Below are 57671 nucleotides of genomic sequence, written 5' to 3'. Positions count from 1 at the left end.
CCGAACAACACCGAGGCACTCAAGACCTTCCACCCGACCGACGTACTGATGAGCGGCTTCGACATCATCTTCTTCTGGATTGCCCGGATGATCATGATGACCATGCACTTCATCAAGGACGAAAACGGCCAGCCGCAAGTCCCGTTCAAGACCGTCTACATCACAGGCCTCATCCGTGACGAAGAGGGCCAGAAGATGTCCAAGTCCAAGGGCAACGTGCTGGACCCGCTCGACATGATCGACGGCATCTCGCTGGAAGATCTGCTGGAGAAGCGCACCGGCAACATGATGCAGCCGCAGATGGCCGAGAAGATCGCCAAGCGTACCGCCAAGCAGTTCCCGGAAGGGATCGATGCCCACGGTACCGACGCCCTGCGCTTCACTCTGGCCGCGCTGGCCTCTACCGGTCGTGACATCAACTGGGACATGAAGCGCCTGGACGGCTACAACAACTTCTGCAACAAGCTGTGGAACGCCTCCCGCTATGTGCTGATGAACACCGAAGATCAGGATTGCGGCTTCAACGGCGGCGAGATGCAGTTCAGCCTGGCGGATCGCTGGATCCAGTCCCAGCTGCAAGTGGCCATCCGTGACTTCCGTACCGCCCTCGATACCTACCGCTTCGACATCGCGGCTGGCGTGCTGTACGAATTTATCTGGAACCAGTTCTGTGACTGGTATCTGGAGCTGACCAAGCCGGTGCTGACCAAGGGTTCCGAGGCCGAGCAGCGCGCTGCCCGCCATACCTTGGTGACTGTGCTGGAAACCCTGCTGCGTCTGGCCCACCCGATCATCCCGTTCATCACCGAGACCATCTGGAAATCGGTCGCCCCGCTGGCTGGCGTACACGCCGACACCATCATGATTCAGGCCTTCCCGGAGTTCGACGCCGCCAAGGTGGACGAAGCCGCGATGGCGGATCAGGAGTGGGTGAAGGAGTTCATCGTCAGCATCCGCAACATCCGCGCCGAGATGAACGTGGCCCCGAGCGTGCCCCTGAACGTGCTGCTCCAGTGCGATGCCAAGGATGCCCAGCGCGCCGCTGACAACGAGGCCTTCCTCAAGTCGCTGGCCCGTCTGGAATCTATCCGCGTATTGGCGGACGGTGAAACCGCCCCGCTGTCAGTGAAGAAGCTGATCGGTGCCACCGAGCTGATGATCCCGATGGCCGGTCTCATCGACAAGGATGCCGAGCTGGCCCGTCTGGCCAAAGAGGTTGCCCGTCTGGTGGGCGAGTGCGGCCGCATCGAAGGCAAGCTTGGCAACGAAGCCTTCGTCGCCAAGGCGCCGGAAGCGGTCATCGCCAAAGAGCGCGAGAAGCTGGAAGATTACCGTCTCCAGCTGACCAAGCTGGAAGCCCAGCAGGCCGAGATCGCCGCGCTGTAAGCACCGCCCCAACCGATACAACAAAGCCCCCTGCCAAGGGGGCTTTTTCATATCCGCGCTTCCCGTTTCAGCTCACCAGCAACCAGCCGCAGAAACCGAGATAGAGCAGACCGACCAGCGCCAGCCGTCCGGCGGTCATGGTTCCCTTTCTGAACCCCCACCAGAGCAACCCCACCGCCAGCAGCGTCACCAGCGAGGAGGCCATCATGGCGCCATCCAGCAGCCAGGGGGTGAAGAGCAGACAGAACGCCTTGGGGATAGTGCCCTGGATCATCATGGCCCCGGAGATATTGGCCAGCGCCAGCCGGTTCTTGCCCTGTCGCACCCAGATCAGCACGTTCATCAGCTCCGGCATCTCGGTCGCCACCGGACTCAACAGCAGGGCAGCCAGCACCGGCGAGAGGCCAAACAGCTCGCCCATGCTCTCCAGCTGATGGACAAACAGCTGGGCCGCCAGCGCTACCACCACCAACGCAGCCAGCGTCTGCAGCAACACCTTGCCAAGGGGCGGGATCACGGCATTTGGAGCCAGCTTGAGGGGCTCCGGCAGCTCGACCTCATGGCTGTCGCTTTGTTTCAGCTCGCGCCTTACATAGACGAGGTAGACCAGCAGGAAGAGCGGGGCCAGCCAGCTCTTGCCGGTGAAGGCGACCAGCCCCAGCGCGGTCGCCACCAGAAAGATGCCCATAAACCAGCGCTGATCCCGCCCAATCTCCCGTTGCACCCCGCCGTCGATGGAGCGCTCGGTACGCCCCATGCAAAGCAGCCGGGTGAGGCCGACTGCCGCATAGCCGATGGTCGCCAACACCAGCGGCCCGCCAAGGGCGGCGCCAATGCCGATCTCCTGCTGGGCGGTTGTGTTGCCCATCAGCAGGGCGGTCAGGGTCACGATACACTCGGGCAGCGCCGTACCCAGTGCCGCCAGCAGGGAACCGGTGGCGCTTTGGGAGAGTTTGAAGTGGTGGCCGGTCCACTCGATGCCGTTGACGAAGTATTCGCAGGCAAGGTAGATGGTGACCGCAGAGACGAGAAATAACAGCAGGGTAATCAACATAATAGATACCGCCAGGCGAGCAGAATAACCGATGGACCCGACATGGCTCGCCCGGCTGGCGTGCATATCGAGGCCAAAGGTCTTGCAGAGCGATAGTGCCTATCGCCGCCCATGCCATGGATGCGAGGATCCAAGAGTGTTGACATGGGCCCGGCCCGGAATGCGGGCGGGTTGCTACTCCCCAATGACTGAGGGGACGTTTTAGCAACTCGACCGCCGCCCCACAAGGCATATTAATGACAATCCATTCAATAAGTTGTAAGGGAATGTAACCTCGCCAGCGCCCCCTCCCCGCCGCTATTGCGCTGTTGGCACACCGATTGCTGTAGGTAGTTCACTATCCACAACAGTTTGGGAAGGATGAACAATGAAACGGTGGATCCAACATTTCTATCAACTGAACCGCCTCAATTGGCTGATGGTCTGGTTGTTGCTCTGCTGCAGCATCATTCTGCTGTTTCCGGCCGGGCTGATGAAAGGGGCCGTCAGCCAGTGGGCTGCGGATCATGCGGCCTGGCTGGGGGTCGGCATGCTGATCGCCATCTCCTACTTCTGCAGTCAGGGCTTCCTGATCGCCTGGGAGTGGGCGTGCGAAGAGTGGCAGGCGCGCCGTCAGCAGGACCAGCTGGCTCAGATGATCGGCTTCCTCGATTTCAACGAGAAGGCGGTGCTGCGCGAGTTCGTGCTGCAGCGTAAAAGCGTCATAAACTTGCCGATCACCGAGCCCGCCGTCAAAAACCTGATGGATGCCGGCGTTCTCACCTACGCCTACGGCAAACCGACGCGCGAGAAAGAGGACGAGAACCAGATCCGCGCCCTGATGATCGCCCTGCCCGCCCGACCGCTGCTCACCTACAAGGTGCTGGGACTGTCGCGCGGCAAGATGAGCGACGAGCAGGTGGAGCAGATCATGAACGCCCGTCCCAAGTTCGCCCAGAAGGGGTTCCAGCGCTAACCGCCGCCCAACCGCCAGATGCAAAAGAGCCGGACACTGTCCGGCTCTCTCGTTTCTGCGCGACGTTCTGTACCATCCCTTACGTCTTGTTGTGCCCTACCCCTTGAGGCTGGAGCAAAAGCTGACATCGTCCTGCACCGGATCATCGCTCATGCCCCCGCCCCCAACGCAATGGCCGTGACACTGGCATCGGTATAGCAGAGCTGCCAAGCAGCCCGCTGGATGCGCAGACGACGACACATCTCCCCTGGCGTCTCCCCCGCAACAGCCGTAAACACCCGGTGAAAATGGTAGAAAGACAAGCAGGCACTACTTGCCAACGTTTCAATGGAGAGATCGGGATTCTGCTCCAGCGCCCGGATCACCGGGCGCAATCTGGCCTGATAATCGACCATACCGTTAGCGACTGGCGCCCCCCGCGACTCTGGCCATATAGAACACATCTACATAGCGCCCCTGGCGGAAGGCATAATCGCGGGCCCGCCCCTCCTGCGTGAAACCGAACTTGCGATAGAGCGCCTGTGCGGCCTCATTGTCGGTATAGACGGTCAGCTCAATCCGATGCAGGTTGAGCCAGTTATCGGCCAGATCCAGCGCCGCGGCCATCAGGGCAGAGCCAACCCCCTTGCCAGCCCAGTCATCCCGCACTCCCATGCCAATACCGGCCACATGCTTGCGTCTCGGATTAGGCTCAACCAGCAGCGATAGCTGGCCTACCAGCAGGCCGTCAACCTCGGCCACTAGTGCCACCACGCTGTCGCTCTCCAACCGCTTCTACCACTGGCTAAGGGGTGGCATAGGCAGGTGCAAAGTGCCCGCCTGGGCATTGGGCATGGCGTATAGATCCCGCAAGGCGGGGGCATCGGCGGGTTCGGCATGACGGATAGTAATCTGCATATGAAGCTCCTTCTCGAAGCCACCATCATGCAATATCCGGCGCGGTTACACATCCCCTACCCACACCCATTTGTCTTGCCTATCAAAGGACGAGGAAAGGCCCATTGGCCGAGCACGGCGCAGATCCGTAGGCTGACCCCATATCAACAAGGAGAGAAGCCATGACTGACAAGACCCTGCACAGCGCCAACGGCGCCCCCGTCGTCGACAACAACAACAGCCTCACCGCCGGTCCGCGCGGCCCCATCCTGATGCAAGATATCTGGTTGATGGAGAAACTCGCCCACTTCGACCGCGAGCGCATTCCCGAGCGGGTGGTTCACGCCAAGGGCTCGGGCGCCTACGGCACCTTTACCGTGACCCACGACATCAGTCAGTTCAGCAAGGCCGATCTGTTCAGCGCCATCGGCAAGCAGACCCCGGTGTTCCTGCGCTTCTCCACCGTAGCCGGTGAGAAGGGCGCCGCCGATGCCGAACGCGATGTGCGTGGCTTCGCCCTCAAGTTCTATACCGAGCAGGGCAACTGGGATCTGGTGGGCAACAACACCCCGGTCTTTTTCATCCGTGATCCGCTGAAATTCCCTGACTTCATCCACACCCAGAAGCGGGATCCGCGTACCAACCTGCGCAGCGCCACCGCCGCCTGGGACTTCTGGTCACGTCATCCGGAATCCCTGCATCAGGTCACCATACTGTTCAGCGATCGCGGCATTCCCAAGAGCCTGAGGGAGATGAACGGCTACGGCAGCCACACCTTCAGCTTTATCAACGACGCCAACGAGCGCTTCTGGGTCAAGTTCCACTTCAAGACCGAGCAGGGCCACAGCTTCTACACCGATGAAGAGGCCGCCACCGCCGTCGGGCAGGATCGGGAGACCAGTCAGGCGGACCTGTTCAACGCCATCGAGCGGGGCGACTTCCCGCGCTGGAAGGTCTATGTGCAGGTGATGCCAGAGGCCGAAGCCCAGACTTACAACATCCACCCGTTCGACCTCACCAAGGTGTGGCCACACAGCGACTACCCGCTGATCCCGGTGGGCGTGCTGGAGCTTAACCAGAACCCGGACAACTACTTCGCCCATGTGGAGCAGGCAGCCTTTACCCCGGCCAACGTGGTGCCCGGTATTGGCTTCTCGCCGGATCGCATGTTGCAAGGGCGGCTCTTCTCCTACGGGGACACCCAGCGCTATCGCCTTGGCGTCAACCACGGTCTGCTGCCGGTCAACGCCCCGCGCTGCCCGTTCCATCACGGTGCCCATCGTGACGGTGCCATGCGGGCAGACAGCAATGGCGGCGCCAGCCCCAACTATCAGCCGAACCGTTTCGGTACCCAGCAGCCGAGCGAACAGCACGAACCGGCGCTGAGTCTGGAAGGGGCCGCCCTGCACTACGACTTCCGTGACTACGACAGCGACTACTACAGCCAGCCGGGCAACCTGTTCCGCATCATGGACGAGGGACAGCGTTCACGGCTCGCCGCCAACCTTGCCCGCTCCCTTATCAATGTGGAGGATGACGCCATCGTCGCGGCCCAGCTCAAACACTTCGAGCAGGCCGACCCAGAGTACGCCAAACGAGTCGAACTGGCACTGGCCGCCTTGCAGCGCTAAGCCGCAAGCAGGCAAGATCTGCAAAAACAAAACGGGGGCCTGATGGCCCCCGTTATCGTCATGACGGTATTTGATAAATAAAAAAACAGAGCCCAAGGCTCTGTTTTCACTGCTGTATCAATCCCGGACGGAACGCGCTTCGCGCTCTTCCCGCTCCCTTGCCAACAGGCGTTTGTACCACCAGCTACTGCGACGACGTTGTGCATTGGAAGAGCGACGAGCCATTTCTTAGGTTCCAGCCAAGAGAAGAAAGGAGCTGCATTATGCGACAGGGATCACGTCCATGTCTTTAGCTGGATCAAGAAAAGCCTCACTGACCCACGGAAATCGTCTTCTGATCTTTTGCTCCCCGGGTGGCAGGCAACACCACCGCAGGAGAGCGCCAGGCCAACGGGCCATTGCTCTCGAGGTCGTTCTGCGGGCCGCACTCCAGCCAGATATCGCCCTGCAGAATGCGGGCCCCTTCGGAATATTTCTGATCCGCAAACCAGCAGACCCGCTCGGGCAATGAGCCCAGCGGCAACACCAGCTCGGGACTGGCAGACTCGCCCACCACAGTGGTTTTGGACGCGGCCAGAGCGGGGGCGAGCCAGAGGGAGGCCAGCAGGCAGAGCAGTACATTTTTCATGAGAGGGATCCTGTTTCGATGGGAGGCATTCTCGAAGAGTCGACCAGCCCCGGGGTTTACTTGACTGACAATCATACTGCCTGCTGGCATTGTGGAACCAATATGGTAGCCTGCCAGCGCCTGCGGGCAGTCTCTCGCTGCCACGCGCAAACTTCCGGTGAATTTGTCACGTCCTGACAAAATATAACCTTATTTATCAAGTCGTTATTTGGATATTATCCCAATGCGTATCATGCCGTTGCTTCAGGCGGCCTGCCTGAGCCTGATGTTGTCCGCCTGCGTTGCCCCATTGCTGATGATGAGCCCCACCAGCCAGCTGATGTGGGCCCTGCTCAAGCCGCTGGTCGGCTTTGACCCGAACGAAGTCAATCTGTTCGAACAACCCCTGATCAAGGATCGGATGACCGCCATCCTTGGCCCCAACTACGACAGCACCATGCAATTGCTCAAGACTGCCGACAAGTTACAGCAGGAGGGGCAGCTTTTCTATGTGGTCTCCGAGTATGCGCCGGTGCCGGATATCGCCAAGCAGGCGGGGATGGTGTGGAACTCGCAAACCAACCAGATGTCGGTATTGCTGCAAAAAGGGGATGGCACCACCCTGACCTTCGGCGAAAATCTGGCGGGCACGGCACCGACCTGGCCAACCGCCATGCAGGGCTGGCAGACCCCCACCAGCCAGCTCACCCCGGCGGCCAATGCCCTGACCGGGGCGGCGACCAGTCAGAGTGGCGCCTCCCCCTTCTCCCTTGGCAGCGCTCTGGGCACAGTGACTCGCGGCGTCACCGGTTCGCTGACCAACAGCGCTAGCCAGGCCATCAGCGGCGCAGCCGCCAACGCCACAGGGCAGGCCACCCAAGCTGTGAGCCAAAGCGCGACCAACCTGACCCGTAGTGCAACCACCGCTGTCACTGCGCCAGCCAAGCAAGCGGTGAGCAGCACTGCTGCCACCGTGACGCAAGGAGCCACCAAGGCCGTTACCGTTCCTGCCAAGCAAGCCGTCAGTAGCGCCGCTGCGGCCGCGACCCAAGAAGCGACCAAGGCCGTTGCCGCTCCTGCCAAACAGGCTGTCAGCAGCGCCGCTGCGACCGCGCCCCAAGAAGCCACCAAGGCCGTTACCGCTCCGGCCAAACAGGCCGTCAGCAGCGCTGCTGCGGCCGCGACGCAAGAAGCCACCAAGGCCGTTGCCGCTCCTGCCAAGCAAGCCGTCAGCAGCGCTGCCGTGACCGTGACACAAGAAGCGACCAAAGCCGTTGCCGCTCCTGCCAAACAAGCTGTCAGCAATGCCGCCGCGACCGTGACGCAAGAGGCAACCAAGGCTGTTGCCGCTCCGGCCAAGCAAGCCGTCAGCAGCGCCGCAGCAACCGCGACGCAAGAGGCAACCAAGGCCGTTGCAGAACCAGCCCGGCAGGCCGTCAGTGCCGCATCCCATACGGCCGGAGAGAGCGTCGCCGATGCCGCCAGAGCGGCGGAGGCCAAGGCTCGCGCCAAGGCAGAGGCAGAGATGGAAGCCCTGCTCAAATAAACCGACAGGCCGCCGCAAGGTGGCCTGTTTTTTATCCCGCTACCGGATCATGACGTTATGGAAAAGGCCACATAGACTGTTAGGTAACTACCCGCACAAGGAGTGCATCATGCGTCGTCTGCTCCCTGCTCTCGCTTCTCTCGCCCTGTTTATCGCGCTCCCGGCTCCGGCACTTATCTACTATTCGGAACAGAACATGCCGCTCAATGGCCAGGATAAAAATGGTCAGTCTGTGGGGTTGGCAGTCGAGTTGCTGCGCCTGATGTGGCGTGAAATGGGGGAGCCGGAGCAACCCATCCACTTTCTGCCCTGGGCCCGCGGCTGGTATCTGCTGACCCAGCAGCAAGAGGCCGTGCTCTTTACCACGGCGCACACCAAGGAGCGGGATCCCCACTTCCTCTGGGTCTGCCCCATCAGCCACTCCAGGGTCGCGCTGGTCGGCCGCAAGCAGGATGCCCCCAAAGTGGCCAGCAAAGCGGATCTCGCCAAGCTGCAAATCGGCGTGATGCAGGCGGATGTCGGGGAACAGTTGCTACTCAACCGCGGGATCAGCCCGGGCAATATGATGGCGGTGGAGCGTATGGATCAGGTGGTGCGCCAGCTCATCATGGCACGCACCGATCTGGTGGCGGGCAACGAGGTGATGTTGCGCCATCAGGCCAAGGAGTTGGGTTTTCCCAGCGAGGATTTTGTCACCGTCGCGATCATTGAAGAGCAGGACAACTGCTTCGCCTTCAACCTGAGGGCAAACAAGCAACAGGTTGCCCGCCTGCAACAAGCGCTGGACAAGGTCAGACAGGGGGATGAATACAAGCAGCTGATGAAGCGCTACCAGTTGCTCAGTATCCTGCCCGAAACCACTCCCACCCTCCCGCGCATCGAGTAACTCCGGACCGCCCTATGGCAGGCTCTCTCTATCTCCCGCCAATAACGCCTGTGATGCCTCCAGCGGCGCCGTAATGAGGTGGTTCAGAAAGAGATTGAACAACTCTGCCCGCGAGCCTAGCCGCAGTTTGCCATAGAGATGCTTGCGGTGATTCTTCACCGTGCCGCTGCCAATCCCGAGCGCTGCGGCAATCGCCTCCGTATCCAATCCCTGCAGCAACAACTCCGCCACCTGCCGCTCGCGCCGGGTAAGCCGATCCCCCCCGACACTCGCCATCGCCTGCTCCACCGCACTCCGGAGGCTGGCGCTGTCTGGCAGCGCCGTGCTCTGGGCCAGCAGCGGCTGGCTCTGCCGCCACTGCTGACGACAGAGCGAATGCACCAGCGGGAACAGCTGCTCCAGCCTTACCAGCTCGTCACGGCTGAGGGTACTGCGCTTGTCGAGCCGCCCCAGAAACAGCATCAGCGTCAGCCCGTCCCGCACCGGCAGGATCAGCCCCACCTCCTCCTGCCAGCCGGTGGCCTGATAGAAGTGGTGGCGATATTCGGGATCGAGCCGCCCTTGGGAGACCTGCGCCAGCGTCCAGACGCCAGCAGGCAAGCCCTGTTCCAGCGCCTGCATAAACGGATCCTGACTGAAGTGGCTGGTGAGGTAGCGATCAAACAGCAGAGCCCGCTGATGGTTGAGGTTGTCGTAAAGGTAGACGGGGCGCTGCCCCACCCCGAGCAGCAGGGCGCAATCAAACGCCACCTGTTGCTGGATCAACCGCACCAACGCCGCCGCAAAGGCGCTGCTGTGCAGGGCATCGACCACCCCGGTCATGCTGCGGGTCAAGGCATCTGTGGTGAATGGTTGGGTCATGGTGACACGTTTCCATTGGTGGGGAACGATTCCCCGCTATGGCTGAATGCTAGCACGAGAGTGGCAAAACTGTCCCTCAGGGGACATATTCGCCACCAGCCAGAACGGCGAGGATGACGGCTTTTCCCCTGTTGTTGGAGCACCCATGATCAACCCCCACCTGCTCGATGAACTGACCGAGCGCGGCCTTGTGGCCCAGAATTCCGACCCCGCGGCCCTGGCCGATCATCTTGCCAACCCGCGCACCGTCTATTGCGGGTTCGATCCCACCGCCGGCAGCCTGCATATCGGTCATCTGGTGCCGCTCTTGATGCTGCGCCGCTTCCAGCTGGCGGGCCACACCCCGGTGGCACTGGTGGGCGGGGCGACCGGTCTTATCGGCGACCCCAGCTTCAAGGCGACCGAGCGCAGCCTCAACAGTGCCGATACCGTGCATGCTTGGGTCGCCAGCCTGTCGGCCCAAATCAGGGCGCTGCTGCCCGCCGATGAGGGCCTGTCGGCCCCGCAACTGGTCAACAATGGCGACTGGATGGGGCAGATGTCCGCCCTCGATTTTCTGCGGGATATCGGCAAGCACTTCTCGGTCAACGCCATGCTGGCGCGGGAGTCGGTGCGCCAGCGGCTGGCCCGCCCGGATCAGGGCATCTCGTTCACCGAGTTCTCCTACGCTCTGCTGCAATCCTACGACTTTGCAGTGCTGCACCAGCGACTCGGCTGCACCCTGCAGATTGGCGGCAACGACCAGTGGGGCAATATCACCAGCGGCATGGATCTCACCCGTCGCCTCCATCAGGCTCAGGTGCACGGCATGACCCTGCCCCTTATCACCAAGGCAGACGGCACCAAGTTCGGCAAGACCGAGGGTGGCGCGGTCTGGCTCGATCCGGCGCTCACCTCTCCTTACGCCTTCTACCAGTTCTGGCTCGGCACCGCGGATGAGGATGTCTACCGCTTCCTGCGCTACTACAGCTTTATGTCGCTGAGCGAGATTGATGCACTGGAGGCGGAAGACGCGAAGCGGCAGGGGCGAAAGCAGGCCCAGCAGGTGCTGGCGAACGAGCTGACCGAGCTGGTACACGGCAAGGCGGCGCTGGCAGCGGTGCAGCGCATCAGCGAGTTGCTGTTTAGCGGCGATGTGGCCCGCCTCGGCGAGAGCGATCTGGCCCAGCTGGCGCAGGATGGCATGCCGAGCAGCACCGTCAGCGGCGAGACCGATCTGGTCAGCCTGCTGGTCAGCTGCGGTCTGGCTAACTCCAGGCGTATCGCCCGCGAACTGCTGGCGGCAGGCGCCATCAGCCTCAATGGTGCGCTCAAGCAAGATGATCAGCTGAGTGCCAATGATCGGCTGTTTGGCCGCTACCTGCTGCTGCGCCGGGGCAAGAAGCAGTATCATCTGGTGGAGTGGCAATAAGCCGCAGGGCGGGGAGCACAGCCTCCCCGCCCGCACCCTGAACCCCTTTTGAATCCCGAGTTGCGATCCCCCTCACAGCCTCTCCCGTCAGCAGCCACCATACTGGCACCGGCGAACATGGAGTACGCCACACAATCTGTTCCTCACGATTCAACAAGGATGCTGATGATGAAGAGATGGCTTCTGGTGCTGCTCTGCACCCTGCCCATGCTGGCACACGCCAGCGGATACACCCAGACCCGCTACCCCATAGTGCTGGTGCACGGCCTGTTCGGCTTCGACAAGCTGCTCGGGGTCGATTACTTCTACGGCATTCCCCAGGCCCTGAGCCGGGATGGTGCCAAAGTCTACGTGGCCCAGGTGTCAGCCACCGCCAGTTCGGAACAACGGGGGGAGCAGCTGCTCGCCCAGATTGAGCTGCTGCTGGCGGCCACCGGCGCCGAGAAGGTCAACCTGATCGGCCATTCCCACGGCGGCCCTACCATCCGCTATGTCGCCTCGGTCGCCCCCGAGCTGGTCGCCTCCGCCACCAGCGTCGGCGGCGTCAACTACGGCTCCGAGATTGCCGATCTGGTGCGGGCCAATGCCGCCCCCAGCAGTGCCGCCGAGAAGCTGGCTGCCGCCGCTGCCCACGCCCTCTCCGGCATGATTTCACTGCTCTCGGGCGGGAGCCAACTGCCGCAAGATCCGGTCGCCGCCCTCGATGCCCTCACCAGCAAGGGAGCCAGCCAGTTCAACCAGCGCTACCCGGAGGGACTGCCCAGCCGCTATTGCGGCGAGGGGCCGATGCAGGCCAGCAACGGCGTCTACTACTTCTCCTGGAGCGGACGCGGCAACCTGACCAATCTGCTGGATCCGGTGGATCCTGCGCTGGCGCTGACCGGCGCCTTCTTCAAGGAGCCCAATGACGGACTGGTCGGGGTCTGCAGCAGCCACCTCGGCAAGGTGATCGGCACCGGCTACCGGATGAACCATCTGGACGAAGTGAACCAGTCCTTCGGCATCCACCATCTGTTCGAGACCGATCCGGTCACCCTCTATCGCCAGCATGCCAACCGTCTCAAGGAGCTGGGACTATGAAGATAGCCACCCTGCTCGTCGTGCCCTGCGCCATCACCCTGCTGCTTGGCGGGGTGTTGCTCTGGCCCACGGCACCGACGGCAGACTCATCCCCCGCTCAAGCCAGCCAGCATGCACAGAGCCACCCGCACGATCCCGAGCAGGAGGCCGCCGATGCCCTGCAGGCGCGCTATCGCACCTTTGTCTCCGCCCAGAGCAGCCTGACGGTGCCCACCGAGATCTCCCTCGCCAGCTTGCAGATCCTGTTTGACGAGCGGGAGCAGCTGCGCCAGCAGAGCTTTACCCCGGCGGAGCAGGCCCAGCTGTTTGCCGAGGATCGACTGATGGAGCAGCTGACCCTGCGCCGCAGGGCGCTGGCGGAGGCGAGAGACAGCGACAAGTCGCAGCTGGTCAGCGAGCTGGATCTCTGGCTGGCGGAGCAACCGAGCTGGTTTCGCGAGGCGGAGGCCAACAGCCGCCTGCTTGGGGAGTTGCAAGAGCTGGCGCAGATGGACCCGGCCAAACGGGAGGCTCTGCTGCTGGAGACGGGGGGGCCGGAAGCGGTGGATCGGATGCGTCAGCTGGAGCAGAACCGGCAAGGGTTCGAGGATCAGCTCAGCGGTTTTCTGGCCGAGTTCAGACAACTGCCGAACGATGCCCGGGCCGAACAGCAGCAGGAGCTGCTGGCCCGCTGGTTCGAGCCCGGACAGTGGCGCCGGGTCGAGGCGCTCACCCGGCTCAAGCTGGGGGAGCCACAAGCCGAATGAGAAGGGGGCCCGTGATGGGCCCCCTTGCTATTGCACTTATTGCGGCTTGTTGGCACCCGGCAGCGGCTGCCAGGTGAGGCGGGTTACCTGAGTGCCCTGCACCTCGCACTTGAGGCTCAGCTCCTGCCACCCCTTATCCTGACGCAGGGAGACCTCCCCTTCGATCCCCTGCTCGCCAATCTTCAGCTTATCCTGCTCGAAGATCACCTTGTCGCCGTGGGCGAGATCCATCAGTTTACCGTTGCAGAGCCAGTGAGCGAGATCCGCCCCCTTCAGCTTGACTCCCCCCTTGGCCGCCTTCTGTTCGGCCGCGCTCACCACAAACAGCTTGCTCAGCTCGGCGGCCCGCTTGGTGAGCCACTCCTGACGCTGCTGCATGCTCATCTTGCTGACGAACTCGGCGGGCTGGCCCTTCTCGTCCAGCCATTGGGTCAGCTTGCCGCTGTCATCAAAGGCGAACTGGGCGGCGGGCTCTTTGACCCCGAACAGCTTGCCGCCCTTGAAGTAGTAGCGGCTCTCCCCTTCCAGCTTGCCCAGCTCGTTCATGATGGGCACGGCGATGATGACGGGGGCGCCATCGATCCAGGCCTTGATATCGACGCCGTCATGGCTGAATTGACGGGTATCGAGGGCGCTCTCGGCCCCCTTCTCCATCAGGGTAAACTGCTCGGCGAGAGAAGCGGCCAGAGAAGGGAGGGAGCAGAATCCCAGGGTCAGCGCGATCGCTGTGTTGCGCATTGAGTTGTACATAACACTCCTGTGATGGGCCATCCGGCCCGTGGTTAACTCTCTGTCAGCCAGGCCCGCAGACCTTCCCGGTGAGCATCGCTCAGGGGCAGGGATTGGCGGGCCCGGTAGTCAAAATGGATCAGGGTCGTTTCGGCGGTGACGGCCAGTTCGCCGCCCTGCCAGGCCTCCTGCCAGACAGTAAAGGAGCTGGTGCCGATGCGGCGTACGCCGGTCTTGATGGTGACCGGCTGGCCGTAAAACAGCTCCCGTTTGAACTGCACCGTATAGCCCGCGATGATCAGGTGCCAGTTATGCACATCCAGATCGGGGGAGAAGATCCGGAACAGGGGATCCCGCGCCGATTCGAACCAGACCGCCGGCACCGTATTGTTGATATGGCCGAGGGCATCCGTCTCCTGAAAGCGGGGTTGGATCTGCATTTCCAGCATAAGTTGACTCCTTGTCTCTTTGTTTCTGTCCTTGTCCTGTTGATTGGACATCAGTGGCCAATGGGGTGGCAGCCGGGCATCACCAGCGGATCAGCATGTTACATGATACTGCTGGGCCAAGCACAGGGATGCCAGCGGCCCTGCGATACCGGCCAGCAGGTGTCGCTGCGCGGCGGATTGTAGGGCTGCACAGAAAAGCGGGCAGTAAAAAGCCCCGCACATCTTGGCTGTGCGGGGCTGGTGCAGATAACCAAACGGCTTGGGGACTAGCCGAGCAGATCGAAGCGATCCGCATTCATCACCTTGTTCCAGGCGGTGATGAAGTCACAGACAAACTTCTCGCTGTTGTCATCCTGGGCATAGACCTCGGCATAAGCGCGCAGCACCGAGTTGGAGCCGAACACCAGATCCACCCGGGTGGCCGTCCACTTCAGCGCGCCGCTGCGGCGATCGCGGATCTCGTAGAGATTGCTCGCTTTCGGCAACCACTGGTAGCCCATGTCGGTCAGGTTGACGAAGAAGTCGTTGCTGAGCACCCCGACCCGATCGGTAAAGACCCCGTGCCCGGTACCACCATGGTTGGTGCCGAGCACCCGCATCCCGCCGACCAGCGCCGTCATCTCGCAGGCGGTAAGCCCCATCAGCTGGGCGCGATCCAGCAGCAGCTCTTCCGCCGTCACTACATAGTCCTGCTTGAGCCAGTTGCGGAAGCCGTCGGCCAACGGCTCCAGCACCTCGAACGAGGCCACATCGGTCTGGGCCTGAGTGGCATCCCCCCGACCCGGCGCAAACGGCACGCTCACCGTCACTCCGGCGGCCTGGGCAGCCTGCTCGATGGCGAGGTTGCCCCCCAGCACGATGAGATCCGCGACGCTGACGCCACACTCGGCCGCCAGCTTGTCATAGACCGCCAGCACCTTCGCCAGCCTCGCCGGTTCGTTGCCCGACCAATCCTTCTGGGGCGCCAGCCGGATGCGGGCGCCGTTGGCACCACCCCGCTTGTCGGAGCCACGGAAGGTACGGGCGCTATCCCAGGCGGTACTCACCCGCTCGCTGATGGAGAGGCCGCTGGCGGCAATCCTGGCCTTCACCGCCGCCACGTCATAATCGGCACGTCCGGCAGGCACCGGATCCTGCCAAATCAGATCTTCTGTCGGCACATAGGGGCCGACATAGCGGCTCTTCGGCCCCATATCCCTGTGGGTCAGCTTGAACCAGGCGCGGGCAAAGGCGTCGGAGAAGGCCGCCGGATCATCACGGAAGCGCTCGGCAATCTTGCGGTACTCGGGGTCGAATTTGAGCGCCATATCGGCATCCGTCATCATGGGTTTGCAGCGGATCGAGGGGTCCTCCACATCCACCGGCATATCCTCTTCGGCGATATTGATCGGTTCCCACTGATGGGCCCCCGCCGGAGATTTTTGCAACCACCAGTCGTACTTGAACAGCAGCTCGAAGTAACCGTTGTCCCACCTAGTCGGGTGGGTGGTCCAGGCCCCCTCGATGCCGCTGGTCACTGTGTTGCGGCCGATGCCGCGGCTGTGGTGATTGATCCAGCCGAGCCCCTGCTCCTCGAGGCTGGCCCCTTCCGGCTCGGGCCCAAGCTGTTTGGCATCGCCGTTGCCGTGAGCCTTGCCGACGGTGTGGCCACCGGCGGTCAACGCCACCGTCTCTTCATCATCCATCGCCATGCGGGCGAAGGTGACCCGCATATCTTGCGCGGTTTTCAGGGGATCGGGCTGTCCATCCACCCCTTCCGGGTTGACGTAGATAAGCCCCATCATCACCGCCGCCAGCGGGTTTTCCAGATCCCGCTCACCGGAGTAACGACCGCCCGGCTTGCCGCTGGGCGCCAGCCATTCTTTCTCCGACCCCCAGTAGATATCCTTCTCCGGATGCCAGATATCCTCGCGGCCAAAGGCAAAGCCGAAGGTCTTGAGCCCCATGGACTCATAGGCCACGGTGCCCGCAAGAATGATCAGGTCGGCCCAGCTGATCTTGTTGCCGTACTTCTTCTTGATGGGCCACAGCAGGCGACGGGCCTTGTCGAGGTTGGCGTTATCCGGCCAGGAGTTGAGGGGGGCAAAACGCTGGTTGCCGCTGCCACCACCGCCGCGGCCATCGGCGATGCGATAAGTCCCGGCCGAGTGCCAGGCCATGCGGATCATCAGGCCGCCGTAGTGGCCCCAGTCGGCGGGCCACCACTCCTGACTGTCGGTCATCAGGGCGGTCACATCCTGCTTGAGGGCCGCCATATCGAGCCCCTTCAAGGCTTCCCGATAGTTGAAACCGGCCCCCAGCGGATTGGTCTTGGTATCGTGTTGATGAAGAATGTCGAGGTTGAGGCTCTTCGGCCACCACTCCATTCTGGACGTCTCGACGGAGGTGGTTCCCCCGTGCATGACCGGGCATTTTCCTGCGGAACTGTCTGAATTTTTGCTCATCGTTTTCCTCATTTGCTCTGCTGTCCATAACCTGAAACAGCATGGCACAGAGGCGTGACACAAACTGTGCAGCAGCGGCCGATTTACGGATCTTTCACGCAAGCGGCCACGGAGTGCCCGTCAGCCGCGACAGAAATTGGACGAACTATGGCGCCTCTGCGGGCTGATGGGTCGACTCGGGCCGCAGCCAGGCGCTGCGAAAATCGAACCAGCCGAGCGCCGTCATCCGCACCCCGTGCACGCCGACCCGGCTCTCCAGCTCCAGCCAGTGGTGAAACAGCGGCACAAACCAGCTCTGCTGCTGCACAGTTGCCAGCAGGGCGCGGGGGCCGGGCTCCTCACCACTGGCCCGCCACTGCATCAACCCTTGCCACAACTCATGCTGACTGCTCCACACCTTGCGCAGCAACGGGGTGCCCTGCAACCAGGCGTAGGGGGCAAAGGGGCCGGCATGTTCGAGGTTGAGGGTGCCGAGCCAGAGATCCACGTCTTCATCCTCGCCACTCACCCAGCGACCGTAATCGAGGGTGCGCACCTCCAGCCGGATCCCCTGTTCGGCCAGCAGGCTGCTCATGGCGTTGGCGCACTCGTTGAACTCCAGATGCTGGTTGAAGCAGGCAAGTACCAAGGTCGTCGGTAACTGCGCCGGTATGGGCAAGGGCGCGGGTAGCGCTTCGCGCCAGTGGGGCAGCAGGCCGAGGGCGCTGGTCCAGCCCCGTTGCAACTCGGGGGCGACCCGCCCCATCAGAGCCACCGGATTGAGCAACTGGCCGAGCCACTGGCGCAGGGCGGGATCCTGCAAGGATCCGGAACGATCGTCCTGCAGCAGGAAGTAGCAGCCCGACTCCAGCTCCGATTCGCCGCGCATGGTGCCGAGCTCAGGGCTGTCGCGCCCAAGCTGCAGGTGGGTCTCCAGCCGCTCCGCCAGCTCCGGCAGCATCCAGATATCGATCTCGTCGAGCAGGGCCCGCAGGCCGAAGTAGTCGTCAAACGCCGCAAGGCAAAGATGCAGGGGATCGTTGGCGGCCACCCGGTAGGGGCCTGTGCCCACCGGTTGCAGGGCAAAGCCCGCCTCCCCCTTGAGCTCTCGCGGCAAAATGGTCGCAACCGGTTCGGCCAGCAGGTGGGGCAGCCAGGGATCCGGGCTGTCGAGATAGAGATCCAGCGTGCGCGGCCAGGGGCTCTCCAGCCGATCCAGATGGGCGAACAGCGGGCGATCCCGCAGGGCCAGCAGACTCTCCATCACATCTTCCACCACCAGCTCGCGACCGTGGTGAAAACGCACCGCCGGGCGCAGATAGAAGCGCCAGTGGCAAGGGCCCAGACACTCCCAGTGGTGGGCGAGATCCCCTTCGATTTCCCCATTTTCCTCATTTCGCCGGGTCAGGCCGTTGAAGATCTGGCGGCTCAGGTGGATTTCGGAGCGGCGCATCGGGCCGGTGGGCAGCAACTGCGGCAGCGGCCGGTAGTAGGGCACCCGCAGGATCTGGCGCCCCTCGCGGGTGGCCTGACCGAGCTGTTCGAGCAGCAGCGGGGTGAGCAGATCGAGGCGATCTTCGGCCAGCCGCACCGCCTGCGCCAACTGGCCCTGACTGAGCAGATCCCGCAAGCGGCGCCGGGTCAGGCTCTCCTGACTGTCGAGCAGGGTGAGCCGGGAGCGCCGCCCCCGCCCCGCTTCCGCCGACCAGCTGAGCCAGCCCTGATCCTGCATCCGCCGCAGCAGCAAGCGAGCGTTGCGCGGGGTGCAGCAGAGCAGATCCGCCACCTCGGCGAGGCTGATCTCCCGCTCGTCGCTGCCAAGCAGCTGGGCGAGTCGTTGAAATTGCTGGTAGAGGCGACCGGTCGGCATAAAAGAGGAAATCCCGTTGCTATAAGTCATCAGTTTTTACTTCCGCATTTTAGCTCAATACTGCTGGCGAACGTGAGAACTACAGCACAGGAGCACCATCATGAGCCACGCCACCCACCTCAAACCGAACCGGATCCAGCAGACCTTGCGCCGTTACTTCAAGCGGATCCTGCCACGCCCCTTACCGCTCATCGAGGATCCCATGCAGCAGCTCAACCGCCTGATGCAGTGGGATATGAACCAGATCGATGACAAGGAGTATCGCCGTCGCCTCTGAGTGCGGGCCATGCCAACCACTCGGGACGCGCATCCCCTGCGAGCGACATTGCTTTGCCGGATCTTGCTGTTTACATCGGCCACGGGCCTGATAGATTGGACGTCTATCCATCTATAACTGCGACAAGCAACATCCAACAAGGAGTGTGTGATGAAAGATGCGACCCTGGCCCTGCACCATGGCTTTTCCAGCGACCCCACCACCAAGGCGGTCGCCGTGCCCATCTACCAGACGGTGGCTTACGAGTTCGAGAGCGCCCAGCACGGGGCGGATCTGTTCAATCTGGCGGTACCGGGCAATATCTACACCCGCATCATGAACCCCACCAACGATGTGCTGGAGCAGCGGATGGCCGCACTGGAAGGGGGGATCGCCGCGCTGGTGGTCTCGGCAGGTTCCGCCGCCATCACCTACGCCATTCAGGCGCTGACCGCCGCCGGTGACAACATTGTCTCCACACCCCAGCTCTATGGTGGCACCTACACCTTGTTCGCCCACATGCTGCCGAGTTTCGGGGTCGAGGTGCGCTTCGCCAAGGATGACAGCGCCGAAGCCATCGCCGCCCTTATCGATGACAAGACCAAGGCGGTCTACTGCGAGAGCATCGGCAACCCGGCGGGCAACATCGTCGATCTGGCCGCACTGGCCAAGGCAGCCCATGCCCGCGGCGTGCCGCTTATCGTTGACAACACGGTCGCCACGCCGGTCTTGTGCAAGCCCATCGAACATGGCGCAGACATTGTCGTACACAGCCTGACCAAATATGTCGGCGGCCACGGCAACTCGTTGGGTGGCGTCATCGTCGACTCGGGCAAGTTCCCCTGGGCGGATCACGCCGAGCGCTTCCCCCAGCTGACCAAACCCGAGCCCTCCTACCACGGGGTGGTCTACACCGAGGCCTTTGGCCCGGCTGCCTTTATCGGTCGGGTACGCACCGTGCCGCTGCGCAATACCGGCGCGGCGCTGGCGCCGATGAACGCCTTCCTGCTGCTGCAGGGGCTGGAGACCCTGAGCCTGCGCATGGAGCGCCACGTGGATAACGCTCTGCGGGTCGCCCACCACCTCAAGCATCACCCCAAGGTGGCCTGGGTCAGCTACGCCGGTCTGCCGGGCCACCCGCACTATCTGCTGGCGGAGAAGTACATGGCCGGTCGCCCCTCGGCCATCCTCTCGTTCGGTCTGAAAGATGGTTATGAAGCGGGCGTGCGCTTCTACGATGCGCTCAAGATCTTCAAGCGGCTGGTCAACATCGGCGACGCCAAGTCGCTGGCCTGCCACCCGGCCTCCACCACCCATCGCCAGTTGAGCGAGGAGGAGCAGGCCAAGGCTGGGGTGAAACCGGAGATGATCCGGCTGTCGGTGGGGATCGAGGCGATCGAGGACATTCTGGCGGATCTGGATCAGGCGCTGGAGGCCTGAGTCAGTCAACGAGGGAGCGGGCATCAGCCCGCTCTTTTTTAGCCATCGGTGAACCGCCCCCCTCGTCCGCTCGTATACCCCATCCTGCCACCGAATCGAGGTCATTATGATAGTCCTGCACCACCTGAACAAATCCCGCTCCCAACGCATCATCTGGCTGCTCGAAGAGCTGGGCCAGCCATATGAGATCAAGGCGTATCAGCGCGATGCCACCACCTTTCTGGCACCGCCCGAGCTCAAGGCCATCCACCCTCTCGGCAAGTCGCCGGTCATCGAGTTCGACGGCCGGGTGCTGGCGGAATCGGGCGCCATCACCGAGTACCTGATTGCCCGCTACGCCGCCGATCGGCTGGCACCGGCACCAGATAGCCCCGACTATCCCGAATACCTGCAGTGGCTCCACTTTGCCGAGAGCTCCGGCATCCTGCCGCTGCTGCTCGACATGTTCGTGCGCAAGGATGGCAGCCCGATGCGCTTCCTGCCGGACTACGCCAAGGCGGAGTGTGCCAAGGTGCTGGGCTACCTCAATGAGGTACTGGCGAATCGCCACTATCTGGTGGGGGATCGCCTCTCCGGCGCCGACATCATGAACTCCTTCCTGGTGGATCTGCTGGCACAAAGCGGTCAGCTGGCCCACTTCCCGCATCTGCAAGCCTACTGGCAGCGCCTCAATACCCATCCGGCCCGTCAGAAGGCGGTAGAGCTGGAGCGCGAGCTGGATCAGCGCCCCTGACCGAACAGCCACCATGCAAAACGCCCCGACTGTCGGGGCGTTTTTGTTATGCTGCGAGCGCGGTTTACTTGGTCGCGGGCACCTTGTCCCGGCGCGACTTCCACCACCATCTCAAGCGGATCTGGGAGATGAGCATTCCCGCCAACATCAGGGCGCAACCGGCGATGGCGCGCTCGTCCAGCGTTTCACCCAGCAGCAACACACCACCCACGGCGGCAAAGACGGTCTCCAGACTGAGGATGATGGCGGCATGGGCAGGATGGGCGCCCCGCTGCCCCACCACCTGCAGGGTATAACCCACCCCGACCGATACCAGCCCGGCGTAGAGCAGCGCCTGCCAACCGGCCACGGCACCAGCCACAGTCGGGGTTTCGATGACAAAGGCGGTGGCGAGGCTGAGCAGGCCGCAGACCACGAACTGCACTCCGGCGAGCTTGATGGGGGCAACCCGGTTGGAGTAGTGATCCACCAGCAGCAGGTGAACAGCCCAGAACAGGGCACCAACTACCTGCAACAGATCGCCAAAGCCGATGGTGAACTCGTCGGTGACGCTCAACACATAGAGACCGGCCAGTGCGATGATGGCGCCGATCCAGGTATTGAGCCCGCTCTTGTGGCGCAGCAGCAGCCCCAGTACCGGCACCAGAATGATGTAGAGCCCGGTGATGAAACCGGCCTTGGCGGCCGTGGTATAGAGCAGCCCCACCTGCTGCAGGGATGCGGCACAGAACAGCACCAGCCCGGCCAGCACACCACCGATCAGCAGTTGGCGATGGTCGCCCGCGACGGCAACAGGTTGTCGGGATTTGAGCCACCAGAGCAGCGGCAGCAGGGAGAGGGCGCCGAGCAGAAAGCGCAGGCCATTGAAGGTATAGGGCCCCATGTGATCCATCCCGAGGCGCTGGGCGACAAAGCCCATACCCCAGATGGTGGCAGCCATCAGCAACATCAGATTGGAGCGCATGGCGATTCTTCCTTAAATCGGCGCGTGACGGGTTATCCGATCCAAGATACCCGCCTCCCTATCCTCTTGTCTCCACTCTTTGTCTTCGCTCTCGCTCTCCATGCTCTGCATCGCACTGCTTTTGAGCACAGCGAGTGTTACAGCAGCGAAGGCTTGGTGAACACGGCCAACAGGGCAATCAGTAGCAGATTGCCCCGCAGGATCCACACCACCCGGAATTGTTGCTGAATGGAGATCATCGGCGCCTTACCCAGACGCAGGGCGCGACGCCAGCGATAGAAGAGGCGGCTGGGATAAACGAGGGAGCCGACAATCAGCAGAAACAGCCCCATCTTGAGGCCGTGGGCAGGATGGGCAAAGATCTCTGCCACCGAGCTGGCATGCTCGAGGGCCAGCAGACACCCGGTCGCAAAGATGGAGAAGAGCGCCAGCGCCGCCACCCCATCTGCCAGCAGCAGACGGCGCACTCGCAGCATGTTCAGGCCACGCCTAAAGATCAGATACTCGACACAGAGGGCAAGGATCAGCACAGCTATGCTGCCATAATGAATCATTGAGAGCAGAGTGTGGTTCAACATCGGAAACATCTCATTTTCTGCCTTTAGACGAGCCGCACAGCATCATATATGCTGGTGTCACCCGAGACGAAAAGGATCTGTTCATGTCCCCCGCCAAGCCCAAGAACACTTGGTCTTTGATCACCCGCATGCGGCTGGGCCTCCTCTTGCTCTTTATCCCAGTGTTGCTGCTCGGCAGCATCTACTACCTGCATATGGAGCGCACCCTGCGCCACGAGCAGCAACAGAACCTGATTGCTCGCAACACCCAGTATTTCCATACCCTGATCGAACCCTATCTGGCGACCCTCAAACGCCAGTTTACGCTCATTTATCAGCAGGTAAATTATCAGGATTTCAGCGGCCCGGAGATCCTTAACGGCGAGCGCTACCTGCAACAGTGGCAGGCCTATCACAAGGTGATGGAGCTCGATTACGTCTATGTAGGTACCGAGCATCGCAAGATGCTGATCCACCCCTCCTGGCAGGCCGACGAGAAGTTCGATCCCAGAACCCGCCCCTGGTATCTGCTGGCATCCAGCCATCCCGGACAGATTGTCTGGACCGATCCTTATTACGACTACACCTTGGGCACCCTCACCATGGCGCTGGCCCGGGTGATTGAAGATCCTGACGGCAAGCGGGTTGGCGTACTCTCGCTGGATACCCAGCTCACCCCCCTCGCCAGCTGGCTAAACAGTCGGCATGCTCAGAGTCACCATCTGGGTAATGGCTATCAGCTCCTGCTCAACCATGACGGGCTGGTGCTGGCCCATCCGGATCGTGAACGGGTATTCAAACCCCTCGCCCACCCCGACTGGCTGGCCCGGATGCAACAGCCGCAGGGCTTTTTCCTCGATGATGCCAGCGGCCTGATGGTCTCCTACTACCGCATCCCCGAGCAGCGCTGGATCCTGCTCAGCGTCGAGCCGACTGCCAGCATGCAGCAGGTGATCGACAGCGTCTCCATCAACGTGCAGTTGATGATTGCCGTCGCCTGCATTCTCTATCTGCTGCTGGCCCTGCTCTGGTCCCGCTACTTCCGCCGGATGCTGGGGGAGATCACCCTGCTGATCCGCGCCAGCCGCTCCGGCGGTATCGCCTACAACGGCCGCCGCATGCTGGAGCTGGCCAAGGTCTATGAAGAGATGGATGCCGCCAGCCAGGACTTTGCCCAGATCCGCCTCCAAGCCCATCAGGACAAGCTCACCGGGCTCTACAACCGTCGCTTCTTCGACGAGTGCCTGCAAAAGCAGCTCAACAGTGGCGCCCCCTTCGGGGTGGTGATGTTCGATCTGGATGATTTCAAGCGGGTCAACGATACCCATGGCCATCAGGCAGGGGATGTGGTGCTCAAGCGGGTGAGCAAGCTGGGCATGAATCTGTTCCACGAGTGGGGCTGGTTCTGCCGCTATGGCGGCGAGGAGCTGGTGCTGATCTTCCGTTACGGCGAAGAGCAGCCGATGCTCCCCTCTCTGCTGGAAGCGTTCCGGCTCGGGGTGGAGCAGCTGGAGTGGCGCGAACCCGATCTCACCATCACCATCAGCGGCGGGGTGGCTTTCAGCCGCTCCGGGCTCTCGGCCAAAGAGCTGGTGGAGTTGGCCGACAAGGGGGTCTATCAGGCCAAGCGGGAGGGGAAAAACCGTATCTGCTTCCCGCTGCGCCGCGCCTCTCACCAGAGTGCCGAGGAGGACATTCCCGCCTTTGGCGAGCCTCAGCAACAAACCAACGAGGGGTAGCCACCGCCGCCGGCATCAACCACAACGTCGTCAGTAAAAACAAAGAGAGAGGCTCCAGCCTCTCTCTTTGTTTTTCGTGCTTCTTGCCGCACGTTAAGCCTGTGTGGCGCGCGACTCAGCGCTGCCACTCCCACACCGGCCAGCCCAGCTCCTCGGCCTGCTGACGCAGCGCGGGGGCAGGATTGACCGCATGGGGATGGCTCACCGCACGCAGCATGGGCAGATCGTTGTGGGAGTCGCTGTAGCCAAAGCTCCCCTGCAAGAGATGGTCCCTGCCTGCAAACAGCTGGTTGATGCGGGCCACCTTGCCTTCACGAAAGCTGAGGGTGCCGCGGGTCTGGCCGGTCAGCATCCCCTCCTCCTCATCGAGCAGGATGGCGACGCAGTGATCCATCCCCAGCATCTTCGCCATGGGGGCGACCAGATGCTCGCCGGAGGCGGAGATGAGCACCAGATCGTCGCCCCGCTCCCGATGCCATTCGATACGCGCCAACCCCTCGGGGTAGAGGCGCTCGCGCAGTACCTGCTCGGCAAAGCGGGTCGAGAGCGAGTCGAGCCAATGGCGCGTCTTGCCCGCCAGCGGTTGCAGGGTGAAGGCCATGTACTGGTGCATGTCCATCTTGCCCTGATGGTAGAGGGACATCATGGCCTGCTCCTCGGCGATCATGCTGGCGGGGGCCAGCTCCTCGGCCACCATGTACTCCAGCCAGAGGCTGGCGGAATCCCCGGCAATCAGGGTCTCGTCCAGATCAAACAGTGCCAGTGCCATGAGAGCTCCTTGCGGTAACAACGAAAATGAAACGAGGCGTCATGCTACCTCACAGAGTTGATCCCGGGCCACCGCCAGGGTCACGGCACTGCCGGTGGCCAGCAGATCACCAGCCGAGCGGTTGAGGCAATCCACCGTCAACAGCCCCGCCTCGCACTCCACCTGATAGCGGATCACGTTGCCGAGCAGCTGTCGCTGGCGAACGATGCCGGGCAGGCTCGGTTCGCTGCTGCTCGCCCCCGCGGGCAGCAGGGTAATGGACTCAGGCCGCAGTGCCAACTTGCCCTGAAAACGGGGGCCGAACAGCGACTTGCCCTGCTCTGCGCCAAGCAGGTTGTAGTTGCCGATAAAGCCCGCCACAAACTCGCTGGCGGGACGGGTATAGATCTCCTCCGGTGTACCGCTCTGGACAATGGATCCCTTGTTCATCAGGAAGATCCGATCCGACATGGTGAGCGCCTCCTCCTGATCGTGGGTGACGAAGATGGTAGTGAGCTCAAGGCGCTGCTGGATCTCGCGGATCTGCTGGCGCAGGCTGCGGCGGATGCGGGCATCCAGCGCCGAGAGCGGCTCGTCCAGCAGCAGGATCCGCGGCTGAACCACCAGGGCCCGGGCCAGCGCTACCCGCTGGCGCTGGCCGCCGGAAAGCTCGGCCGGATAGCGGCGCTCGAAACCGGTCAGCTCCACCAGCGCCAATGCCTCCTGCACGCAGGCCGCCAGCTCCCGCCCCGGCTGGGGTTTCATCTTGAGGCCGAAGGCAACGTTGTCCCACACAGTCATGTTGGGAAAGAGCGCATAACTCTGGAACACCATGCCGATGCCCCGCTTCTGGGGCGCCTGCCAGGTGATCTCTTCACCGGCCACCCGCACCTGACCGCCATCCACCGGAGTGAGCCCGGCCAGCGCCCTCAGCAGGGTGGACTTGCCGCAGCCGGAGGGGCCGAGCAGGGTCACCAGCTCCCCCTTGCGAATGCCGAATTCGATCCCCTCGAACACCGGCGTATCGCCGTAGGATTTGTGCAGTTGATTCACTTCTAAATGAAACATCTTGGATCACCGATGAAATCTGTTGGCTGCCCAGGTGAGCAGCAGGGTCAGCAGGAAGTAGCTCATCACCAGCGCACTGGTGAAGTGGCCAGAAGTGGCGCGCATGTTGTAGAGGTAGACCTGCAGGGTCTCGTAACGGGTGCCCACCAGCATGTTGGCAAACACGAACTCGCCGAGCAGGAAGGAGAGCGACAGAAACAGCGCCGCCAACAATCCCTTTCGCAGGCAGGGGATCACCACCAGCAGGAAGGCGCGCCGACTACTCGCCCCCAGCAGATGGGCAGCATCCATCAAATCCCTGAGCGGTACCCCTTGCAGGCTGTTGGCCAGCGCCCGGTACATAAAGGGGAGCACCACGGTGAACCAGGTGCCGATCAGGATCCACGGCGTGCCGATAATGGGCAGGACACCATCGGCGTAGATCTGCAGCAACCCCACTGACGAGACCACAGGTGGCACCGCGAAGGGGAGCAGGATCAGCAGGTTCATCCAGGGATCCAGCTTGGGGAAGTAGTAGGCCACCACCAGCACGGTCGGTACCAGCACCAGGGTCCCCAGCAGCAGGGTAGCGAAACAGACCAGCAGACTGCGGCCAAACGCCGCCAGAAAACGCGGGTCGCCCCACAGTTTGAGATACCAGTCGAGGGTGAAGCCGTCCGGCAGCAGGGTCGCCCCCCAGCGGGTGGAGATGGAGTAGAGAAAGGTAGCCAGCAGCGGCAGCAGCAGGGTGGCGACCAGCCCACCCAGCACCCACTTGGGCCAGCGCGGCGTCAAATCATGCATGGGATTGCCCCTTGTTCACATAGCTCTTTTTCAGCAGCCACTGGTTGGCGGCCGTCACCACTCCCAGCAGCACCATCAGGATCACCGCCAGCGCCGCCGCCATATTGGGCTCGAGGAAGATGTCGCCGGAGACCAGACTGGCCACCCGGATGGTCACCAGATTGAAGTTGCCGGTGGTGAGTGCGTAGGCTGAGGCATAGGCCCCCACCGCGTTGGCAAACAGGATGATCAAGGTGCCAAGCAACGCAGGCGTCAGCACCGGCAGTGCCACATGCCACACATACTGCCCCTTGCTCGCGCCGAGCAGCGCGGCGGCCTGTGGCCACTCATCCTGCAAGGCATCGAACGCCGGGTAGAGCAGCAGCAGGGCGAGCGGGATCTGGAAGTAGGTGTAGATGAGGATGAGGCCCGACCCCGAGTAGAGGTTGAAGCCGTCGATCAGCCCCCAGGATTTCAGCAGCAGGGTCACCGCGCCATTGATGCCGAGAATGATGATGAAGGCGAATGCCAGCGGCACACCGCTGAAGTTGCCGGTCATGGTGACAAAGGCCAGCAGCACCCGCTTGACCCGCTCGCCGCTGTGGCGCAGCGCGGCTGCCCCGAGGGTGCCGATGGCAAGCCCCGCCAGACTGGCGATACCGGCAATGCGCAACGAGTTGCCGAACGATTGCAGGTAGAAGGGGGAACTCAAAATCTCCCGGTAGTAGTCGAGACCCCAGCCATCGGGGGTCTGAAAGCTACCCACCAGCACCCACACCATGGGGGCGAGCTGGAACAGGATCATCAACAGGATAAACGGCAGCAATACCAGTGCGGGCAGCCAGTGGCGGCGCACCTTGTGCTTGGTTGCCACGGGTTGATCCACCAGGATCTCGGTGGTGGCAGGCATATCAGTGCACCTCGCGCATAAAGGCGGCCTTGAGCAGCGGTGGCGCTGCCGGCTTGTCGTGGGGGATGCCCAGCAGATCGGCCATCAGGGCGCAGAGCTGGGTCTGGGCGATCACCACGCCATCCGGCCAGCGCTCGATAAAGGCATCGCCAAACAGCCAGAGTGGCACGGTGCGCTCTTCCGGCAGGGTGCCGCCGTGGCTCAGGTCGTTGTTCATGCCGTGATCCGAGGTGACTACCACCTGATACCCCTCCGCCAGCCACTGGGGCAGCAGATCGGCCAGCAGGCTGTCCATCCGGCGCGCCTGATTGCGGTACTGGCGGGAATCGAGGCCAAACTTGTGGCCTGCATCGTCCACCCCCATCGGATGGATCAGCAGGAAATCGGGATCGTATTGGGTTCGCAGCCATTCCCCATCCATCAGCAGATGGCTGTCGGGATAGTTGTCATCCCAGTAGAAGCAGCCGTGCTGGATCGGCAACTGCTCGTCATGAGTAATGCGATCACGGGCAGCCAGCCAGGGGCTGCGGTTGTAGAGTTCGCTCACCCAATGGTAGGCCGCCGCTGCGGTGCGTTTGCCCGCGGCGCGGGCCAGATGGAAGATGGAGTCATGCAGACTGAGGCGACTCACCCCGTTGTGGGTGATGCCGCTCACCACCGGCGGCACGCCGGTCAGGATGCACTCGTAGAGAGGCCGGGAGAGAGACGGCAGGGCAGCATTCAGGGTCGTATGCAGGCCCCGCCCCGCCTCCACCATGCCACCGAGGTAGCCCATGGTGTGGGCTACCTCGGCTGCCAGACCATCCACAAGTACCACTATCACCTTGTGTTGCACTGGATTCCCTTACTGCATGTTGATCATGACGGTTTCTTGCCACTGGCGCGGCAGGGCTTTGGAGCTCTGCTCCCAGGCGGCGTGATCCTGAACCGGCTTGGCATTGGCATACTGCTCGGCTGGCAGCAGCTTGGCCTTCACATCATCCGGCAAAGTCACGTTGCTGCGGATCGGGCGAGCGTAGCCGCGGGCCAGGTTGATTTGACCGGCATCGGAGAGGATGTATTCCCGCGCCAGTTTGGCGGCGTTGGGGTTCTTGGCCCACTTGTTGATGATGGTGGTGTAACCGGCGATGACGGAGCCGTCACTCGGGATCACCACATCAAACTTCTTGGGGTCGATCTGGTCGCGGTAGTTGAGGGCGTTGAAGTCCCACAGCACCCCCACTTCCACCTCGCCCTTCTCGATATTGGCGATGGTGGGATCGTTCAGGGAGAGGCGGCCCTGCTTGGCCAGCTGGCCGAACAGCTCCAGTGCAGGTTTCAGATTCTTCTCGCTGCCACCGGTGGCATAGGCCGCCGCCAGCACGCCGTTGTTGGCTTGGGAGGCAACGCCCACATCACCCAGGGTCACTTTGTAGTCGCCACCCAGCAGGGATTGCCAGCTGGTGGGGGCGGCCTTGACCAGATCCTTGTTGATCAGGAAGGCGATAGTGCCGGTATAGGCCAGCATCCAGTGACCGTCCGCATCCTTGGCCCAGTTGGGAATATCGGCCCAGGTGGAGGGTTTGTAGGGTTGGGTCACCCCCTGCTTGACCGCAACCGGACCGAAGGCGCCGCCCACATCGCCGATATCGGCGGTGGCATTGGCCTTCTCGGCGGCGAACTTGGCGATCTCCTGCGCCGAGCTCATGTCGGTATCCTGATGCTTGATGCCGTAGATGCTGCCCAGCTGCTGCCAGGTATCCTTCCAGTTGGCCCAGCTGTCGGGCATGCCGATGCTGTGGAGCTGGCCTTCACCGCGGGCGGCCTTTTCGAGATCCGCGATATTTTCGGCTGCATAGCTATTTGTGGCAAAAAACGGTTGGCTGATGGCCACCATGGCCAGTGCACTTGCGATCACGCTTTTCATCATCCCATCCCTCTGGACTAGGTCAGTTAAGGTTCGAGAGGGATGCTAGAGGGGAATTATGACGGTGGCGGGGCGCTTTGATGGCAGTTTCGTGACAATCGCCCTGTCATGGCGCTGTCATCCACAGCGGTTACAACTCTGAACCCGAGTGAGGCTGGACTATTCCAGTAAGGGATTGGCCAGCCACCCGCCTTCTGAATAAGCAACAGGGACAAGAGTGTGACCGAGCCGAGATTGAGCGAGCAGAGTGAACGAACAGAGCATGGCCGATGGCCGCTCCTCCTCCAAGTGCGAACAGATTTGCCAGACCCTGCGCCGCTATATCGGCAGCGGCCAATTGGGGGCCGGGCAGCAGCTGCCCGCCGAACGGGCCCTGAGCGAACGCTTCGCTACCACCCGCATCACCATCAAGGAGGCGCTCTCCAGCCTCGAAGCAGACGGCCTTATCTACCGTGCCGAGCGGCGCGGCTGGTTTGTGGCGCCACCCCGCCTCACCTACGATCCCGCCATCCACACCCACTTTCATCAGTGGATCGGCGAGCAGCAACGCACCGCCGAAACCCGGGTGCTGGCCCACGGCAGCGAGCTTGCCAGCAGCGAGCTGTGCCGCTGGATGGGGCTGGAACCCTTCACTCCACTTTATGAGATCCGCCGCCTGCGTCTCATCGACGGCCGCCCGGTGCTGCATGTAAGCCACCACCTGCTGGCGAGCCGCTTTCCCGATATCGCCAGCGCGCCGCTGGCCAGCTCCCTTACCGAGCTCTATCAGCAGCGTTATGGCATAGGCCAAGGTGGGGCGAGTCTCGAGATCACCCCCTCAGCGGCGCGCGGCGCCATCGCCCGCGCCCTCAATCTGGCTGAGGGGAGCGCGGTGCTACGGCTGGTGCGGGTCAACTACGACGAGCGAGGCGCTCTGGTGGATTGCGATATCGAGCACTGGCGGCCGGATGCCATCCGCATTTGTCTGGATACGCGAGCATTGCAGCCGCTCGCAGGCAAGCTGCAACAAACCCGGGTCACCGATTAGACTCCAGCCAACAGAGCGGATCCCGCAGGATCCGCCGGGATCAGTTGTCGATATTGGGGATCATGTCGTCAAAGCTCTGGTAGCCGCAGTCAGCCAGTTGCAGCGACATGGTGTAGGTCTTGGCGTGCTCCTGCTGACCGATGGCGGGGCGGTTGAGCTTGATCTCCTGATGCCAGTACTCCTTCATCCGGTCGATCAGCGCCATCGCCTCTCCCTCGTTGAGGTGCAGCTGGCAGAGCGCCATATAGTTGTTCGACTTGTGCATGTTCTCCACCAGATACTCCCCCAGCACCGACATTGCCTGCCGCGCCTGCTGGCGGGCGAAACGGCTGTGCTGCTCGAAGCTGATCCGCTCGCTGATGAGGAAGTGGTAACTGTTGTCGATACCGAGCTGCAAAATGCCGAGCTTCTCCAGCTTGCGCAGATAGAGGTAGCAGGAGGCATCGGTCAGGCCGTACTCCCGCTTGAGATCGATCAGCGTCTTGTCGCGCCAGAAGATATTGGCGAGAAAGGCGTAGAGCCCCGGCTCGTTGTGAAACGCCTCGTCCTGCTCCTGGGTAAAGACGGCGCGGCGGCTCTGGGCGTCCTGAGTGCGATCCAGCAGCTCCTCGAACGAGAGCCCCACCAGATGGCAGATCTCCAGCAGAGTATCGAACGGCAGCGAGGGCTTGTTCATCATCCGCTTCACGGTCGCGATGGAGACACCCATGGCTTCTGCCAGGTCTGATAGCGGATCCCCTTGTCGGTCAGGGTCTTCTTCAGGGTGTCGAGAATATTGTTGGCCAGGGTCTGGCTGTAGGTCATGCCGCTCTTCCTTGTTATCGCACTTTCATTGCATGGTTATGCCGAGTCAGCTTCTGGCCTGTTTTTACCTTTAAGGCTCAGATATTGACACCGAAAAAACAACCTAGAGAAAAAATCGCCTACAACGCCCATCAGGACAGACCAGTTGAACGATGAGGTCGCAAAATCTGACACCAGACAGTGCATATCTTTCAACCCGCAAACATTTTGCTAGTGCTGCATAGAACATCGCGCATAATCGAAACGTATCGAATTCAAGACCCTTCCTGGTTGAGAAATCGATTGTTTGCTTCCAAATTTTTATCTTTTAAACCGTAAGGTTTTTTCTCTTTCCTGGCATTGGGCGGCGCTGATAGCACCGCCCTTTTCTTTTCCCTGAATTCGCAGGTCAGGTCAAGGGCCCCGGCAAGGGGAAGTGTCACCGGCCACCCGCCGCCCACTGATGCGCCAACCATCACGACCTCTCTGGCAAGGTATCCTAAACTGTCATCAATAGCGTTTCATTGCCATTCAACATATTTAAATGGCTTGATTGGAAGCTTCACTCAATATACAAACGAATATAAGCAAGTAATTTAAAACTCCAAAAACCTATCTTTTAAATGGCTTGCACATATAAGACAACAAAATTAATCAACCAGTACTACCAATATTTACTTATCACTCCCCGCTCCCACCCCAACAACTGCTACCGGGTAAAGAGAAAAGCCACCCACAAGCGCCCATTCGCGTATCTGATGGGCAACATGGCCCACGCAAAAACAGCCTCAAAAGACCACCAAAACCCTCAATGGGAACAATCCCAAACCTCAAAAAGTGCAAAAAACAGGCAAAAAGATAGATTTTTTTCTCACGGTTTCACCTTGAGAGGCATTCAAAAAATAATCGAAAAGAGCCTGGCGCCTGTGAGTGACATCTGAGATACCAATTTTTAGACAACTCATCATGGCAACGCTAGAATGAAAATTAAATACCAATACAAATCAATCACATAGAATCAAAACCAAACTTTCAGCCTGTCATTTACCTCACCAGTTAATTATTTAAACCTCAATAAAGCTAAAACTCTAATAACGCCATTTATTAAACAAAATGCCCCTGCTTGCAGCCAGTCATATTTAGAAGGATGGGGAAATCACTCTCTTGTTATTCAGAAATGTGCTGACTATACTGCGGCCCCTCTGTGAAAGCAGAGCAATGACGGAAATATAAAAAGCTTCATGGATTGAGCAATATAAATCACACGCAGTTCACGCAACACAAGGTTATTTATCCATGAACAAGTTTAATAAAATTGCCGCATTCTCCCTGCTTGCTCTGGCCATGAATGGCGGCGCCCATGCCGAAGGCTGGTATGCAGGTCTGGATCTGACCACCTCCAAGATGGATCTCGATGGTGCTGCCAAAGACGCCTATGACGCCAAAGTGATCGACGACCAGCTCGACGGCGGCAGCCTGATCGTAGGTTACAGCTTCAAACCCTGGCTGGCGGTTGAAGGTGGCCTGCACGCCCAACAGATGGATCAGCTGACCTGGGTAACCTCCCCGATTGCAACCGGCTTTGCCGACACCACCATCGAAACCCGCAGCATCAGCCTGGCCGCCAAGCTGAGCCAGCCGCTGGCCTGGGGCTTCAGCGCCTATGCCAAACCGGGTATCGCCTACACCCGCACCGAAGTGGAAGTTGTCGGCAACGCCACTCTCCTCGGTTTCAGCGGTCAGGTAAACGAGAGCGCAACCAAGAGCAAGGTACACCCCAATCTGGAAGTGGGTCTGGACTACGCCTTCAACGACCACTTCTCTGCCGGTATCGGTTACGAGCGCCAGTTCGACGCCCTGAGCCTGGGTGACGAGCACTACTCTCTGGATACCTTCAAGCTGGGTCTGCGCTACCACTTCTAAGTCGCGCCGCGTCAGTCACAATGCAAAAGGGCCGCAGGTTTCAAACCTGCGGCCCTTTTTACTGCTCTTTTTCCGTACCCCGCGTTAGCAGATCTGGTCTTTACCCAGCTGCTTGGCCTGATAGAGCGCCCGATCGGCGCGCACCATCAGGCTCTCTTTCTGCTCATCCTGCTGATACTCCGCCAGCCCGAAGCTCATGGTAGCGGGCGCGTGGGGGCAGATGGGCTCGCTCGCCATCAATGCCTGAAATTTGCTCGCCACCACCAGCGCATCCTCGCGGCCGGTGTTGGGCAACAACACCATAAACTCGTCACCGCCCCAGCGGGCCAGCAGATCGATCTCGCGGATATGGCGACGCACCAGCGCCACTATGTTGATCAGGGTCTGATCCCCGGCATTGTGGCCATAGCTGTCGTTGATCTGCTTGAAGTTGTCCACATCCATGGCGATCACCGTAAACGGCTGATGGAAGCGGCGCGCCCGCTCGCACTCCAGCTGCAACGCCCGCTCCAGCCGATAGCGGCTGGCGGCGCCAGTCAGGGCATCGGTCTCTGCCAACAGACGGTTCTCCTCGGCTTTCTGTTGCAGCGCCTCGTTGAGTCGCACCAGCTCGGCGGTGCGCTCGGCAACCTGTTGCTCCAGCGACTGATTGCGCCGCTCCAGCTGTTCCAGCAACAACTTGCTGGCGTGGATATCGCGATGGGCGCCGATCATACGCGCCACAGACCCGTCGGGATTGCGCTCAATGATGCGGCCGCAATCCTCAATCCAGAGGTAACTGCCATCCTGGCAGCGGCAACGGTACTCGGCGCGATACTCATGGGCGCTGCCGCTCAGACAGAGATCGAACTTCGCCATCACTGCCGCCAGATCGTCGGGGTGGATCACGTTCTCCCAGGTGAAGACGGTATTGCCGAGGGAGTGAGGCTCGTAACCCAGCATCCGGTACCAGCCCGGGTTGCGATAGACAAAACCGGTATTGGCATGCCAATCCCAGATGCCATCACTGGTCACCTCCAGAATGCCATGCACCACGGCCTCGCTGACATCCGAGATCCTGATCGTGTCACTGTCCTGCACCATAGCAGTTATCCTTGTTCTTCCGCCCCGCGCCACCACGGGGAATCGCGCTGTTGTCGTGAGGCGCTACCTTGGCATATTGCAACAGATCTGTCAGCCAGAACCCCACCGCACCACCGTTTCCACGGTTATCGACCACTCACGGCGCAGGCTGAATCAGGGTGGCCATAAGTGTGGCTCAAGCGCGCCCCATTTACCGGATTTAACTCACGATTCAGTCATTTGGGGGATGGGAATAAATGAGGGGATACCCAGAGGCCCCCACAGAGGTCACTCGGCCAGAGTTAGTCGATAAAAATCCGTCTCCCGATGTTTCGGATTGGGGCGCAGAAACACCCAGCCAAAGCGCCGGTAATGGTTCAAGGCCCGCACATTGGTACGACTCACGGAGAGCATCGCCCATTTACAACCCGCTCCCAGCAACTGCTGGCGAATATAGGCCTGCAACTGCGCGGCCAGCCCGCAGCCACGATATTCGGGGAACAGATAAATCAGCTGCACATAACCGGTCTCGGGCTCATCGGAAAAACTGCGAAACTCCAGCTGGCCCACCCGTTGTTCACCCGCCCAGACATGAAGGTAGTGCCATTGCGCCTTCCCCAGCCTTTCGCGGATCCGCTCCCGATAGCCATCGATAAAGTCGGCAAAGCCGTCATGGGTATGAAAACTGCAGAAGTAGGCATCCCTGCGCGCCTGCACACAGAGCTCGTAATCGCGATCCAGATCGATGGGGTTAAATTCAAGTCTCAAGCAATGACATCCTGTCGTGTGTGGGTTGGATGCAGGGTGTAATAAGCGCAGCGCATTACACCTTTTGGCAGATAAATAGCAGCGGTGCAATTCACTTCGTTCTTTGCACCCTACTCGTTACTCGCCCTCACCCTGCCCTCTCCCGGAGGGAGAGGGGATAAAGCAGCATCGGGGATATGAGGTTGGCCATCGCGTGTATATCCACGAAGCCGAATCTCCCTTCTCCCCTTGCGGGAGAAGGGCTGGGGATGAGGGGAAGGAAAATAATATTTCATGGTAAACATTTGGCTTAGCAGGCGAAGATTCAACCAAGAAATTATTGAGTTTTTTCTCACCATAATTTATTATGTCTTCGCTTACTTATTTAGGAAGTAAGGTGTATCACAAGCTGTCAAGTAGAACGCTCACCAGTACACTGGCTAGCAGACGACTTGCATGGCCGCAGATGGCTAGTAGACTCACGTCGAACACTCCTGCGATGATGGTATCATATATCATATCTGACATTCGTGGCCGACATCATATAATAATATATGATGTTGTGAATGCGTATTTAAGTACGTTTGTTAAGCCCGGATTGGGAATCGGATGGCCACAGTCCTTTACCTTTCCGGGTTTTGCAATTTAAGGCTCAATATGATGAACTCAGAAAATCAATGGTTTCGGAGTCGTGGCTACTTACATTTTGATTCTCCAGTAAAATTACGGAAAGCATGTCAAATTGTCAAATCTCCCCTTAATGTTGCCCAACATGCTTTTTTTCCTCTAATCAAGTACAATATACAAAGCCTTAAAATATCAATAGACAAAGATGGTAATGTTCAAAAGAAAATAAAAACAAGACCAATCTCATACGCATCACATATCGACTCTCACATTTACTCTTACTATGCAGGGTTACTCTCTGATTTATATGAAAAAGCTCTCTCTGAATCGCAATTAGAAGAATCTGTACTTGCTTTCAGATCTCTTGGGAAAAGTAATATTGATTTTGCTAACATTGCCTTTGAAAAAATAAAGGCTCATGGTGATTGCACTGCAATCGCGATGGATATCTCTGGTTTCTTTGATAATTTAGATCATGAAATACTCAAATCAATGTGGTGCAAATTACTCCAAGAACAATCATTACCAAATGATCATTTTAATATATACAGGTCTCTAACTAAATCATCTGTGGTCAATAGAGACCTATTGTATACAGCACTTAAAATATCGAGAAACAACCCCAAAGCTGCAGGATTAAGGCTTTGCAATATAAAAACATTCAGAGAGAAAGTTCGAGGTCTTGGGTTAATAGAAACCAACTCGACTGGAAGAGGCATACCACAAGGAACATCTATAAGTGCGCTTCTGTCTAATATATACATGCTAGATTTCGACAAGAAAATAAAAGACATAGTGACATCTATTTCAGGAGAATACTATCGTTACTGTGATGATATGCTTTTTATCATCGACAGTGATAAAACCCGTGAATTAATCTCTCTGGTAACACAAAGTATCTCCGAGCTAAAAATAGAAATAAATGATAAAAAAACTGAGATTAGAACTTTCCATACATGCCGTGGGGTTCAAAAATGTGACAAGCCACTACAGTACTTAGGCTTTATTTTTGATGGTGAAAGAAAGTTACTTAGATCGGCGGCACTAGCTAGGTTTTCGGGCAGAATGAAAGCTGGGGTTAGGTTAGCTAAAAAGACGCATCAAAAAGCCAACCTTATTGAAGAGGAAAATGGTGTAGCGAAAACACCACTATTTAAGAAGAAAATTTATGAGCGTTACTCGCATTTAAGCAAGCGAAATTTCATCACATATGGCCATAAAGCGGCAAATATAATGGGTTCTAATGCGATTAAAAAGCAATTAAAACCTCTTTGGGGGCGACTGCTCAAAGAGATGAATGAGCAATAATTTTCCACTCCTAAAAACATACGTTGACGGCGGCAACTCCCTTTACCGCCGCCATCAATCACTCCCCCAACCTCTCCGCCAATCCGGAATAACGCTCGGTCTTTTTCCGTACTGCCTGTGCCAGCAGGGCGCGATCGCCGTAGAGATCGAGGCGGGCCTTGGCGCGGGTGATGCCGGTATAGACCAGCTCGCGGGTCAGCAGCGGGCTGGGGCTGTCGGGCAACACCAGCACGGTATGGGCAAACTCCGAACCCTGGGATTTGTGGATGGTCATGGCGTAGACCGTCTCGTGGGGCGGCAAGCGGCTGGGCAACAGGGCGCGCAGGGTGCCGTCCGGCTGCTCAAACCATACCTTGAGCCGCCCAGTTTCATCGGGCAGGCAGAGCCCCATATCGCCGTTGTAGAGGCCGACCCCGTGATCGTTGCGCACCACCATCACCGGGCGACCGGCATACCAGTCGCCATCGCGGGCAATCAGGCCGGCCCGTGACAAGGCGAGTTCGAGCCGCTCGTTAAGCCCCAGCACCCCGAACGGGCCGTCACGCAGGGCGCAGAGGATCTGGAAGCTGTTGAATGCCTTGAATACGGCGGCAGGATCTTCCCCCGCGCGGGCCGCCTTCAGATAGCTGCCGTAACCGGCCACCCCCCGGGCAATCAGGGCATCGTAGGCCTCCCCCGCCCAGGGGTGCAGGCTGATATCGGCAAAGCCCATGCTCCAGACAGCTTCCACCGCCGTGGCATCGCCGCTGTTGCAGGCGCGCGCCAGCTGGCCGATGCCGGAGTGCTGATCAAAGCGCCAGCTCTTGGCCAGCAAACAGAGGCTGTCGCGCACCGGTGCCCCTGCTGGCGTGCCCTGCAAGCGGTAGCCGGTCTGGCGGGAGAGCCAATCCGCCTGCGCCGGGCTGATGCCCTGTTCGATAAAGCTGCAGATATCGCCGAGCACGGCCCCCGCCTCCACCGAGGCGAGCTGATCCTTGTCGCCGAGCAGGATCAGGCGGGCGTGGCTGGGCAGCGCATCTAGCAGGCGCGCCATCATCGGCAGGTCGACCATGGAGGCCTCATCCACCACCAGCAAGTCGAGGTGCAGCGGGTTGCCCGCGTGGTGGCGGAACTGGCTGCGCCCCGGAATGACCCCGAGCAGCCGGTGCAGGGTGCCCGCCTCGGTGGGGATCGCCTCCACCCACTCGGGGGGCAGATCGAGAGCCTGCAGGGCAGAGCCGATACTCTCGGTCAGGCGCGCCGCCGCCTTGCCGGTGGGGGCCACCAGCCGGATCGCCGGTGCCTTGCCTGCTTGCAGCCCGGTCTCCACAAGAATGGCGAGCAGCTTGGCGACCGTGGTGGTCTTGCCTGTGCCGGGGCCGCCGGAGATCACCGCAAAGGGGCGCGCCGCCGCCGTGGCCGCCGCCAGCTTCTGGCCGTTGCAGCAGAGCGCCTCGGGCACCAGCGCATCCAGCTTGCTCAAATCGCTCGCCGCCTGGGCGCTGGCGAGCAGCGCCTCGATGGCGGGCCAATCCACTTCATTGGGTAACACCAGATCGAGATACTTTTCGATAAAGTGGCGGGCCGAGAAGTCGGGGGCGAGGCGGGCCTTGAGCAGCGCCGCGAACACCAACCCGTAGTCGCGGGCAAACAGCCGCGACAGGGCCGGGGCAATCTCCGGCCATTCGGCGCGCTCGCTCAAAGCGCGCAGATGGCGGGCCACCCCCAGTTCAAAATCGTGGTAGCGGGTGAGGTAGAGCCGCCCGTGCCACAGCCGCAGCGGCCAGCGCGGGGCACGCCCCTCATCCTGCTCGGTGCCAACCAAGGGACTAGCCGCAAACAGGGCGGGCCAGCGGGCAGGATCCGCCAGATCAGACAACAGATCCCGGCTCTGCTGGGGATCCAGCCCGAACGGGCGCAGGGATCCGGCAGTCAACATTTCAAGCGGCAGACAGACATGGCCGCGCCCCAGCTCGAAGCAGGCGAGCGCCGCCCCCAGCACCAGCTCGGGGCTGCCACCAAGGTCGGCCACCAGCCTGGCAAATTGCAGATCCAGCTGGCGGATACGGCCAGCCAGCGCCAGTGTTTTGAGCCGTTCAACCATCATTGCGCTGGTCGCGGTGCTGATCATGGTGCCGCTCATGCCTCTACCTCGTTCAATGCTTGGGATCCCGCTGCTGGCAGCTCACTGCCTTCGCGAAACAACTTATCCAGCCCCAGCACCAGTTCACGGCTCGGGCGGGTATGGAAAATGCCCCCCTGCGGCATGCCGCGCAGGAACAGATAGAAAACGCAGCCAAAGTGCTGCTCGAAGTCGTAACCCGGCAGGCGCAGGGTGAGCAGCCGGTGCAGCGCCAGCGAGTAGAGCTGGTATTGCAGGTCGTAGCGGTGCTCGGCCATCGCCCGCTCCAGCGCCGGACGGCTGTAATCGGCGGGGCTCATGCCGAGGTGGTTCGATTTGTAGTCGAGCAGATACCAGCGACCCTGCCACTCGAACACCAAGTCGATAAAGCCCTTGAGCATCCCCTGCACGGTGGCAAAGCTGAGCGGCTTGTTGCCCCGCGACAGCGGGTCGTGCTGCTGGCAGAGGGCCGTCAGCGCCGGTGCCGTCACCCGCCCCATGGGCAGGAAGAACTCCAGCTCCACCTGTTTGCGCTCGGGCGCCAGATCCCGCAGCCGCACCGGCTCACCAAAGCCTGTTTCCAGCGGGGTATCCAGCACCGCCTCCACCTGCTGTTGCAGCACCGGTGCCCAGCTTTCGTCGAAGCCGTCTTGCAGCAACAGACTGGCGATATGCTCTGCCAGCGGCTCGCCCGCAGCGCTCTGAAAATCGATGGTCTCGAACAGGCTGTGCAGCAGGGTGCCGGGGCGCGCCCCTTTCGGGAAGGTAAAGATGGAGGGCTGGGGTGCCTCGTCCGGTTGCTCGGAAGCCAATGCAGCCGCCTCGGTCACCACCTCGTCATCGAAGCCGGGGTTGGCAAGCACGCCCTTGCTGTGACCATGGCCCTGCGCCGCCAGCCCGGAGTAGGAGCTGATCCACCAGTCCCGCTCAAGGGCGCCGCTAAAGTGGCGCACCTGCGGCTCGCCCAGCTGCTCCTCCTCTGGTGGCAGCGGGGCCGGACGGGTGAGCGAGGGCTCACCGACGGCCACTCCGGGCAGCGCCTGTGCCAGCTCGGTGAGGGCGGTCGCCAAGGTTTCGGCATCCCCCTCCTCGCCCTTTTGCAGCAGGTAACCGATGGCGGTGTGGTGCAGGTCGGTCTTCTCCGACTTGCCCGCCCCCGCCCGCACCGGCGCCAGCCCCAGCCAGGTGGCGTAGACGCCCCGGGTCAGCGCCACATAGAGCAGCCGCAAATCTTCGGCAAGGCGCTCCCTGTCCGCTTCGGCGAGCGACGAGTCGGCGCCGGTCAGATCGAGAATGGTGCGATTGCCCGCCTCATCCGCCTCGTGATAGAGCGGGGTCTCGGCGGTTCTGTGGCTACAGATAAAGGGCAGGAACACCAGCGGGTACTCCAGCCCCTTGGATTTGTGGATGGTGACGATCTGCACCAGCTTGCGCTCGGATTCGAGGCGCAGTACCTGCTCCGCATCCTGCCCGTTGGGGCGGCTCACCGCCTCCCCCAGCCAGCGCAGCAGGGCATACTCCCCGTCCAGCTCGCTGCTCACCTGTTGCAGCAGCTCGCCAAGATGGAGGAAGTTGGTCAGCCGCCGCTCGCCATAGGGGCTCGCCAACAGCGAAGAGGCAAGATTGCGCCGATGCAGCAGGGCCCGCAGCATCGCCAGCACGCCGCGGCGGTGCCAGATCTTGCGGTACTCCATAAACTCCTGCACCGCGCTCTCCCACGCCCGTTCGTCGCTGGCCAGTCCATCGAGCGCCCTAGCATCCAGATCAAACAGCCCGGTGGCGAGCGCCGCCCGCAGGCTGCGCTCTTCGCTCGGGTTCTGGCAAGCGTGCAAAATCAGCAAAATCTCCCGCGCCTCCGTCTGCTCCAGCACGCTCTCGCGGTTCGACAGATAGACGGAGGCGATGGCGAGGCGCGCCAACTCCTGCTGCACCAGCTTGCCCTCGGCGCCGGTACGCACCAGCACGGCGATATCTCCGGCCTTGACCGCTTTGTCACCGATCTGCGCCTTGCCCTCACGGGCCTGGGCCAAGAGGCGGTGGATCTCGGCGGCGGTGGCGCGCGCCATCTTGCTCTGGTAATCCCCCCGGTTGAAGGTCGGCTGGCCGGTCAGCTGCCAGCAGTGGAGCACGGGCGCGGTGGCACCATCGAGCAGCAGCGCCTTGCTCTTGCCCTGCGCCTCCACCGGCAGGAAGGGGATATCCGCCTCGTAGATAAAGGGATCTTTTGCCCGCTCGAACAGGCCGTTGACCGCCCCCACCAGCGCACTGCTGGAGCGCCAGTTGCGCCCGAGGGTGTAGTGGGCGCTCACATTTCGCCGCGCCTGAATGTAGGTAAAGATGTCGGCGCCGCGAAAGCCGTAGATGGCCTGCTTGGGGTCACCGATCATCAATAGCGCCGTGTCGGTGTGGCCGCCGTAAAGCCGATGGAAGATTCGGTACTGCTGGGGATCGGTATCCTGAAATTCATCGATCATCGCCACCCGGTAGGTGGCGCGAATCCGCTCGCACAGCCGCTCGCCAAGGCTTGAGCCGAGCGCCCCGTCGAGATCTTTGAGCAGATCATCGAACGAGAGCTGATGAGCTTGGCGCTTGCTGGCCTGCATCCGGCTGCGCACCACCTTGGCCGCCCGTTGCAGGATCAGATCCCGAATACCGGGGCGGCTCGCCAGCAACTCGTCTATCTGACTGAACAGCGGCAGGGTCGGCACAGCGCCCCCCTTCTTGAGGTTCTCCTCCAGCACCGTCTGGCCGAAGCGCTCCAGCTCCTTGGGGATGGCGTAGCCACTGCTCTCGTCCTGTGCCCAGTCGGCTATCTTGGCAAGCCACCCTTCGTAGTTCTTGCCGGTGTAGCGGCTGATCTGGCCGTCGGTCTGGCGGCGGATCTCGTCCGTCTGCGCCAGCCATTCGCTCTTCACTGCCGCGATGCGGCTCATGGCCGCCTGATGGCGAGCGGCGAGGGTCTCATCCCCCAGCGCGGGGTGGATCTCCAGCTCGCTGTTGTCGAGCCAGCTGCCCATCTCCCGCAGCAGGGCGGCGGGACTCGGCCAGAGTGCGCGCACGGCGCTGGCGAGGGCTTTATCCACCGGATAGAACTCGGCGCGCCAGTAGTCGCTCACCGCCTGCAGCCTGAGCTGGCTGTCGTCGGTAAGAAATTCGGTTTCAAAGAGGGCGCCCGACTCGAAGGCGTTCTGTTTCAGCATCCGCTGGCAGAAGCCGTGGATGGTAAAGACCGCCGCCTCGTCCATCTGCCGCTCGGCAGCCAGCAGGCGGCGGGCTGCCAATTCGTGATCCTCCACCTCGGCCAGCAGTTGGGCCAGCAGGGCATCATTGCTATGGCCGCGCATAAAGGCGAGGCGCGCCTCGTGGATGCGACCGCGGATCCGCCCGCGCAGCTCGGCGGTGGCCGCTTCGGTAAAGGTCACCACCAGAATTTCGGTCACTGACAACGGCCGTTCATGGGCGCTCGGCTGACCGGCATCAGCGCCCTCTTCGATGAGCGGGCCGTGGCCCAGCAGCAGGCGCAGATAGAGACCGGCGATGGTGTAGGTCTTACCGGTACCGGCGGAGGCTTCGATCAGTCGTTCACCATGGAGGGGAAAACGCAGGGTATTGAGCGGGTTAGCCATTATTTCAGCTCCTCCAGGGTCCTGAGCAGCGGGGTCAGGTGTTCGCGGGCCAGCGCCTGTAACTGCCCAAGCACCTCGTCATCGAGTTCGGGGAAGCAGCGGGCGACGTAAACGTCTTGCCCCTCCCCATTGATCATCCAGCCGCCGTTGAAACGGGTGAGAGCCGCCTTGTCGGCCGCCTCCGGTTTGTCCGGATCCTTCTCGATCGCCTTGAGCCAATCCCAGGCGGTGTTGGGGAAGAAGGGCAGCGGCCGCTTCATCCCCTGCGCCCAGCACGCCACCAGCGCCGCCAGCTTGGGCCGCGCCTCGTCGGCAGAGAGCTTGGGCAATCGCAGACTCTGTTTGGCATCGAACAGCAGGGTGTCGCCGGGGGCGCCGCTCAATGAGAGGCAGAGGTGCTGGATCCAGCCCAGCAGCAGATCCTTGCCGTTGAAGCTGCCGGGTTTGACCACCAGCAAGCGCCCCTTCTGGGTGTCGATCCACCCTTGCAGCTGGCCCTGAGTGAGGGAGATATCGATCTCCACCGCCTGTTTTTCTGACTCATTGGCCGCAACCCATGGCCGCAGCCGATCCGCCAGCTTGCCCATCTCGGCATCCAGATCGTCCAGCAGCAGGCTGCCGAACCACCCTTGCGGCAGCAGGCCGGTGAGCTGCAACCGCTCGCGCCGCTCGGTACTTTCACCTTCCGCCAGATGGGCATCGAGCAGCAGATCTTTCAGCTGATAATGTTGCAGGCCATCCAGCTCGAACGGCTCGCTGTCCTCGATATTGGCTTCGTTCAGCTCAAACCACACCTTGAGGCGGCGGTTGAGGAAATATTTGGTGGGCTGGCGATAGAAGCGCAGCAGCTCCGCCAGCTCCAGCCCCTGCTCCTTGCCCCATTCGGGAGGTAAAGGCAGCTCGCCGCTCTGGAAGTTGGCCGCACCACGCACCGGATTGAGGGCGGGTAGCCAGTCGGCGGCATAGGTAAAGAGGCGTGAACCCGCCTCCGGATAGAAGTAGTTGCGGCTGTAGGGGGTGAGCGGATGCGCCACCATCAGGTGGTTGAGCAGCCGCTTGCCGGAGGTTTCGTCGTCGAGATCCTCATCCCCCGCCAGCACAAAACCCTGCCGCACATAGTCGATCAGCTCCGCCAGCAGCACCGATGGCACCTTGTCGCTGTTGTCCTGCGCGCTGAAGCCCTGATAGCTGATGTAGAGCCCCTGCTGGGCACTGAGCAGCGCCTCGAGGAAGAGGTAGCGGTCATCATCGCGGCGGGAGCGATCCCCACGCCGCGACGCTACCGCCATCAGATCGAACCCCATGGGAGCCAGGGTGCGCGGGTAGACGCCGTCGTTCATGCCGAGCAGGCAGACCTGCTTGAAGGGGATGGAGCGCATCGGCATCAGGGTGCAGAAGTTGACCTGACCGGCGAGGAAGCGCTGGCTGGAGCGGGACTCCCCCAGCACGCTGCCGAGGTAATCCTGAAGCAGATCTGCGGTGATGGGCTGCTCGAAGCGAGCCTCGCCAAGCCGGGTCTGCCACTCGGCCAGCTGGCTGCGAATGAGCTGGAGCTGACGCTCTTCATCCTCGTCGGCCAGATAGAAGCGCTCCAGCAGCGCCAGCAGGCAGGCGTTCCACTCGGCTAGCGGCTGGGCCTGTTGCAGGCAGGGTAGGAATTCTGCCAGCGAATCGACAAACCAGGCGAGCTTGCCGAGCGCCAGCCCCTGCTGCCCCTCGATATCGGCGTAGGGCAGGATGCCCGCCACCGGCTCGCCATCCCCCATGGCAAAGCCGAGCAGCATGCGGCGCAGGCCGAACAGCCAGCTGTTGCCGGACATGGGCGGCAGATCGAAGCGGACTGGGTAACCGTCATCCAACCCCCAGCGGATGCCGGTCTCCTGTACCCAGACCCGCAGCTGGTTGAACTCGTCGTCATCCAGCTCGAAGCGGCGCAGCACGGCGGGCACTTCGAGAATGGCGAGCAGCTCCCCTGCCCCGAAACGGGCGTTGGGCAGCCTGAGCAGGGCGAGGAAGCTTTGCAGCAGCGGGCTCTCCTGACTCGCCGCCCGATCCGAGACCGCAAACGGGATCTGGCCCCGCGCGCCAAACACCGCCTGAATGTAGGGGCCGTAGCTGTTCACATCCGGCATCATCACCACCACATCTTTCGGGGTGAGGGTCGGGTCCTGCTCGAACAATGCCAGCAGCCGGTCGTGCAGCACTTCAAGTTCCCGCATCGGGCCGTGGCAGGCGTGGATCTGCAAGGATCCATCCGCCGGATCGATCGGGCTCTTGTGGTGGCTGCTGTCGAGATCGAACTGACCGGCGCCCCGTTCGGCCAGCTCCAGCACATCCTTCTGGATGGCATGCAGCAGGCTGACATTGCCCTTGGCGTCTACCTCGTCGATATCGACGAAGGCCTCGATTTGCGGCACCTCCAGCTCCATCAGCTGATGCAGGTAGTCGCGTCCCAGCTTGCCCATGGAGGCGAGCAGCGGGTTGGCGGGGCCCTGCAATGTCTCGATATCGGTGCCGGGTTTGAGCTTGTTCTCCAGCCGAGCCAGCGTCTTGCGATCCAGCAGATCCCCCCAGTAGTAGCGGCAAGGGTTGGTGACGAACAGGTGCACCTCCACCTCCGACCGGCTGCCGAGGGCCAGCAGCGCCTCCACATAGCGCGGCGGCAGCGCCGAGATGCCGAACACAAAGACCCGCTGCGGCAGCTTGCCCGGCAGATCGGCGGTGCGCGCCAGCTCGTGGATAAACTCCTCGTAGAGGTTGGCGCGGTGGTAGCCGCTCGGAGAGAGCGCCAGGGTGCGGGCCACCAGCTCGCGCCACAGCTCGGGCTGCCAATCCTGACCGCTCACCCCGGCCAGCTCCTGACTCAATCCTTCCCCCTCTTCCCAACGGGCGATCCAGTCCGGCCGGTAGACCAGATACTGGTCAAAGAGATCCGCAACCTTCTGGCAGAGCTGCCACAGCCGCACCTGCTCGGGATCCCTGGCGGGATCCTCCTCATCTCCCCCGCCCAGATAGGCGGCGAGCGGGGCAAAGGCAGGGCGATCCAGCAAGGCAGGCAGAATGGTCATCAACTGCCAGCTCATGGAGCCTTTGTTGTAGGGACTCTGGCGCGGCACATCCGCCAGCACCCGGGTGAACATCTCCCAGATAAAGCTGGCGGGCAGCGGAAAGTCGATATTGGCGGCGATGCCGAAGGCTTTGGCCAGCTCCAGCTTGAGCCACTGGGCCATGCCCGGACTCTGCACCAGGATCTGCTCCCGATCGAAGGGGTGAGAGAGAGGGGCCCGCCGGATGCGGCTCACCAGCAGCTCTTTGAGCAGATCCAGCTGATTGGAGTGGTAGAGGGTAAACATGAGCAATTCCCGCCTGTGGATGAGAGGGGGCGAGGGAAAAGGCGAGCCATTTCCGTCACTTCACAAGAGAGGGAATTGTCGGGGATCGGGGGATAAGATGCAAAAGGCACTTGTGGCCAGCAGGCGGGCAAACCGCTGAACCATGAGGGGGGCCGCAGATTTGTGCCGCTGCCTCACCGCCTCGGAAAACGCAGACAGAAAAAAGCCGGTGCAGTTGCACCGGCCAAAAGGCATTGGAAAACTTGACTCTTCAGGGCATTACCAGTTTTTGCCGAGACGGGCATCCACACTGAAAGCCCCTGCTCCGGCCGCCGCCAGCGCCAGGAAACCACCGGCCACTGAGACGTTCTTCATAAACATCAGCATCTGCATCTGTTCGGCAGGCTGATAGTGGAAAATAAAGGCAGCCATCAGGGTGAAACCGGCCAGCAGCACGGAGAGGCTGCGGGTAAAGAGACCCAGCACGATGGCAAGGCCACCACCCAGCTCAAGCAGGATCACCAGCGGCAACATAAAGCCCGGCACGCCCATCGCTTCCATATAGCCCTGAGTACCGGCATAGCCGCCGATCTTGCTCCAGCCCGCCATTACGAACATCAGCGCCAGCAGTACACGACCCGCCAGCAGCGCTACATCTTTCATCTTGTCCATTTCATCTTCCTCGTTTGTGTCACATCACCGCTGACTGCTTCAGGGTAGGTCAAATAACAGGGCTTGAGTGGCACTGGTCGCAACCAACACCCACCGGTATTCATCACGACTGAGTACCCCGTCGCCGGGTCGGGCAGCCAGACCGTTGGCGGTCAGCTCCCCTGAAATCATCTGCAGGTAACCGTGTCGGCCAGCCAGTGCCCACTCGAGCGTCTCGCCCGGGGCCAGCTCCAGCCGCCATACGCGGGCCTGTTGGCGGATCCGCAGCGATCCCGCTTCGCCATCCGGTGACGCCACCAGCGTCATGCCCGGTCTGGACTCGATCTTCTTCTGCTGATATCCGGGTGGCGTGCCGAACTCGTTCGGCTCGATCCAGATCTGCAACAGGGAGAGAGGATCCGTCTGCGAGGGGTTGTACTCGCTGTGGCGGATCCCGCTGCCTGCGCTCATCAGCTGGAAATCCCCTGCCGGGATCTGCTCGGCATGGCCGAGGCTGTCCTTGTGCTCTATGGTGCCTTGCAGCACGCAAGTGAGGATCTCCATATTGGCGTGAGGGTGGGTGGCGAATCCGCCACCCGGCGCAACCAGATCCTGATTGATCACCCGCAGTACCGAGTGCCCCATCCACTCCGGGTCATAATAGTGACCGAAGGAGAAACTGTGGCGCGCGTCCAGCCAGCCAAAGTTGGCCTTGCCCCGCGCTTCTGCGGCTCTCAATTGCATCATGGTCTGCTCCTCACCTACCGGGACGGTTGATTAACGCTGTTTGCCGCTACCGATGCCGAACGGAATACGGTATTCGCTGCTCTGGTCAGCCAGGCTGACGGTCAGGTTGCCCTGGGTACGGCTCGGGATCCGCACCTGCTGGGTGCCAGTCAGGTTGGCGTGGACTGATGCCAGCAGATCGCCAGACTCGTCACGCACTTCCAGCATCGGATTGGCTTTGCCATCCATTGCGGCAGTGGCGTTCCAGTTCACAAACAGCACGCCGGGCATGGCATTGAAGTCAGCCGGTACGGAAGCTTGGGCGAAACCAGTGGTCATCAGGCCTGCAACGGCCAGCATCTTGATTACGTTTTTCATGTTCATTCACTCTCTTGTTTTATATGTCATTGCCAAGGCCTTTTCGGCCAGAATCAATGCATCCATGCAAGAGGTTATTCAAATAGTGTGTTGTTCTTTCACCGACGTCAGACAGACCGATTTGGTGTGTCACAGTGCGGAACTACCCGCATATTTGGCCGCTCGACGTTCCTGCCTAAGCGTTGATTGAATATTAAAGTGACATGACCTAACTTGTTAGCGAGATAAACTGGCAAACATATTCAAAAAAATTGAAGGTGAGGAATGGCCAAGGAATCGAACAAGGAGCGGGCGCTGACCCTGGAGGCAATCCGGGTGCTGGATGCCATCGACCGCCGCGGCAGCTTTGCGGCGGCGGCCGACGAGCTGGGCAAGGTGCCCTCAGCATTGAGCTATACGGTGCAGAAGCTGGAAGACGAACTGGATGCCATGCTGTTTGACCGCAGCGGCCACCGCACCAAGTTCACCCCGGCCGGACGCATGCTGCTGGAGCGCGGCCGGGTGCTGCTGGAGGCAGCCGAGCATCTGGTAGGCGAGACCCGGGCATTGGCCCGTGGCTGGGAGACCGACATCACAGTCGCCGTCGATGCGCTGGTCCCGGTGCAGGCCCTCTACCCCTTGGTGGAGAAGCTGGCCGAGCAGACCGATACCCGACTGCGGCTGCGGGCCGAGGTGCTGGCGGGTAGCTGGGAGTGCCTGGAAGATGGCCGTGCCGATCTGCTTATCTCCTCCATCAACCCGGACATCATGATGACTGGCATCAAGCATCAGGTGATCAAGGAAGAGGTGATGCTCTACGTCGCCCATCCCGATCATCCGCTGCATCAGGAGCCGGAGCCTCTGGCTGACGAAACCCTGCGCCGCTACCGCGCCATCGCCGTCGCCGATACCGCGCTGCGCAAGCCGGTGCTCACCTACCGCCTGCTGGACAAGCAGCCGCGCCTCACCGTCAGCACCATGACGGAGAAACGGGATGCCCTGCTGGCAGGGATCGGGGTCGGCACCATGCCACAGAGCTGGATTGAGGAGGACATCCGGGCCGGACGACTCAAGGTGATCAGCCCCGAATATCGCCATCAGATCCAGGTCGTGCTGGCCTGGCGGCGAGACACCATGGGCAAGGCCAAAAGCTGGCTGGTGCGGGAGATACCAAAACTGTTTGCGGCTGGTGAGAAATGAGATCCAGTTAACAGAAATGTTAATTGCATGCCTCACTTGACGCCCAATATCTTTGCTGATTTCATAGCCGCCTCATTGAACCCATGGAAGCTGTAGAAAATGAAAAAGAGTTTGCTGGTTGCCCTCACCACCCTGCCCCTGTTTGCCAATGCCGGCCTGATGGATTCGCTGACCGACAGCGTCACCAGCAGCGTCAAGGATGCGGCCAACACTGCCGTATCCGGTGCCATGGACAGTGCATCCAACGAAGCCATCAAAAAGGCTCTGGATATCAAGGAAGGCGGCTCCAACAAGCAGGCAGTCAAAGAGAAGCTGGGCGCTCCTGCCACCACCAAGACTGAATCCGGTCTGGAAGTGTGGACCTATGATCTGGATGCCCTGAAGAAGGCTTCTCCGCTGCTGGCAGAGACAACCACAACCCTGCTGAAAGATACCGACGCCGCCAAGAAAAACGTGGTCATCAAGTTCGAAGGCGAAACCGTCAAGAAAGTAGAGCTGACCGACAAGGCTCAGGGCTAAGTTCGCTCGTCCGGTGGAGTGGGCTGCACACTCGCACCGACACAGATAGCAAGAGGGGGGAGCATCAGGCTCCCCTCTTTTATTGGCAATCACCAGCGTTCAACCAATCTGCTGCTCAACGCAGTAAGCGCAAAAAGGGTGGCCTCGGCCACCCTTGGGTTGATAACAGCTGGTGTTGTTACTGGTTCGCTTCGGCGAACTGCTTCATTGCTTCGGCGTGCTTGGTCATGCCGGCGGCACGCTCGTTGAGCTTCTTGATGAACTCCGCCTTCTTGGCAGGATCCTCGATGCGATCATAACGTTGCTGCAAGTTGGCCTGGATCTGCTCCGGGGTCATGTTCTGCATGCGGGCCATCTTGTCGTGGCGACCACCGTGGTGTTTGCCACCCATCATGCCGCCGCCGTCCATCGGGCAATCCACCATGGCACCGGGCTGGCCGGTGGGGGCTGCTTCACTGGCTGCATAGGCACCCAGCGGCAGGCCAAGGATCAGGGTGGCGGTCAGCAGGGTTTTGGTCAGCTTTTTCATGGTCTATCTCCTGTAGGGATGATTCTGGTTCGGCGCTCTTGCCTTGCCCTCAAGTAAACACCCTATCGGTGTCTGAACTTTGCCAGCCTCACCCTTTTTTGTAGCAGAGTGTGGCATCGTGCGGATCTGGCACACTTTGACACAAACCGTGCCGCGTATTTTCGTATACTCGTGCCAACGCCAAGCAGGGGAGGTATTCATGAACCAGGGCAACACCCACATTCTGGTGGTCGATGATCACAGCGAGATCCGCGATCTCTTGAAACGCTTTCTGGAACAGCACGGCCTGCGGGTCAGCTGTGCCCGGGATGGCAAGGAGATGAAGCGACTGCTGGAGGAGCGGGAGTTCGACCTGCTGGTGCTGGATCTGATGATGCCGGGTGAAGATGGCCTGACCCTCTGCCGCGAGCTGCGGGTCAAATCGAACCTGCCCATCATCATGCTCACTGCCATGGGGGAAGAGACCGACCGCATCATCGGATTGGAGATGGGGGCCGACGACTATCTGGCCAAGCCTTTCAATCCGCGCGAGCTGCTGGCGCGCATCAAGGCGGTGATGCGCCGCACCCAGGCAGAGACCCAACCCGCCGCCGAGACCCTGACCCGGGATCTGCGCTTCGATCGCTGGCTGCTCGACGTCAATCGCCGGGAGCTGGTCGATGAGGATGGGGTGGGCCTGAGCCTCTCCACCGCCGAATTCGATCTGCTCAAGGTATTTCTGGAACGCCCGCAGCGAGTGCTGAGCCGGGATCAACTGCTGGATCTGGCCCGTGGCCGCGAGGCGGTGGCCTTCGATCGCGCCATCGACACCCTGGTGAGCCGGCTGCGCCGCAAGCTGGAGCGGGATCCCAAGAATCCGGAGCTGATCAAGACCATCTGGGGTGGCGGTTATATGTTCTCGGCCGATGTGACGCAGGTATAAGTAGTGAATGCACTGAAACGGCTGTGGGCACGGATGTGGCCCAAGGGGCTGACCGGCCAGATCATTCTGGTGGCGCTGGCGGGGTTGATCCTGATCCAGCTGCTCAGTATCCAGATCTACCGCACGGATCGGGAGGAGGCGCTTGGATTCGTCAACAGCCGCAACGCCATGCAGCGGATCATCTCGGTGGTCAGGCTGCTCTCCCTCTCCCCCCGTCCCTCTATGACGAGATCCTCAAGGCGAGCCGCAGCGAGACCCTGCTGCTGCGCCTCTCCGACGAGCCGCTGCAACCGGATAACCGCAGCCCCCGCTTCGAGCAGCTGGTGCGCTCGCGCCTCAACTACCCCCCCGGCCTCACTGTCGAGATCAGCGCCGAGCTGAAAGAGGATAACCAGCGCAGCAAGGCGTGGGAACATCATGCCCGCATGATGCGGGATCGCAAGGGGCCGCCCCCACCACGGGATATGCGGCTCTATGGCTCCATCGAACTGCCGCAGGGGGGCTGGCTGCAGTTCAGCTCGCTGGTCGACAAGGAGGCGGGCAGCTGGTCGTGGCAGACCACCTTCAACCTGATGCTGGTCGCCAGTCTGGTGATCGGACTGATGGTGCTGCTGTTTCGCCGTGCCACCCGCCCGCTCAAGCAGCTGGCAGGCAATGCGGAGCGGCTAGGACGGGGCGAGGATATCGAGCCCTTGAAAGAGGAGGGGCCGACCGAAATCCGCGAATCGATTCAGGCCTTCAACCGGATGCACACCCGGCTCGACCGCTTCGTGCAGGACAGAACCCGGATGCTGGCGGCCATCTCCCACGATCTGCGCACCCCCATCACCAGCCTGCGGCTGCGCACCGAGTTTCTGGCCGATGGCGAGGACAAGGAGCGCATCCAGCAGACCCTGCAACAGATGGAGCAGATGCTGGCCGCGACCCTCAGCTTTGCCCGCGAGGAGGGGCAGCAGGAGGCCACTCGCGAGCTGGATCTGGTCAGCCTGCTGGTCAGCCTGTGCGATGACTATGCCGATACCGGCCAGCCGGTCACCTGTCTGGCGGAGGGCAAAGAGGTCTACGCCTGCCGGGCCAACACCCTGCGCCGGGTGCTGCAGAACCTGATCGGCAACGCCATCAAATATGCCGGCAGCGCCGAAGTGTCGCTGGAGCGGCGCAAGGAGGAGCTGTTGATCCGGGTCTGCGATAACGGGCCGGGGATCGATCCGGCGCGGCTCGAGGATGTGTTCAAACCCTTCGTGCGGCTCGACGAGGCGCGCAACACCGAGTCCGGCAGTGTCGGGCTGGGGCTCTCCATCGCCCGCACTCTGGTCCATCAGCACGGCGGCGAGCTGACCCTGCTCAATCGGCCACAGGGGGGACTGGAGGCGCGGATCAGCCTGCCGCTGTAAGTAGTCACTCTATCCGCCAGCCTTGTCATGGCGCCATTTGCATCATGCAAACTTCATCATTTGAGCACTTGTTCTTCGATCAGAAAGACGGTGATAATCGGTGACCACGGGACGGTATACGGCAACGGATTGGAGCAAGGATGGCCTCTTCCAGGACAGGAGTCATAGTCAGTATCGGGTGGGGGCTCCTGCTGCTCGCCCTTGCCCTGCCTGTCTGGGCCAAAGCCCCGGAAGAGCCGATCATCATTACCAACTCCAAAGCCTGGCAGCCCTTCTCCTATATCAATGAGTCGGGCCAGCCGGATGGCCTGCTGATCGATTTGTGGCGTGAATATGCCCGGGTGACCGGCCAGAAGATCGAGTTCAGGCTGGTCGACTGGCAAGGCTCCCTCGACCTGCTCCATGAGGGGAAAGCGGACGTTCACGCCGGACTGCTCTGGTCACCGGAGCGGGACAAACTGTTCGACTATGGCCGGCCTCTCGCCCAGCTCGACTCCCAACTCTTCTTCTCGAGCGAATTGCGCGGCACCGATGTCCACTACTACCTGCTCCATGAAACGGTCGGTGTGGTAGCCGGTGGCTACGAGGAGTATTACGCCAGACGCTACTTCCCCGGCACCAGATTGCAAACCTTCAATGACAATGACACCCTGCTGGCGGCGGCCTTCAAGGGTGAAGTGAAGGCCTTTATCGCCGATCTGCAGGTCGCCAACTTCTACATCTATACCTCGGACGATCCCACCCGCTTTATTCCGGTTCGCCACCTCTATACCGACCAGATCCGCTTTGCAGTGAAAAAGGGCGACCTTGCTCTGTTAAACCGGCTGGAAAAGGGGTTCGCCAAGCTCAAAGAGAGCGATCGGGAGCGGATCATCCGCAAATGGATGCATGTCGAAACCGTCTACCCCATCCATCTCGGTCCCTGGCTACTGCTGGCCGGTGCATTGATCATGGTGGCCTACATAGTGCAATTGCGCCGCGCCGTTGCCAGCCGTACCACCGAGTTAAGCCGCGCCAACGCCAGACTGGAGAAGCAGGCCAGTACCGACCCCCTGACCGGCCTGCTCAACCGACGGGCATTCATGCCTGCCATGGAGCAGCGGCTGGCAAGCGGGGCTCCCTGTGCTCTGCTGCTGTTCGATGTGGATCACTTCAAGGAGACCAATGACCGCTTTGGTCATGGCATCGGGGATCTGTTGCTGGAAAAGCTGGCCACGACTGTGACCAACCTGTTGCCCGAAGAGGCTCTGCTGGCCCGCATCGGCGGCGAAGAGTTTTGCCTGCTGCTGCCGCTGGCCACATTGGCAGAGACAGAGCAATGGGCCAAGCGTATTTGCCTGGAGAGCAACCGGCAAACCCTGCACACCAGCAGCGGCGAAGTGACCCTCTCCATCAGCACCGGGGCAGTCTGGGTCGCCGCAGAGAGAGAGGCTGATGCCGACCAGCTACTACGGCAGGCTGACGCCCTCATGTATCAGGCCAAGGGACTGGGGCGCAATACCTGGCAAGCCGGCCCCTATCAGGCATAGCCCCCTGACGGACGTGCAATAAAAACGGCCGCCATCGGAAGATGGCGGCCGCATGACAGGTTCCCTATCAGAAGTTGTAAGTCACGCCCAGGTTGTAGCGGCGACCATCCAGCACAGTGCCATAGCTGCTGTAATCCACCGTCTTGTCGAACAGGTTGTAGACCCCAGCGGTCAGATCCAGATGCTTGTTGGCCTTGTAGACCAGGCCCATGTCAAAGAAGGTGTAGGAAGGAGTCCCCTCAGCCATCTTGACCCGGCTCAGGTACTCGGAGGTCTCGCCACGGAAGTTGACCCGTGACCAGAGGCTGAGATCCTCGGTGGTTTGCCAGTCAACACTGCCGTTGAACATGTGACGGGGCATCTGGTTGAGGGCATGACCCGCCAGTGGACCACTCTTCTGCTCGGACTGGGTAAAGGTGTAGCTGGAGCTGACCGACCAATACTCATTGATGGCCCAATCCATCATCCCCTCGACCCCGCGCATGTTCGCCTTGTCGACGTTGACCCGATCACTGATGAAGTCATAACTGTACCCATTGAGGGTGCAGGCGGGATCACTCTTGCTGGTGCAGCGACGCACTTCGGAAATCTTGTTCTTGAAGTCGGTGTTGAACAGGGTAACACCGGCGTTGAAGCCCTGATGACCGTTCCACAGCAGGCCGATCTCTTCACTCACACTGGTCTCGGGTTTGAGGTACGGGTTACCGACCAGCATGCCATCCAGGCTACCACCACCGGTGACCTGACCCCAGTTGGCCGCCGACATTCGCAAGTCAGGAGAGCGGTAACCGGTCGATACGCCTCCTTTCAGGGTCCAGCTATCATCCAGATGCCAAACGCCGTAGAGGCGCGGGCTCCAGTGAGAGCCGTAATTCTGGTCCCGATCCATGCGTGCGCCCCCTGTCAGGGCAAAGCTGTCAGTAAGTGACCACTCATCCTCGACAAACATCGCCCAACTCCAGCGGGTCAGCTGCTCGGCAGGGTTGGCTACTTTCAGGTTATTGCCCTGGTCGTGCAAATCCTCATAGCGATACTGACCACCGACACTCAGGTAGTGATCCCCCAGAATAAACTGGGTATGGGTATCGGCGATGGTGTTGGTAAGCTCCATCTTGCGAGCGGGGTTGCTGTTGGTCTCCTGCTGCAGATAGCTGCCGGAGGAGCCGAAATCATACTGGCCATCATGAGTCAGCGCATAGTTGGTGCGCTCGTAGCGATAAAGGTTATCTTTCGCCTTGGCAGCCAGTGAATTGCCGGCCGTGCGATTCCGATCCTGTAGGCTGCGACTGGCTTCCAGATCGAAGCGGTTATGGTCATCAGGCTTGAAACTAAGCACCGCCGTACCACTGCGAGTCTCCTGCTCGGCAAAGCCCTGGATAAATTTGTTCGCCACGATGGGCAAGCTGGCCATTGAAACGCAGCCCCAACAGGCCATCGATCAATGAACCTGCGGTATACGCATTGGTCTGGAAACTATTGCCGGCATCCTTGTTCTCCTGGAAGGTCGAATCTGCGTGAACCGACCCCTGCCAAGCCAGACCGGTGGTCTTGCGGGTAATCACGTTAATCACGCCCCCCATGGCATCGGAACCATAACGGGATGACATAGGGCCACGGACGACCTCAATGCGCTCAATCGCCTGCAGTGGCGGCAGCCAGCCCTGCTCGATACCCGGACCATCGCTGTTCGGGCGAGTGCCACGGCTATCCACCTTCTTGCCATCAACCAGCATCAGGGTGTATTTCGAACCCATACCACGAATGCTGATATCACTGCTGCTGCCACCGCCGGTCACCACAACACCGGGCACATCCTTCAGGGCATCGGTCACATCGCGATATGCCCGCGTTTGCAGTTGCTCACGGGTAATCACGGAGATGGAGGCGGCAGAGTCTTCAATCTTCTGCTGGAAGCCGGAAGCGGTGACGACCATCACCTCTTGTTTGGCAGCATAGGCCTGGGTCGCAAGAAGGGAGCAGATCAGCAAGGCAAGCTTGCTTGGTTGTATTGTTGTCATGATTTGGCCTGAACGTTTCAAGTAGGAAAGTGGCGTATTCCCTTACTACAAGACCCGGCCTCCTGCCGGGAACCGTGATTAATAAATGCTTATTTGAAACGCAAATTATTAATCGGTCTGGATTGTAACGACCAGGACAAGATCAATCAAACGACAATCATTATCATTTGGGTAATTATAGTTAAACCCGCCCGAACGCGAAGCATGAGGCCGATGCTATATAACATCATGATTTGTAATGATAAGTTTACTTATAGAAGGGATTGGCAGGAGCAGGCTGCAAACCAGTGCTGATAACAATAAACCAGACACCAGGATTTCAGGCAATAAAAAACCCCGCTCGATGAGCGGGGTTCTTAAATTGGATGCTGGCAGTGTCCTACTCTCGCATGGCGAATGCCACACTACCATCGGCGCTACCGCGTTTCACTTCTGAGTTCGGCATGGGATCAGGTGGTTCCACGGCGCTATGGCCGCCAGGCAAATTCTTAATCTAGAAAGCTGACGTGAATAACGATGTTGCTCGTGGCTTGTCGTTATCACTGAATTAGTAGTTCGCTTGGTATCTGTTACAAGCCTTAGAACACTTCTTGGGTGTTGTATGGTTAAGCCTCACGGGTAATTAGTACGGGTTAGCTCAATGCATCGCTGCACTTACACACCCCGCCTATCAACGTTGTGGTCTCCAACGGCCCTTTAGGACCCTCAAGGGGTCAGGGATGACTCATCTCAGGGCTCGCTTCCCGCTTAGATGCTTTCAGCGGTTATCGATTCCGAACTTAGCTACCGGGCAGTGCCACTGGCGTGACAACCCGAACACCAGAGGTTCGTTCACTCCGGTCCTCTCGTACTAGGAGCAACTCCCTTCAATCATCCAACGCCCACGGCAGATAGGGACCGAACTGTCTCACGACGTTCTGAACCCAGCTCGCGTACCACTTTAAATGGCGAACAGCCATACCCTTGGGACCGACTTCAGCCCCAGGATGTGATGAGCCGACATCGAGGTGCCAAACACCGCCGTCGATATGAACTCTTGGGCGGTATCAGCCTGTTATCCCCGGAGTACCTTTTATCCGTTGAGCGATGGCCCTTCCATTCAGAACCACCGGATCACTATGACCTACTTTCGTACCTGCTCGACCTGTCCGTCTCGCAGTTAAGCTGGCTTATGCCATTGCACTAACCTCCTGATGTCCGACCAGGATTAGCCAACCTTCGTGCTCCTCCGTTACTCTTTGGGAGGAGACCGCCCCAGTCAAACTACCCACCAGGCACTGTCCGCGAGCCCGATTCAGGGCCCTGCGTTAGAACATCAAACATACAAGGGTGGTATTTCAAGGACGGCTCCAGCGCAACTGGCGTCACGCCTTCAAAGCCTCCCACCTATCCTACACATGTAGGTTCAATGTTCAGTGCCAAGCTGTAGTAAAGGTTCACGGGGTCTTTCCGTCTAGCCGCGGGTACACCGCATCTTCACGGCGAATTCGATTTCACTGAGTCTCGGGTGGAGACAGCATGGCCATGGTTACACCATTCGTGCAGGTCGGAACTTACCCGACAAGGAATTTCGCTACCTTAGGACCGTTATAGTTACGGCCGCCGTTTACCGGGGCTTCGATCAAGAGCTTCGCTTGCGCTAACCCCATCAATTAACCTTCCGGCACCGGGCAGGTGTCACACCCTATACGTCCACT

At 60.7% G+C, this 57671-nt stretch carries 44 protein-coding genes, 2 rRNA genes, 5 pseudogenes and 1 riboswitch (2 of these 52 cut by a window edge); of the genes and pseudogenes, 20 read left to right on the top strand and 31 right to left on the bottom strand.

Translation table 11 applies throughout. The features are described from left to right. Positions 1-1386, top strand: the 3' end of a protein-coding gene (locus ACTG2O_RS05245) for a valine--tRNA ligase (protein ID WP_047437342.1). The gene continues 1467 nt to the left of window position 1, outside the view; only the last 1386 of its 2853 coding nucleotides appear in the window; the start codon falls outside the window, past its left edge; the stop codon is at positions 1384-1386. A 67-nt stretch (positions 1387-1453) separates the two neighbouring features. Here ACTG2O_RS05245 and ACTG2O_RS05240 read toward each other — a convergent pair whose 3' ends face one another. After that, positions 1454-2440, bottom strand: a complete 987-nt coding sequence (locus tag ACTG2O_RS05240) for a sodium:calcium antiporter (RefSeq protein ID WP_236284930.1) — start codon at positions 2438-2440, stop codon at positions 1454-1456. Between the two features lie 87 nt (positions 2441-2527). Next, positions 2528-2635, bottom strand: a riboswitch (yybP-ykoY riboswitch). A 172-nt stretch (positions 2636-2807) separates the two neighbouring features. Between ACTG2O_RS05240 and ACTG2O_RS05235 the strand changes: the two genes are divergently transcribed. Next, the gene (locus tag ACTG2O_RS05235; RefSeq protein ID WP_042053457.1) at positions 2808-3395 is read left to right on the top strand and encodes a superinfection exclusion B family protein; all 588 of its coding nucleotides are present in this window, start codon (positions 2808-2810) and stop codon (positions 3393-3395) included. Positions 3396-3550: 155 nt separating this feature from the next. Here the strand turns inward: ACTG2O_RS05235 and ACTG2O_RS05230 are convergent. Together ACTG2O_RS05230 and ACTG2O_RS05225 are read right to left on the bottom strand one after the other, a co-directional pair. Continuing rightward, positions 3551-3790, bottom strand: a pseudogene (locus ACTG2O_RS05230) (helix-turn-helix domain-containing protein); the annotation flags it as partial. A 4-nt stretch (positions 3791-3794) separates the two neighbouring features. Then, positions 3795-4292: pseudogene (locus ACTG2O_RS05225) on the bottom strand (GNAT family N-acetyltransferase). Positions 4293-4453: 161 nt separating this feature from the next. On the opposite strand from ACTG2O_RS05225, the gene ACTG2O_RS05220 reads away from it, so the two are divergent. Beyond that, positions 4454-5902: a catalase gene (locus ACTG2O_RS05220; protein ID WP_005355226.1), complete on the top strand. Its 1449-nt coding sequence runs from the start codon at positions 4454-4456 to the stop codon at positions 5900-5902. Positions 5903-6212: 310 nt separating this feature from the next. Here ACTG2O_RS05220 and ACTG2O_RS05215 read toward each other — a convergent pair whose 3' ends face one another. After that, positions 6213-6530, bottom strand: coding sequence for a YnjH family protein (locus ACTG2O_RS05215; protein ID WP_021231798.1), 318 nt, complete (start codon positions 6528-6530; stop codon positions 6213-6215). Positions 6531-6753: 223 nt separating this feature from the next. On the opposite strand from ACTG2O_RS05215, the gene ACTG2O_RS05210 reads away from it, so the two are divergent. After that, the gene (locus tag ACTG2O_RS05210; RefSeq protein WP_439975422.1) at positions 6754-8055 is read left to right on the top strand and encodes a hypothetical protein; all 1302 of its coding nucleotides are present in this window, start codon (positions 6754-6756) and stop codon (positions 8053-8055) included. Positions 8056-8164: 109 nt separating this feature from the next. After that, entirely contained in the window at positions 8165-8941 is a 777-nt protein-coding gene (locus ACTG2O_RS05205; protein WP_439975421.1) for a substrate-binding periplasmic protein, read from the top strand. 12 nt (positions 8942-8953) lie between these two features. Here the strand turns inward: ACTG2O_RS05205 and ACTG2O_RS05200 are convergent, their stop codons facing one another. Next, the gene (locus tag ACTG2O_RS05200; RefSeq protein WP_439975420.1) at positions 8954-9802 is read right to left on the bottom strand and encodes a helix-turn-helix transcriptional regulator; all 849 of its coding nucleotides are present in this window, start codon (positions 9800-9802) and stop codon (positions 8954-8956) included. Between the two features lie 145 nt (positions 9803-9947). Here ACTG2O_RS05200 and tyrS point away from each other — a divergent pair, with 145 nt between their 5' ends. The 3 genes from tyrS to ACTG2O_RS05185 all read left to right on the top strand — a co-directional run bounded on the left by tyrS (position 9948) and on the right by ACTG2O_RS05185 (position 13039). Continuing rightward, complete coding sequence (gene tyrS, locus ACTG2O_RS05195) at positions 9948-11213, top strand: tyrosine--tRNA ligase (RefSeq protein WP_236284928.1); 1266 nt, start codon at positions 9948-9950, stop codon at positions 11211-11213. 168 nt (positions 11214-11381) lie between these two features. After that, positions 11382-12293, top strand: a complete 912-nt coding sequence (locus ACTG2O_RS05190) for a lipase family alpha/beta hydrolase (RefSeq protein WP_236284927.1) — start codon at positions 11382-11384, stop codon at positions 12291-12293. Then, positions 12290-13039 carry a lipase secretion chaperone gene (locus ACTG2O_RS05185; protein ID WP_439975419.1) on the top strand — a complete coding sequence of 250 codons (750 nt, stop codon included), beginning with the start codon at positions 12290-12292 and terminating at the stop codon, positions 13037-13039. Before ACTG2O_RS05190 ends, ACTG2O_RS05185 begins: the two co-directional genes overlap by 4 nt. 36 nt (positions 13040-13075) lie before the next feature. On the opposite strand, the gene ACTG2O_RS05180 is transcribed toward ACTG2O_RS05185, so the two are convergent. The 4 genes from ACTG2O_RS05180 to sgrR all read right to left on the bottom strand — a co-directional run bounded on the left by ACTG2O_RS05180 (position 13076) and on the right by sgrR (position 18510). Then, positions 13076-13777: a hypothetical protein gene (locus ACTG2O_RS05180; RefSeq protein WP_042655738.1), complete on the bottom strand. Its 702-nt coding sequence runs from the start codon at positions 13775-13777 to the stop codon at positions 13076-13078. Between the two features lie 44 nt (positions 13778-13821). Continuing rightward, positions 13822-14217, bottom strand: coding sequence for an acyl-CoA thioesterase (locus tag ACTG2O_RS05175; protein ID WP_005336457.1), 396 nt, complete (start codon positions 14215-14217; stop codon positions 13822-13824). A gap of 266 nt (positions 14218-14483) precedes the next feature. Next, complete coding sequence (gene katG / locus ACTG2O_RS05170) at positions 14484-16661, bottom strand: catalase/peroxidase HPI (RefSeq protein ID WP_439975418.1); 2178 nt, start codon at positions 16659-16661, stop codon at positions 14484-14486. A gap of 145 nt (positions 16662-16806) precedes the next feature. Then, positions 16807-18510, bottom strand: coding sequence for an HTH-type transcriptional regulator SgrR (gene sgrR, locus ACTG2O_RS05165; protein ID WP_236268801.1), 1704 nt, complete (start codon positions 18508-18510; stop codon positions 16807-16809). A gap of 100 nt (positions 18511-18610) precedes the next feature. Here sgrR and ACTG2O_RS05160 point away from each other — a divergent pair, with 100 nt between their 5' ends. From ACTG2O_RS05160 to ACTG2O_RS05150, 3 genes are all read left to right on the top strand, one after another. After that, complete coding sequence (locus ACTG2O_RS05160) at positions 18611-18787, top strand: hypothetical protein (protein WP_439975417.1); 177 nt, start codon at positions 18611-18613, stop codon at positions 18785-18787. 150 nt (positions 18788-18937) lie between these two features. Further along, positions 18938-20206, top strand: coding sequence for an O-acetylhomoserine aminocarboxypropyltransferase/cysteine synthase family protein (locus tag ACTG2O_RS05155; RefSeq protein ID WP_019445447.1), 1269 nt, complete (start codon positions 18938-18940; stop codon positions 20204-20206). Positions 20207-20312: 106 nt separating this feature from the next. Next, positions 20313-20939 (top strand): glutathione S-transferase family protein, encoded by a 627-nt coding sequence (locus ACTG2O_RS05150; protein ID WP_019445448.1) that lies wholly within the window; start codon positions 20313-20315, stop codon positions 20937-20939. Positions 20940-21003: 64 nt separating this feature from the next. Here the strand turns inward: ACTG2O_RS05150 and ACTG2O_RS05145 are convergent, their stop codons facing one another. Both ACTG2O_RS05145 and ACTG2O_RS05140 read right to left on the bottom strand, forming a co-directional pair. Further along, on the bottom strand, positions 21004-21903 hold the full coding sequence (locus tag ACTG2O_RS05145; protein WP_149151947.1) for a DMT family transporter: 900 nt from the start codon (positions 21901-21903) through the stop codon (positions 21004-21006). 137 nt (positions 21904-22040) lie between these two features. Further along, entirely contained in the window at positions 22041-22481 is a 441-nt protein-coding gene (locus ACTG2O_RS05140; protein WP_439975416.1) for a DUF2214 family protein, read from the bottom strand. A gap of 83 nt (positions 22482-22564) precedes the next feature. Between ACTG2O_RS05140 and ACTG2O_RS05135 the strand changes: the two genes are divergently transcribed. Then, a complete protein-coding gene (locus ACTG2O_RS05135) occupies positions 22565-24199 on the top strand; it encodes a sensor domain-containing diguanylate cyclase (RefSeq protein WP_439975415.1) in 1635 nt (544 codons plus the stop codon). Between the two features lie 115 nt (positions 24200-24314). Here ACTG2O_RS05135 and ACTG2O_RS05130 read toward each other — a convergent pair whose 3' ends face one another. From ACTG2O_RS05130 to ACTG2O_RS05105, 6 genes are read right to left on the bottom strand one after another with little or no spacing between them, the layout of a single operon-like run. After that, positions 24315-24968, bottom strand: a complete 654-nt coding sequence (locus tag ACTG2O_RS05130) for an HAD family hydrolase (RefSeq protein WP_439975414.1) — start codon at positions 24966-24968, stop codon at positions 24315-24317. Positions 24969-25007: 39 nt separating this feature from the next. Beyond that, entirely contained in the window at positions 25008-26015 is a 1008-nt protein-coding gene (locus ACTG2O_RS05125; protein ID WP_439975413.1) for an ABC transporter ATP-binding protein, read from the bottom strand. A gap of 6 nt (positions 26016-26021) precedes the next feature. Beyond that, positions 26022-26798: an ABC transporter permease gene (locus ACTG2O_RS05120; RefSeq protein WP_005355251.1), complete on the bottom strand. Its 777-nt coding sequence runs from the start codon at positions 26796-26798 to the stop codon at positions 26022-26024. Next, on the bottom strand, positions 26791-27687 hold the full coding sequence (locus ACTG2O_RS05115) for an ABC transporter permease (protein WP_439975412.1): 897 nt from the start codon (positions 27685-27687) through the stop codon (positions 26791-26793). Before ACTG2O_RS05115 ends, ACTG2O_RS05120 begins: the two co-directional genes overlap by 8 nt. Position 27688: 1 nt before the next feature. Then, positions 27689-28522: an alkaline phosphatase family protein gene (locus ACTG2O_RS05110; RefSeq protein WP_439975411.1), complete on the bottom strand. Its 834-nt coding sequence runs from the start codon at positions 28520-28522 to the stop codon at positions 27689-27691. Between the two features lie 9 nt (positions 28523-28531). Then, a complete protein-coding gene (locus tag ACTG2O_RS05105) occupies positions 28532-29593 on the bottom strand; it encodes an ABC transporter substrate-binding protein (protein WP_069528475.1) in 1062 nt (353 codons plus the stop codon). 262 nt (positions 29594-29855) lie between these two features. On the opposite strand from ACTG2O_RS05105, the gene ACTG2O_RS05100 reads away from it, so the two are divergent. Beyond that, entirely contained in the window at positions 29856-30620 is a 765-nt protein-coding gene (locus ACTG2O_RS05100; RefSeq protein WP_234917264.1) for a UTRA domain-containing protein, read from the top strand. Between the two features lie 40 nt (positions 30621-30660). Here ACTG2O_RS05100 and ACTG2O_RS05095 read toward each other — a convergent pair. Beyond that, positions 30661-31424 (bottom strand): annotated as a pseudogene (locus ACTG2O_RS05095) (helix-turn-helix domain-containing protein). A 254-nt stretch (positions 31425-31678) separates the two neighbouring features. Then, complete coding sequence (locus tag ACTG2O_RS05090; RefSeq protein WP_139460851.1) at positions 31679-31879, bottom strand: hypothetical protein; 201 nt, start codon at positions 31877-31879, stop codon at positions 31679-31681. A gap of 820 nt (positions 31880-32699) precedes the next feature. Between ACTG2O_RS05090 and ACTG2O_RS05085 the strand changes: the two genes are divergently transcribed. Then, on the top strand, positions 32700-33326 hold the full coding sequence (locus tag ACTG2O_RS05085) for a porin family protein (protein WP_043821800.1): 627 nt from the start codon (positions 32700-32702) through the stop codon (positions 33324-33326). A gap of 84 nt (positions 33327-33410) precedes the next feature. On the opposite strand, the gene ACTG2O_RS05080 is transcribed toward ACTG2O_RS05085, so the two are convergent. Both ACTG2O_RS05080 and ACTG2O_RS05075 read right to left on the bottom strand, forming a co-directional pair. Beyond that, a complete protein-coding gene (locus tag ACTG2O_RS05080; protein ID WP_064339185.1) occupies positions 33411-34409 on the bottom strand; it encodes a sensor domain-containing diguanylate cyclase in 999 nt (332 codons plus the stop codon). Positions 34410-34676: 267 nt separating this feature from the next. Then, complete coding sequence (locus tag ACTG2O_RS05075; RefSeq protein ID WP_429054768.1) at positions 34677-35156, bottom strand: GNAT family N-acetyltransferase; 480 nt, start codon at positions 35154-35156, stop codon at positions 34677-34679. Between the two features lie 636 nt (positions 35157-35792). Here ACTG2O_RS05075 and drt2 point away from each other — a divergent pair. Then, entirely contained in the window at positions 35793-37070 is a 1278-nt protein-coding gene (gene drt2, locus ACTG2O_RS05070) for an antiviral reverse transcriptase Drt2 (protein ID WP_167573283.1), read from the top strand. Between the two features lie 58 nt (positions 37071-37128). Here drt2 and recD read toward each other — a convergent pair whose 3' ends face one another. The 6 genes from recD to ACTG2O_RS05040 all read right to left on the bottom strand — a co-directional run bounded on the left by recD (position 37129) and on the right by ACTG2O_RS05040 (position 47890). Next, the gene (recD, locus tag ACTG2O_RS05065) at positions 37129-39192 is read right to left on the bottom strand and encodes an exodeoxyribonuclease V subunit alpha (protein WP_439975410.1); all 2064 of its coding nucleotides are present in this window, start codon (positions 39190-39192) and stop codon (positions 37129-37131) included. Beyond that, positions 39189-42797: an exodeoxyribonuclease V subunit beta gene (recB, locus tag ACTG2O_RS05060; RefSeq protein WP_439975409.1), complete on the bottom strand. Its 3609-nt coding sequence runs from the start codon at positions 42795-42797 to the stop codon at positions 39189-39191. The genes recD and recB overlap by 4 nt, the downstream gene beginning before the upstream one ends. Next, positions 42797-46150 (bottom strand): exodeoxyribonuclease V subunit gamma, encoded by a 3354-nt coding sequence (recC, locus tag ACTG2O_RS05055; protein WP_439975408.1) that lies wholly within the window; start codon positions 46148-46150, stop codon positions 42797-42799. The genes recB and recC overlap by 1 nt, the downstream gene beginning before the upstream one ends. Positions 46151-46408: 258 nt before the next feature. Beyond that, positions 46409-46801, bottom strand: a complete 393-nt coding sequence (locus ACTG2O_RS05050; RefSeq protein ID WP_088868242.1) for a DoxX family protein — start codon at positions 46799-46801, stop codon at positions 46409-46411. A gap of 39 nt (positions 46802-46840) precedes the next feature. Next, positions 46841-47527 carry a pirin family protein gene (locus tag ACTG2O_RS05045; protein ID WP_257696207.1) on the bottom strand — a complete coding sequence of 229 codons (687 nt, stop codon included), beginning with the start codon at positions 47525-47527 and terminating at the stop codon, positions 46841-46843. A gap of 30 nt (positions 47528-47557) precedes the next feature. After that, a complete protein-coding gene (locus ACTG2O_RS05040; protein WP_013723379.1) occupies positions 47558-47890 on the bottom strand; it encodes a hypothetical protein in 333 nt (110 codons plus the stop codon). Positions 47891-48148: 258 nt separating this feature from the next. On the opposite strand from ACTG2O_RS05040, the gene ACTG2O_RS05035 reads away from it, so the two are divergent. Beyond that, the gene (locus tag ACTG2O_RS05035; RefSeq protein ID WP_439975407.1) at positions 48149-49063 is read left to right on the top strand and encodes a LysR family transcriptional regulator; all 915 of its coding nucleotides are present in this window, start codon (positions 48149-48151) and stop codon (positions 49061-49063) included. Between the two features lie 99 nt (positions 49064-49162). Continuing rightward, positions 49163-49582: a hypothetical protein gene (locus ACTG2O_RS05030; protein ID WP_302246228.1), complete on the top strand. Its 420-nt coding sequence runs from the start codon at positions 49163-49165 to the stop codon at positions 49580-49582. Positions 49583-49760: 178 nt separating this feature from the next. Here ACTG2O_RS05030 and ACTG2O_RS05025 read toward each other — a convergent pair whose 3' ends face one another. Next, on the bottom strand, positions 49761-50111 hold the full coding sequence (locus ACTG2O_RS05025; protein WP_005355311.1) for a hypothetical protein: 351 nt from the start codon (positions 50109-50111) through the stop codon (positions 49761-49763). A gap of 199 nt (positions 50112-50310) precedes the next feature. Between ACTG2O_RS05025 and ACTG2O_RS05020 the strand changes: the two genes are divergently transcribed. The 3 genes and pseudogenes from ACTG2O_RS05020 to ACTG2O_RS05010 all read left to right on the top strand — a co-directional run bounded on the left by ACTG2O_RS05020 (position 50311) and on the right by ACTG2O_RS05010 (position 53956). Continuing rightward, on the top strand, positions 50311-51033 hold the full coding sequence (locus ACTG2O_RS05020) for a response regulator (RefSeq protein WP_005336534.1): 723 nt from the start codon (positions 50311-50313) through the stop codon (positions 51031-51033). 33 nt (positions 51034-51066) lie between these two features. Beyond that, positions 51067-52427 (top strand): annotated as a pseudogene (locus ACTG2O_RS05015) (ATP-binding protein). 140 nt (positions 52428-52567) lie between these two features. Continuing rightward, on the top strand, positions 52568-53956 hold the full coding sequence (locus ACTG2O_RS05010; protein ID WP_439975406.1) for a transporter substrate-binding domain-containing diguanylate cyclase: 1389 nt from the start codon (positions 52568-52570) through the stop codon (positions 53954-53956). 67 nt (positions 53957-54023) lie between these two features. Here ACTG2O_RS05010 and ACTG2O_RS05005 read toward each other — a convergent pair. From ACTG2O_RS05005 to ACTG2O_RS04995, 3 genes and pseudogenes are all read right to left on the bottom strand, one after another. Beyond that, a pseudogene (locus ACTG2O_RS05005) lies at positions 54024-55974 on the bottom strand (ligand-gated channel protein). Between the two features lie 366 nt (positions 55975-56340). Then, positions 56341-56455, bottom strand: a 5S ribosomal RNA gene (gene rrf / locus ACTG2O_RS05000). A gap of 120 nt (positions 56456-56575) precedes the next feature. Next, positions 56576-57671, bottom strand: a 23S ribosomal RNA gene (locus tag ACTG2O_RS04995); it runs 1794 nt beyond the window's last position.

Origin of the sequence: Aeromonas sp. 61P (assembly GCF_051919545.1) — a bacterium.
Classification (GTDB): Bacteria; Pseudomonadota; Gammaproteobacteria; order Enterobacterales; family Aeromonadaceae; genus Aeromonas; species Aeromonas veronii.
The sequence above is the reverse complement of the archived record's forward strand: the minus strand, read 5'-3'. Positions and strand labels throughout refer to the sequence as shown.

What these genes read in the sequence shown, in the direction of transcription:
- ACTG2O_RS05180 (WP_042655738.1), bottom strand. Translation starts at nt 13,777, where the DNA reads ATGCGCAACACAGCGATCGCGCTGACCCTGGGATTCTGCTCCCTCCCT.
- katG (WP_439975418.1), bottom strand. Translation starts at nt 16,661, where the DNA reads ATGAGCAAAAATTCAGACAGTTCCGCAGGAAAATGCCCGGTCATGCAC.
- ACTG2O_RS05030 (WP_302246228.1), top strand. Translation starts at nt 49,163, where the DNA reads ATGAAAAAGAGTTTGCTGGTTGCCCTCACCACCCTGCCCCTGTTTGCC.
- ACTG2O_RS05105 (WP_069528475.1), bottom strand. Translation starts at nt 29,593, where the DNA reads ATGAAAAGCGTGATCGCAAGTGCACTGGCCATGGTGGCCATCAGCCAA.
- ACTG2O_RS05130 (WP_439975414.1), bottom strand. Translation starts at nt 24,968, where the DNA reads ATGGCACTGGCACTGTTTGATCTGGACGAGACCCTGATTGCCGGGGAT.
- ACTG2O_RS05050 (WP_088868242.1), bottom strand. Translation starts at nt 46,801, where the DNA reads ATGGACAAGATGAAAGATGTAGCGCTGCTGGCGGGTCGTGTACTGCTG.
- ACTG2O_RS05020 (WP_005336534.1), top strand. Translation starts at nt 50,311, where the DNA reads ATGAACCAGGGCAACACCCACATTCTGGTGGTCGATGATCACAGCGAG.
- ACTG2O_RS05175 (WP_005336457.1), bottom strand. Translation starts at nt 14,217, where the DNA reads ATGCTGGAAATGCAGATCCAACCCCGCTTTCAGGAGACGGATGCCCTC.
- ACTG2O_RS05135 (WP_439975415.1), top strand. Translation starts at nt 22,565, where the DNA reads ATGTCCCCCGCCAAGCCCAAGAACACTTGGTCTTTGATCACCCGCATG.
- sgrR (WP_236268801.1), bottom strand. Translation starts at nt 18,510, where the DNA reads ATGCCGACCGGTCGCCTCTACCAGCAATTTCAACGACTCGCCCAGCTG.
- ACTG2O_RS05125 (WP_439975413.1), bottom strand. Translation starts at nt 26,015, where the DNA reads ATGTTTCATTTAGAAGTGAATCAACTGCACAAATCCTACGGCGATACG.
- ACTG2O_RS05035 (WP_439975407.1), top strand. Translation starts at nt 48,149, where the DNA reads ATGGCCAAGGAATCGAACAAGGAGCGGGCGCTGACCCTGGAGGCAATC.
- ACTG2O_RS05080 (WP_064339185.1), bottom strand. Translation starts at nt 34,409, where the DNA reads ATGGTGCAGGACAGTGACACGATCAGGATCTCGGATGTCAGCGAGGCC.
- recD (WP_439975410.1), bottom strand. Translation starts at nt 39,192, where the DNA reads ATGAGCGGCACCATGATCAGCACCGCGACCAGCGCAATGATGGTTGAA.
- ACTG2O_RS05145 (WP_149151947.1), bottom strand. Translation starts at nt 21,903, where the DNA reads ATGCGCTCCAATCTGATGTTGCTGATGGCTGCCACCATCTGGGGTATG.
- ACTG2O_RS05090 (WP_139460851.1), bottom strand. Translation starts at nt 31,879, where the DNA reads ATGGTTGGCGCATCAGTGGGCGGCGGGTGGCCGGTGACACTTCCCCTT.
- ACTG2O_RS05045 (WP_257696207.1), bottom strand. Translation starts at nt 47,527, where the DNA reads ATGATGCAATTGAGAGCCGCAGAAGCGCGGGGCAAGGCCAACTTTGGC.
- ACTG2O_RS05200 (WP_439975420.1), bottom strand. Translation starts at nt 9,802, where the DNA reads ATGACCCAACCATTCACCACAGATGCCTTGACCCGCAGCATGACCGGG.
- ACTG2O_RS05240 (WP_236284930.1), bottom strand. Translation starts at nt 2,440, where the DNA reads ATGTTGATTACCCTGCTGTTATTTCTCGTCTCTGCGGTCACCATCTAC.
- ACTG2O_RS05040 (WP_013723379.1), bottom strand. Translation starts at nt 47,890, where the DNA reads ATGAACATGAAAAACGTAATCAAGATGCTGGCCGTTGCAGGCCTGATG.
- ACTG2O_RS05210 (WP_439975422.1), top strand. Translation starts at nt 6,754, where the DNA reads ATGCGTATCATGCCGTTGCTTCAGGCGGCCTGCCTGAGCCTGATGTTG.
- ACTG2O_RS05185 (WP_439975419.1), top strand. Translation starts at nt 12,290, where the DNA reads ATGAAGATAGCCACCCTGCTCGTCGTGCCCTGCGCCATCACCCTGCTG.
- ACTG2O_RS05220 (WP_005355226.1), top strand. Translation starts at nt 4,454, where the DNA reads ATGACTGACAAGACCCTGCACAGCGCCAACGGCGCCCCCGTCGTCGAC.
- recC (WP_439975408.1), bottom strand. Translation starts at nt 46,150, where the DNA reads ATGTTTACCCTCTACCACTCCAATCAGCTGGATCTGCTCAAAGAGCTG.
- drt2 (WP_167573283.1), top strand. Translation starts at nt 35,793, where the DNA reads ATGATGAACTCAGAAAATCAATGGTTTCGGAGTCGTGGCTACTTACAT.
- ACTG2O_RS05190 (WP_236284927.1), top strand. Translation starts at nt 11,382, where the DNA reads ATGAAGAGATGGCTTCTGGTGCTGCTCTGCACCCTGCCCATGCTGGCA.
- ACTG2O_RS05085 (WP_043821800.1), top strand. Translation starts at nt 32,700, where the DNA reads ATGAACAAGTTTAATAAAATTGCCGCATTCTCCCTGCTTGCTCTGGCC.
- ACTG2O_RS05215 (WP_021231798.1), bottom strand. Translation starts at nt 6,530, where the DNA reads ATGAAAAATGTACTGCTCTGCCTGCTGGCCTCCCTCTGGCTCGCCCCC.
- ACTG2O_RS05150 (WP_019445448.1), top strand. Translation starts at nt 20,313, where the DNA reads ATGATAGTCCTGCACCACCTGAACAAATCCCGCTCCCAACGCATCATC.
- ACTG2O_RS05115 (WP_439975412.1), bottom strand. Translation starts at nt 27,687, where the DNA reads ATGCCTGCCACCACCGAGATCCTGGTGGATCAACCCGTGGCAACCAAG.
- ACTG2O_RS05235 (WP_042053457.1), top strand. Translation starts at nt 2,808, where the DNA reads ATGAAACGGTGGATCCAACATTTCTATCAACTGAACCGCCTCAATTGG.
- recB (WP_439975409.1), bottom strand. Translation starts at nt 42,797, where the DNA reads ATGGCTAACCCGCTCAATACCCTGCGTTTTCCCCTCCATGGTGAACGA.
- ACTG2O_RS05100 (WP_234917264.1), top strand. Translation starts at nt 29,856, where the DNA reads ATGGCCGATGGCCGCTCCTCCTCCAAGTGCGAACAGATTTGCCAGACC.
- ACTG2O_RS05120 (WP_005355251.1), bottom strand. Translation starts at nt 26,798, where the DNA reads ATGCATGATTTGACGCCGCGCTGGCCCAAGTGGGTGCTGGGTGGGCTG.
- tyrS (WP_236284928.1), top strand. Translation starts at nt 9,948, where the DNA reads ATGATCAACCCCCACCTGCTCGATGAACTGACCGAGCGCGGCCTTGTG.
- ACTG2O_RS05140 (WP_439975416.1), bottom strand. Translation starts at nt 22,481, where the DNA reads ATGTTGAACCACACTCTGCTCTCAATGATTCATTATGGCAGCATAGCT.
- ACTG2O_RS05205 (WP_439975421.1), top strand. Translation starts at nt 8,165, where the DNA reads ATGCGTCGTCTGCTCCCTGCTCTCGCTTCTCTCGCCCTGTTTATCGCG.
- ACTG2O_RS05160 (WP_439975417.1), top strand. Translation starts at nt 18,611, where the DNA reads ATGAGCCACGCCACCCACCTCAAACCGAACCGGATCCAGCAGACCTTG.
- ACTG2O_RS05155 (WP_019445447.1), top strand. Translation starts at nt 18,938, where the DNA reads ATGAAAGATGCGACCCTGGCCCTGCACCATGGCTTTTCCAGCGACCCC.
- ACTG2O_RS05010 (WP_439975406.1), top strand. Translation starts at nt 52,568, where the DNA reads ATGGCCTCTTCCAGGACAGGAGTCATAGTCAGTATCGGGTGGGGGCTC.
- ACTG2O_RS05025 (WP_005355311.1), bottom strand. Translation starts at nt 50,111, where the DNA reads ATGAAAAAGCTGACCAAAACCCTGCTGACCGCCACCCTGATCCTTGGC.